50 protein-coding genes and 1 riboswitch (2 of these 51 cut by a window edge) are annotated in these 57,671 nt (G+C 68.3%); of the genes, 28 read left to right on the forward strand and 22 right to left on the reverse strand.

Annotated elements, in window-relative coordinates:
• The 13 genes from murC to ACFWF1_RS27870 form a co-directional block, all read right to left on the reverse strand.
• Positions 1-1,259 carry the 5' portion of a UDP-N-acetylmuramate--L-alanine ligase gene (murC, locus tag ACFWF1_RS27810; protein ID WP_379287221.1) on the reverse strand. It extends 181 nt beyond the left edge of the window, so only the first 1,259 of its 1,440 coding nucleotides appear in the window; its start codon is at positions 1,257-1,259; its stop codon lies off the left edge, out of view.
• A gap of 126 nt (positions 1,260-1,385) precedes the next feature.
• A complete protein-coding gene (gene murG / locus ACFWF1_RS27815; RefSeq protein WP_379287123.1) occupies positions 1,386-2,483 on the reverse strand; it encodes an undecaprenyldiphospho-muramoylpentapeptide beta-N-acetylglucosaminyltransferase in 1,098 nt (365 codons plus the stop codon).
• Entirely contained in the window at positions 2,480-3,925 is a 1,446-nt protein-coding gene (gene ftsW, locus ACFWF1_RS27820) for a putative lipid II flippase FtsW (protein WP_379287121.1), read from the reverse strand. Before ftsW ends, murG begins: the two co-directional genes overlap by 4 nt.
• The gene (gene murD / locus ACFWF1_RS27825; RefSeq protein ID WP_379287119.1) at positions 3,922-5,358 is read right to left on the reverse strand and encodes a UDP-N-acetylmuramoyl-L-alanine--D-glutamate ligase; all 1,437 of its coding nucleotides are present in this window, start codon (positions 5,356-5,358) and stop codon (positions 3,922-3,924) included. Before murD ends, ftsW begins: the two co-directional genes overlap by 4 nt.
• A gap of 49 nt (positions 5,359-5,407) precedes the next feature.
• Entirely contained in the window at positions 5,408-6,484 is a 1,077-nt protein-coding gene (gene mraY, locus ACFWF1_RS27830) for a phospho-N-acetylmuramoyl-pentapeptide-transferase (RefSeq protein WP_150406558.1), read from the reverse strand.
• Positions 6,481-7,995, reverse strand: a complete 1,515-nt coding sequence (gene murF / locus ACFWF1_RS27835) for a UDP-N-acetylmuramoyl-tripeptide--D-alanyl-D-alanine ligase (RefSeq protein WP_379287117.1) — start codon at positions 7,993-7,995, stop codon at positions 6,481-6,483. Before murF ends, mraY begins: the two co-directional genes overlap by 4 nt.
• Complete coding sequence (locus tag ACFWF1_RS27840; protein ID WP_379287116.1) at positions 7,992-9,578, reverse strand: UDP-N-acetylmuramoyl-L-alanyl-D-glutamate--2,6-diaminopimelate ligase; 1,587 nt, start codon at positions 9,576-9,578, stop codon at positions 7,992-7,994. The genes murF and ACFWF1_RS27840 overlap by 4 nt, the downstream gene beginning before the upstream one ends.
• 104 nt (positions 9,579-9,682) lie before the next feature.
• The gene (locus ACFWF1_RS27845; RefSeq protein ID WP_379287114.1) at positions 9,683-11,575 is read right to left on the reverse strand and encodes a peptidoglycan D,D-transpeptidase FtsI family protein; all 1,893 of its coding nucleotides are present in this window, start codon (positions 11,573-11,575) and stop codon (positions 9,683-9,685) included.
• Positions 11,572-12,378 (reverse strand): hypothetical protein, encoded by an 807-nt coding sequence (locus ACFWF1_RS27850; RefSeq protein WP_379287113.1) that lies wholly within the window; start codon positions 12,376-12,378, stop codon positions 11,572-11,574. The genes ACFWF1_RS27845 and ACFWF1_RS27850 overlap by 4 nt, the downstream gene beginning before the upstream one ends.
• A gap of 85 nt (positions 12,379-12,463) precedes the next feature.
• On the reverse strand, positions 12,464-13,438 hold the full coding sequence (gene rsmH, locus ACFWF1_RS27855; RefSeq protein ID WP_379287111.1) for a 16S rRNA (cytosine(1402)-N(4))-methyltransferase RsmH: 975 nt from the start codon (positions 13,436-13,438) through the stop codon (positions 12,464-12,466).
• A 267-nt stretch (positions 13,439-13,705) separates the two neighbouring features.
• Positions 13,706-14,137 (reverse strand): division/cell wall cluster transcriptional repressor MraZ, encoded by a 432-nt coding sequence (mraZ, locus tag ACFWF1_RS27860; protein ID WP_040733463.1) that lies wholly within the window; start codon positions 14,135-14,137, stop codon positions 13,706-13,708.
• Between the two features lie 415 nt (positions 14,138-14,552).
• On the reverse strand, positions 14,553-14,981 hold the full coding sequence (locus tag ACFWF1_RS27865; protein ID WP_379287109.1) for a DUF3040 domain-containing protein: 429 nt from the start codon (positions 14,979-14,981) through the stop codon (positions 14,553-14,555).
• Positions 14,982-15,129: 148 nt separating this feature from the next.
• Positions 15,130-15,570, reverse strand: a complete 441-nt coding sequence (locus tag ACFWF1_RS27870; RefSeq protein ID WP_379287108.1) for an SAV_6107 family HEPN domain-containing protein — start codon at positions 15,568-15,570, stop codon at positions 15,130-15,132.
• Positions 15,571-15,711: 141 nt separating this feature from the next.
• Here ACFWF1_RS27870 and ACFWF1_RS27875 point away from each other — a divergent pair, with 141 nt between their 5' ends.
• The 5 genes from ACFWF1_RS27875 to ACFWF1_RS27895 all read left to right on the forward strand — a co-directional run bounded on the left by ACFWF1_RS27875 (position 15,712) and on the right by ACFWF1_RS27895 (position 20,902).
• Positions 15,712-16,323, forward strand: a complete 612-nt coding sequence (locus ACFWF1_RS27875) for a GNAT family N-acetyltransferase (RefSeq protein ID WP_379287107.1) — start codon at positions 15,712-15,714, stop codon at positions 16,321-16,323.
• A 63-nt stretch (positions 16,324-16,386) separates the two neighbouring features.
• Positions 16,387-17,952, forward strand: a complete 1,566-nt coding sequence (locus ACFWF1_RS27880) for a phytoene desaturase family protein (protein WP_379287105.1) — start codon at positions 16,387-16,389, stop codon at positions 17,950-17,952.
• A 139-nt stretch (positions 17,953-18,091) separates the two neighbouring features.
• Positions 18,092-18,892, forward strand: a complete 801-nt coding sequence (locus ACFWF1_RS27885) for a carotenoid biosynthesis protein (protein WP_379287104.1) — start codon at positions 18,092-18,094, stop codon at positions 18,890-18,892.
• A gap of 96 nt (positions 18,893-18,988) precedes the next feature.
• Complete coding sequence (locus tag ACFWF1_RS27890) at positions 18,989-19,735, forward strand: LppM family (lipo)protein (RefSeq protein ID WP_379287219.1); 747 nt, start codon at positions 18,989-18,991, stop codon at positions 19,733-19,735.
• A gap of 33 nt (positions 19,736-19,768) precedes the next feature.
• The gene (locus ACFWF1_RS27895; RefSeq protein WP_379287102.1) at positions 19,769-20,902 is read left to right on the forward strand and encodes a glycosyltransferase; all 1,134 of its coding nucleotides are present in this window, start codon (positions 19,769-19,771) and stop codon (positions 20,900-20,902) included.
• Between the two features lie 7 nt (positions 20,903-20,909).
• On the opposite strand, the gene ACFWF1_RS27900 is transcribed toward ACFWF1_RS27895, so the two are convergent.
• Positions 20,910-21,617: a hypothetical protein gene (locus ACFWF1_RS27900; protein WP_379287100.1), complete on the reverse strand. Its 708-nt coding sequence runs from the start codon at positions 21,615-21,617 to the stop codon at positions 20,910-20,912.
• A gap of 422 nt (positions 21,618-22,039) precedes the next feature.
• A riboswitch (SAM riboswitch) is annotated at positions 22,040-22,134 on the forward strand.
• A 257-nt stretch (positions 22,135-22,391) separates the two neighbouring features.
• Between ACFWF1_RS27900 and ACFWF1_RS27905 the strand changes: the two genes are divergently transcribed.
• The 14 genes from ACFWF1_RS27905 to ACFWF1_RS27970 are packed head-to-tail and all read left to right on the forward strand — an operon-like array spanning position 22,392 to position 36,678.
• Entirely contained in the window at positions 22,392-23,435 is a 1,044-nt protein-coding gene (locus ACFWF1_RS27905) for an amino acid ABC transporter permease (protein WP_379287098.1), read from the forward strand.
• A complete protein-coding gene (locus tag ACFWF1_RS27910) occupies positions 23,432-24,199 on the forward strand; it encodes an amino acid ABC transporter ATP-binding protein (protein WP_379287096.1) in 768 nt (255 codons plus the stop codon). Before ACFWF1_RS27905 ends, ACFWF1_RS27910 begins: the two co-directional genes overlap by 4 nt.
• Positions 24,199-25,173: an ABC transporter substrate-binding protein gene (locus ACFWF1_RS27915; RefSeq protein WP_379287094.1), complete on the forward strand. Its 975-nt coding sequence runs from the start codon at positions 24,199-24,201 to the stop codon at positions 25,171-25,173. Before ACFWF1_RS27910 ends, ACFWF1_RS27915 begins: the two co-directional genes overlap by 1 nt.
• Positions 25,174-25,177: 4 nt before the next feature.
• A complete protein-coding gene (locus tag ACFWF1_RS27920) occupies positions 25,178-25,705 on the forward strand; it encodes a GNAT family N-acetyltransferase (RefSeq protein WP_379287092.1) in 528 nt (175 codons plus the stop codon).
• Complete coding sequence (locus tag ACFWF1_RS27925; RefSeq protein ID WP_379287091.1) at positions 25,702-26,814, forward strand: LLM class flavin-dependent oxidoreductase; 1,113 nt, start codon at positions 25,702-25,704, stop codon at positions 26,812-26,814. Before ACFWF1_RS27920 ends, ACFWF1_RS27925 begins: the two co-directional genes overlap by 4 nt.
• Positions 26,811-28,430, forward strand: a complete 1,620-nt coding sequence (locus ACFWF1_RS27930) for an ABC transporter substrate-binding protein (protein ID WP_379287090.1) — start codon at positions 26,811-26,813, stop codon at positions 28,428-28,430. Before ACFWF1_RS27925 ends, ACFWF1_RS27930 begins: the two co-directional genes overlap by 4 nt.
• 2 nt (positions 28,431-28,432) lie before the next feature.
• Positions 28,433-29,443, forward strand: a complete 1,011-nt coding sequence (locus ACFWF1_RS27935; protein ID WP_379287088.1) for an ABC transporter permease — start codon at positions 28,433-28,435, stop codon at positions 29,441-29,443.
• Entirely contained in the window at positions 29,436-30,299 is an 864-nt protein-coding gene (locus ACFWF1_RS27940) for an ABC transporter permease (protein WP_379287086.1), read from the forward strand. The genes ACFWF1_RS27935 and ACFWF1_RS27940 overlap by 8 nt, the downstream gene beginning before the upstream one ends.
• 3 nt (positions 30,300-30,302) lie before the next feature.
• Positions 30,303-31,982, forward strand: coding sequence for a dipeptide ABC transporter ATP-binding protein (locus ACFWF1_RS27945; RefSeq protein ID WP_379287084.1), 1,680 nt, complete (start codon positions 30,303-30,305; stop codon positions 31,980-31,982).
• Entirely contained in the window at positions 31,982-32,227 is a 246-nt protein-coding gene (locus tag ACFWF1_RS27950; protein WP_379287083.1) for a hypothetical protein, read from the forward strand. The genes ACFWF1_RS27945 and ACFWF1_RS27950 overlap by 1 nt, the downstream gene beginning before the upstream one ends.
• Complete coding sequence (locus tag ACFWF1_RS27955; RefSeq protein ID WP_379287081.1) at positions 32,227-33,360, forward strand: LLM class flavin-dependent oxidoreductase; 1,134 nt, start codon at positions 32,227-32,229, stop codon at positions 33,358-33,360. Before ACFWF1_RS27950 ends, ACFWF1_RS27955 begins: the two co-directional genes overlap by 1 nt.
• Positions 33,357-34,727, forward strand: coding sequence for an NtaA/DmoA family FMN-dependent monooxygenase (locus ACFWF1_RS27960; RefSeq protein WP_379287079.1), 1,371 nt, complete (start codon positions 33,357-33,359; stop codon positions 34,725-34,727). The genes ACFWF1_RS27955 and ACFWF1_RS27960 overlap by 4 nt, the downstream gene beginning before the upstream one ends.
• Positions 34,724-35,530, forward strand: a complete 807-nt coding sequence (locus ACFWF1_RS27965; RefSeq protein WP_379287077.1) for a DUF1684 domain-containing protein — start codon at positions 34,724-34,726, stop codon at positions 35,528-35,530. Before ACFWF1_RS27960 ends, ACFWF1_RS27965 begins: the two co-directional genes overlap by 4 nt.
• Positions 35,527-36,678 carry an LLM class flavin-dependent oxidoreductase gene (locus ACFWF1_RS27970; protein WP_379287075.1) on the forward strand — a complete coding sequence of 384 codons (1,152 nt, stop codon included), beginning with the start codon at positions 35,527-35,529 and terminating at the stop codon, positions 36,676-36,678. Before ACFWF1_RS27965 ends, ACFWF1_RS27970 begins: the two co-directional genes overlap by 4 nt.
• A 367-nt stretch (positions 36,679-37,045) precedes the next feature.
• Here ACFWF1_RS27970 and ACFWF1_RS27975 read toward each other — a convergent pair whose 3' ends face one another.
• Positions 37,046-37,585: a hypothetical protein gene (locus tag ACFWF1_RS27975; protein ID WP_379287073.1), complete on the reverse strand. Its 540-nt coding sequence runs from the start codon at positions 37,583-37,585 to the stop codon at positions 37,046-37,048.
• A 350-nt stretch (positions 37,586-37,935) separates the two neighbouring features.
• Between ACFWF1_RS27975 and ACFWF1_RS27980 the strand changes: the two genes are divergently transcribed.
• Entirely contained in the window at positions 37,936-39,963 is a 2,028-nt protein-coding gene (locus tag ACFWF1_RS27980) for a CocE/NonD family hydrolase (RefSeq protein WP_379287071.1), read from the forward strand.
• 83 nt (positions 39,964-40,046) lie between these two features.
• On the opposite strand, the gene ACFWF1_RS27985 is transcribed toward ACFWF1_RS27980, so the two are convergent.
• Entirely contained in the window at positions 40,047-41,048 is a 1,002-nt protein-coding gene (locus tag ACFWF1_RS27985; RefSeq protein WP_379287069.1) for a methylenetetrahydrofolate reductase, read from the reverse strand.
• Between the two features lie 108 nt (positions 41,049-41,156).
• Here ACFWF1_RS27985 and ACFWF1_RS27990 point away from each other — a divergent pair, with 108 nt between their 5' ends.
• The 4 genes from ACFWF1_RS27990 to ACFWF1_RS28005 all read left to right on the forward strand — a co-directional run bounded on the left by ACFWF1_RS27990 (position 41,157) and on the right by ACFWF1_RS28005 (position 46,849).
• Positions 41,157-42,308 (forward strand): polyprenyl synthetase family protein, encoded by a 1,152-nt coding sequence (locus tag ACFWF1_RS27990; protein WP_379287067.1) that lies wholly within the window; start codon positions 41,157-41,159, stop codon positions 42,306-42,308.
• Between the two features lie 157 nt (positions 42,309-42,465).
• The gene (gene crtI, locus ACFWF1_RS27995) at positions 42,466-44,022 is read left to right on the forward strand and encodes a phytoene desaturase family protein (RefSeq protein ID WP_379287065.1); all 1,557 of its coding nucleotides are present in this window, start codon (positions 42,466-42,468) and stop codon (positions 44,020-44,022) included.
• An 83-nt stretch (positions 44,023-44,105) separates the two neighbouring features.
• Positions 44,106-45,812, forward strand: coding sequence for an alpha-(1->6)-mannopyranosyltransferase A (locus ACFWF1_RS28000; protein WP_379287063.1), 1,707 nt, complete (start codon positions 44,106-44,108; stop codon positions 45,810-45,812).
• Positions 45,809-46,849, forward strand: a complete 1,041-nt coding sequence (locus ACFWF1_RS28005; protein ID WP_379287061.1) for a phytoene/squalene synthase family protein — start codon at positions 45,809-45,811, stop codon at positions 46,847-46,849. Before ACFWF1_RS28000 ends, ACFWF1_RS28005 begins: the two co-directional genes overlap by 4 nt.
• A 633-nt stretch (positions 46,850-47,482) precedes the next feature.
• Here the strand turns inward: ACFWF1_RS28005 and ACFWF1_RS28010 are convergent.
• Positions 47,483-47,848, reverse strand: coding sequence for an Rv2175c family DNA-binding protein (locus ACFWF1_RS28010; RefSeq protein WP_379287059.1), 366 nt, complete (start codon positions 47,846-47,848; stop codon positions 47,483-47,485).
• Between the two features lie 161 nt (positions 47,849-48,009).
• On the opposite strand from ACFWF1_RS28010, the gene pknB reads away from it, so the two are divergent.
• A complete protein-coding gene (gene pknB / locus ACFWF1_RS28015; protein WP_379287217.1) occupies positions 48,010-49,953 on the forward strand; it encodes a Stk1 family PASTA domain-containing Ser/Thr kinase in 1,944 nt (647 codons plus the stop codon).
• Positions 49,954-50,017: 64 nt separating this feature from the next.
• Here pknB and ACFWF1_RS28020 read toward each other — a convergent pair whose 3' ends face one another.
• Entirely contained in the window at positions 50,018-51,403 is a 1,386-nt protein-coding gene (locus tag ACFWF1_RS28020; protein WP_379287057.1) for a class II 3-deoxy-7-phosphoheptulonate synthase, read from the reverse strand.
• Positions 51,404-51,578: 175 nt separating this feature from the next.
• Here ACFWF1_RS28020 and ACFWF1_RS28025 point away from each other — a divergent pair, with 175 nt between their 5' ends.
• Positions 51,579-52,100: a polyadenylate-specific 3'-exoribonuclease AS gene (locus ACFWF1_RS28025; RefSeq protein WP_379287215.1), complete on the forward strand. Its 522-nt coding sequence runs from the start codon at positions 51,579-51,581 to the stop codon at positions 52,098-52,100.
• Positions 52,101-52,242: 142 nt separating this feature from the next.
• Here the strand turns inward: ACFWF1_RS28025 and ACFWF1_RS28030 are convergent, their stop codons facing one another.
• The 4 genes from ACFWF1_RS28030 to ACFWF1_RS28045 are packed head-to-tail and all read right to left on the reverse strand — an operon-like array spanning position 52,243 to position 56,650.
• A complete protein-coding gene (locus ACFWF1_RS28030) occupies positions 52,243-53,862 on the reverse strand; it encodes a cytochrome bc complex cytochrome b subunit (RefSeq protein WP_379287056.1) in 1,620 nt (539 codons plus the stop codon).
• Entirely contained in the window at positions 53,859-55,094 is a 1,236-nt protein-coding gene (locus tag ACFWF1_RS28035) for a ubiquinol-cytochrome c reductase iron-sulfur subunit (protein ID WP_379287054.1), read from the reverse strand. The genes ACFWF1_RS28030 and ACFWF1_RS28035 overlap by 4 nt, the downstream gene beginning before the upstream one ends.
• 20 nt (positions 55,095-55,114) lie before the next feature.
• Positions 55,115-55,978: a c-type cytochrome gene (locus tag ACFWF1_RS28040; RefSeq protein ID WP_191094313.1), complete on the reverse strand. Its 864-nt coding sequence runs from the start codon at positions 55,976-55,978 to the stop codon at positions 55,115-55,117.
• Positions 55,979-56,038: 60 nt separating this feature from the next.
• Positions 56,039-56,650, reverse strand: coding sequence for a heme-copper oxidase subunit III (locus tag ACFWF1_RS28045; RefSeq protein ID WP_379287052.1), 612 nt, complete (start codon positions 56,648-56,650; stop codon positions 56,039-56,041).
• Between the two features lie 239 nt (positions 56,651-56,889).
• Between ACFWF1_RS28045 and ACFWF1_RS28050 the strand changes: the two genes are divergently transcribed.
• Together ACFWF1_RS28050 and trpD are read left to right on the forward strand one after the other, a co-directional pair.
• Complete coding sequence (locus ACFWF1_RS28050) at positions 56,890-57,342, forward strand: hypothetical protein (protein WP_379287050.1); 453 nt, start codon at positions 56,890-56,892, stop codon at positions 57,340-57,342.
• Positions 57,343-57,457: 115 nt separating this feature from the next.
• A protein-coding gene (trpD, locus tag ACFWF1_RS28055; RefSeq protein ID WP_379287048.1) for an anthranilate phosphoribosyltransferase crosses the window boundary here: on the forward strand, positions 57,458-57,671 show its start. The gene runs 848 nt beyond the window's last position; 214 of the gene's 1,062 nt are visible here — the first part of the coding sequence; it begins with the start codon at positions 57,458-57,460; the stop codon falls past the right edge of the window.

A 57,671-nucleotide genomic window follows, 5' to 3' on the forward strand; every position in this document is an offset into this window, starting at 1 on the left:
AGCGCGCCGTTCACCCCGGGCAGCGGCTTCTCCCGCGCGCCGTACACATCGAGCACGACAACCTCGTCCGCGAGACTCAGCGCGGCACCGAAGTCCTGCGCGAAAGTCGCGGTGCGGCTGTACAGATGCGGTTGGAAGACCACGATCACCCGGCCCTGCCGCGAGCGCGCGCCGTCGCGCGCCTCCTGTTGCACCAGCTCGGCGGCGGCGCCGAGCACGGCCCGCACCTCGGTCGGATGGTGCGCGTAATCGTCGAAGACACGCACCCCGTTCTCCCGGCCCGCGAACTGGAACCGGCGATGCACGCCACCGAAACCCTCCAGACCCTGGATGATTTCGTCCACGTCGGCCCCCGTCGCGCGGGCGGCCAGCAGCGCGGCCAGCGCGTTCAACGCCATGTGCCTGCCCGGTACCGACAACCGCAGCGTGCGCGGCGTCGCTTCGTCGTCGAGCTGGAACTGGGCGATGCCGCCGACATCCCGCGGCTCCCAGCTGTGCAGCCGCACGCCGACCGGCACCGGCGCGTCGGCGAGTTCACCGGAGCCGTAACCCAGGACCCGAATGTTCTTGGCGGCCAACTTGTCGCCGACCCGTTCGGCCAGTGCGAACGAACCCGGGTCGTCCAAACAGACCACCAGCAGCCCACCTTCGGCGAGCCGGTCGGCGAAGTCGTCGAAGACCTGGACGTAGGCCTCGTCGGTGCCGAAGTAGTCCAGATGATCGGACTCGATGTTGGTGACCACCGCGACATCCGGGTCGTACTGCAGCAGCGACCCGTCGCTCTCGTCGGCCTCGGCGACGAAGATGTCCCCGGTGCCGTGGTGCGCGTTGGTGCCCGCCTCGTTCAACTCGCCGCCGACCGCGAAGGACGGGTCGAAGCCGCAGTGCTGCAACGACACAATGAGCATCGAGGTGGTCGAGGTCTTACCGTGCGTGCCCGAAACCAGCAGGGTGCGATGTCCCTGCATCAGCGACGCGAGCACGGCGGGCCGCAGCAGCACCGGGATGTCGCGCCGATTCGCTTCCATCAGTTCGGGATTGGTCTTCGGGATGGCCGCGTAGGTGGTGACCACCACGGTCGGCCCGCCCGGCAGCAGATCGAGGGCGCTGGCGTCGTGACCGATGCGCACCTGCGCGCCGCGCGCCCGCAACGCGAGCACGCCGCGACTCTCCTTGGCATCCGAACCGGACACGGCACCACCACGGGACAGCAGGATCCGCGCGATGCCGGACATACCCGCACCACCGATACCCACCATGTGCACCCGCGCCAGCGACGGCGGCAAAGCCGAGAGATCCTCGTCAGCCACGGCTCCACCTCGCTGACGCTCGGTTCCGCCGTGCCTGAGGCAGGCTGTGTCTTTGGTTCGCTCGCTGACGCTCGCTCACCGTGCAACCTCCAACACGATCCGCGCCACCGCGTCAGCGGCGTCGCGATGCCCGGCACTGGCCGCGGCACGACCCATCTCGATCAGCCGCGCGGAGTCCATGAGCAGCGGAATCACCTCATCGATCACGTATTTCGGCGTCAGCTCCGAATCCGGGACAATTCTGCCCCCGCCCTGCCGGACGACGGGCCTGGCATTGAGTTCCTGCTCGCCGTTGCCGTGCGCGAGCGGCACATAGAAGGCGGGTAGCCCGACCGCCGACACCTCGGCGACGGTCATCGCACCCGACCGGCAGACCACCGCGTCGGCGGCGGCGTAGGCGAGGTCCATCCGGGAAAGATACGGCACCGCGACATACGGTGCGGTCGCGCCACTCTCGGCGACATCAAGGGTGTTCTTCGGTCCATGCGCGTGCAGTACCGAGATACCCGCAGCCGCGAGTTGCGTCGCGGCACCTGACACCGCGTCGTTCAAGCTGACCGCACCCTGCGATCCGCCGAACACCAGCAGCACCGGCCCCTCGGCGGGCAGCCCGAAGTGCGCCCGCGCCTCGGCCCGCAGCGCGGCCCGATCGAGCGTGGTGATCGCGGCGCGAACCGGAATGCCGACGACCTGCGCTCCCGCCAGCCCCGAATCCGGTACCGCGGCAAGCACTCGCGCGGCCCGGCGCGCGCCGACCTTGTTCGCGATCCCGGCCTTGGCGTTCGCCTCGTGCACCACCACCGGCACCGCGCGCCTGCGCCGCAGCAGACCGGGCCCGGCGGCCAGGTACGCGGGCAGCGCCACATATCCGCCGAAGCCGACGATCACATCGGCCTCGACCGCGTCGATCACCGCCCTGGTCCGCGCCACCGAGGCGCGCACCCGGCCGGGCAGCCGCAGCAGATCCGCAGTCGGCTTACGCGGCAACGGCACCGGCGGGATGAGTTCGAGCGGATAGCCGCGCTCCGGAACCAGCTTGGTCTCCAGGCCGCGCTCGGTGCCCAGTGCGGTCACCCGGATCGAATCGTCGAGCCGCCGCAGCGCGTCCGCCACCGCGAGGGCGGGTTCGATATGGCCCGCCGTGCCGCCGCCTGCGACGATTACCGAGATCACCTAGATTTTCCTCGTTCTCTTGTGTGGTTGACCGGGTAGCTGGGTTCCCACGCTCTGGTGGCCCGCAGCGAGCTGGTGCCGCGACTCTCCGGCGAGCGGCGTCGTCCCGGCTCCGGCTGCGGCCGCCGCGCGGGCAGGACTTGTTTGCCCGGCCGCGGCGCCTTTCGCTGGGCGGACTTCGCCCGCGCGGCACTGGCCCGCGCCGGCGAGTACACCTCCGGCTTGGGCAGCCGCAGCAACTTACTGAACCTACCGTCTTGCCCGGCATGCAGCGCGGAGACGGCCTCCGGTTCGTGCCTGGCCGCGTTGGCGATGATGCCGAACATGAACAGGGTGATGGCCAGCGACGAACCGCCCGCCGACACCAGCGGCAGCTGCAGGCCGGTGACCGGCAGCAGGCCGACCACGTAGCCGATGTTGATCAGCGCCTGGCCGGTGATCCACGTCGTCGCGGTGGCGGTGAGCAGCCGCAGGAACGGATCGACCGAGCGGCTGGCGATGCGGATTCCGGTGTAGACGAACAGCGCGAACAGTCCCAGCACCAGGGCGCAGCCGAGGAAGCCGAGCTCCTCGCCGATGATGGCGAAGATGAAGTCGTTGTGCGAGTTGGGCAGGTAGCTCCACTTGGCCCGGCTCTGCCCGAGGCCGCGGCCCCAGATGCCGCCGTCGGCGAGCGAGTAGAGCGCTTGGCGCGCTTGATAACCCATGCCCTGCGGGTCGTCGCCGGGGTTGAAGAACGCGCGCATGCGATCGGATCGATAACCCGCCGACAAGGCGAGCACCGTCGCCGCGACCAGGCCGGATACCGCAACCGTCACGAACAGCCGCAGCGGCAAACCGCCGAACCACAGCAGCGCCGCGATCACCATGCCCAACGCGATGGTCGTGGACAGGTTCGGCTCCACCACGACGAGCAGACACACCAGCAGACCCGCCGGCACCAGCGGCATCAGAATGTCTTTCAGCCCCGCGTGTTCCGAGCGGCGCGACGCCAGCAGATGCGCGCCCCACACGACCAGCGTGACCTTCACGATCTCCGACGGCTGCACGTTGAAGACGCCGAGGTCGATCCACCGCCGCGCACCCTGCACCTTGGAGCCGATACCCGGAACCAGCACGAGCACCAGCCCGAGCACCGACAGCACGAACAGCGGAAACGACCACTGCCGCAACCGGCGCAACGGAATCCGCAGCGCGAGATAGAACAAGACGGTGCCGATCGCCGCGAACATCGCCTGCTGGATGAACAGCGAATACGCCGATCCCCCATCGGCATACGCCTCGACACTCGATGCGGACAGCACCATCACCAGGCCGAGCACGGTGAGCAACGTGGCGATGGTGACGACGAGATGAAACGACGCGAGCGGCCGCGCCAGCCAGGCCACGAACCTGGCACCGGCTCGGGGTTGCTGTTCCTTACGCCGCGTCGTTTCCGTCATAGCGTCCGCCCGACGTCACCGTCTTCCAGTGCGTGCACCGCCGCCGCGAAACTGCGGCCCCGATGCGTGTAATCGGCGAACATGTCCAACGAAGCCGCTGCGGGAGCGAGCAGTACGGCGTCGCCGCGTCGGGCGAACCCGGCCGCGGCCTGTACGGCACGCGCCATCACGGCGTCGGCCTTATCTCTCGACGCGTCACCCATCCCTGCATCGTCTCCCGCGATCAGCTCGATGACCGGGACCTCAGGCGCGTGTCGCGCCAACGCGGCTGCGAACACCGGCGCGTCCGCCCCGATCAGCACCACCGCGACCAGCCGATCGGCGACCTCTTCGACCAGGTCCTCGATGTGCGCGCCCTTGAGCTGACCACCGGCCACCCAGACCACCTGCTGATGCGCCAGGATCGCGGTGCGCGCGGCATGCGGGTTGGTCGCCTTGGAGTCGTCGATGAAATCGACGCCGCCGACCTCGCGCACGAACGCGGACCGGTGCGGGCCGACCTTGTGCTCGATCAGCCCCTCCCGGATGAACTGCGGCGCAACGTCGATGGCCCTGGTGAGCGCGGACGCGGCGAGCGCGTCGGCGACACCGGCGGGCCCGGGCGGGCTGATGTCGCCGACCTCGGCCAGGATCGCGGCCTTGGTGAACGCGCGATCGAGCAGCTTGCCGTCGACCACGCCGAGCTCACCGTCGGCGGGCACGCCGATCCGGAAGCCAACGGTGCGACGGGCTTTCGAGCGGCGGGCCAGCGAGGCGGCCACCGGATCGTCGAGCCCGACCACGCCGACCCGGCCGACCAGCGCCCGCGCCTTGGCGGCGGCGTACGCGTCCAGGCCGCCGTGCCAATCCAGGTGATCCTCGGCCACATTGAGCACCACGCCCGCCTCCGGACGCACCGACGGCGCCCAGTGCAGCTGGAACGAGGACAGCTCGACGGCGAGCACCTGCGGTCCCGGGTTGCGCCGCAACGCATCCAGGATCGGCAGGCCGATATTGCCGCACGCGACGCTCGGGATGCCCGCGGCCCGCAGGATGGCGTGCGTCATCTGGGTGGTGGTGGTCTTGCCGTTGGTTCCGGTGATCACCAGCCACTTGCGCACCGGGCCGTAGATCCTGGCTTGATCGACCCACCAGGCGAATTCGACGTCGCCCCACACCGGCGTGCCCTCGGCGACCGCCGCGGCGAGCACCGGTGAGTCCGGTCGCCACCCCGGACTGGTGATCACCAGCGCGAACCGGCTCCAGTCGGTGGTTTCCAGTTCCACGCAGGTGGCGATGTCCAGGCCGAGCCCGGCCGCCTCGGCCAGCGCCGCGGCGCCACCGTCGGTGACCACCGGGCGCGCGCCGATATCGCGCAGCGGCTCGATCAGCGAGCGCCCCGATATGCCCCAGCCCGCGACGAGAACGTCACGGCCACGCAGGAATTCGAGCATGGGCCCTGGTGATCGCAGGGCCCGAGGAGAATGTTCGACCATCGTTAGTTCACCCGACCGCAGAGAGATATTCGCTGTAGAACAAACCCAGCCCGACGGCGGAAGCCATCGCGGCCAATAGCCAGAACCTGATGATCACCGTAGTCTCGGCCCACTTGCTTAGTTCGAAGTGATGATGGAACGGCGCCATCTTGAACAGCCGGTTGCGCGTGGTGCGGTACACCGCCACCTGCAGCACGACCGACAGGGTTTCGGCAACGAACAGGGCGCCGATGACGATCATCAGCAGCTCGGTCCGGGTGGTGATGGACAGTCCGGCCAGCATGCCGCCGAGCGCGAGCGAACCGGTATCACCCATGAAAATCTTGGCGGGCGCGGCATTCCACCACAGGAAGCCGACGCACGCCGCGGCGCCCGCGGCGCAGACCAGCGCCAGGTCGAGCGGGTCACGCACGTTGTAACAGCCGACCTCGGCCTTGATCTCGCAGGCGTGGTAGTACTGCCAGAACGTGATGACCACGTAGCCGCCGAGCACCAGGCTCATCGATCCCGCGGCGAGCCCGTCCAGCCCGTCGGTGAGGTTCACCGCGTTGGACCAGGCGACGACCACCAGGCAGACGAAGACCAGGAACACGACGACACCCATCGTCACCGTGCTGATGTCGCGTACATAGGACAGATGCCTGCTGGCCGGGGTCAGCCCGCTCGCGCCGCGGAACTGCAGTGCGAGCACGCCGAACACGACGGCGGCGGTGAGCTGGCCGAGGTACTTGCCCGCGGCGGTCAGGCCGAGGTTGCGCTGCTTGCGGATCTTGATGAAGTCGTCCACGAAGCCGACGCCGCCGAGCGCGGTGGCCAGGCCGAGGACCAGCAGGCCCGAGGCCGACGGCCCGTCCGCGCGATAGCCGATGCCGATCAGATGCGAGCCGAGGTAGCCGGCCCACATGCCGATGATGATGGCGACGCCGCCCATGGTGGGGGTGCCGCGCTTGGCCTGGTGACTGGCCGGGCCGTCGACCCGGATCTCCTGGCCGAAGCCCTGCTTGGCGAACATCTTGATCAGCAGCGGGGTCAGCAGAATCGACACGGCGAGCGCTATCGCCGCCGCGAATAGAATCTGTCTCAATCCATTGCCTCCGTGCTTCCCGTGAGTCCGCTGGATGGCTCCGATTTGATCAAGTGTTCGGCGACCTCCCAGAGGCCCACCGACTTCGACGCCTTGACCAGCACCACATCACCCGCCTCGACTTCGTCGTCGAGCAACGCGATGGCCGCGCCGATGTCGGGCACGAGGATCGACTCCTCGCCCCATGAGCCTTCCATCACGGCTCCCTGATGCATCGCGCGGGACGGCCTTCCGTCGCCGACCACGATGAGCCGGTGCACGTCCAACCGCACTGCGAGCCTGCCGATCCGGTCGTGTTCGATCACGGATTCTTCGCCGAGCTCACCCATTTCGCCGAGCACCGCCCAGCTGCGGCGCGGGGTTTCGCCCGCGCGCGACATGGTGACCAGGGCTTTGAGCGCGGCGCGGACGGAATCCGGGTTGGCGTTGTACGAGTCGTTGATCACGGTCACGCCGCCCGCGGTGGTTTGCACGTCCATGCGGCGGGCGGACGCGGCGTGGGCTTCGGACAGGGATTGCGCGATGGTGTCGAGGTCGGCCCCGCATTCGAGGGCGACCGCAACGGCGGACAGGGCGTTGCCGACCTGATGTTCGCCGTGCACGGCCAGTTGGATCAGGATGCTGCCCACGGGGGTGTGCAGGGTGAATCCGGCGCGTGCTTCGTCGTCGAGCCGGATATCGGTGGCGCGGATGTCGGCGCCGTCGGAGTGGCCGACCGTCACCACGCGGGCGGTGGTTCGCGAACTCATCGCGGCGACCTGGTTGTCGTCGGCGTTGAGCACGGCCAGCCCGGACGGGGGAAGCGCTTGCACCAGTTCGCCTTTGGTCTTGGCGATGGCCTCGCGGCTGCCGAACTCGCCGAGGTGCGCGGTGCCGACGTTGAGCACCACGCCGATGGTCGGCGGCGCCACCTCGGCGAGCGCCGCGATATGGCCGGGGCCGCGCGCGGACATCTCGAGCACCAGGAAACGGGTATCGGCGTTGGCGCGCAACGCGGTCCATGGGTGGCCGAGTTCGTTGTTGAACGAGCCCGGCGGGGCGACCACCGATCCCAGCGGCGCGAGCACGGCCGCGAGCAGATCCTTGGTCGAGGTCTTGCCGGACGAGCCGGTCACCCCGATCACGGTGAGAGTGCCTGCCGCGGTGAGACGTTGCACACTGGCGCGGGCCAGGTCGGCGAGCGCGGCGAGCACCGCGGCCCCCGAACCGTCCGAATCACCGGCCAGCGCAACGGAAGTCGACGGCACCGAGCCGGGGCTGGGGGTGACGACGATGGCGGGCACGCCCACCGGCCGCGCCGCCAGCACCGCGACCGCACCGGCGGCGACCGCCGTGGCCGCCCAGTCGTGGCCGTCGGACCGCTCGCCGGGCAGCGCCAGGAACAGATCACCGGAACCGATTCGGCGCGAATCGAATTCGACCGAACCGGTCACCCGCACCTCCGGGTCGGGAACGTCGTGCAGCGTGCCGCCGACGACGTCCGCGATCTCCCGCAGTGTCATCTCGATCATGAAACCGTCAAGTCCTCCGCGTCCGCGTTATGCGGACTTCGCTTGTCCAGTGCCGCCGCGAGCACGTCGCGGTCGTCGAAGGGGTGCTTCACACCCCGGATCTCCTGCCCTGCCTCGTGCCCCTTGCCCGCAACCAGTACCACGTCGCCGGGCTGAGCCCAATTCACCGCCGCCGCAATGGCTTCGGCGCGGTCGCCGAGCTCGCGCACCTCACCGCGGGTAGCCTCCGCCAGCGCACCGGTCCGCATCGCCGCCCGGATCTGCGCCGGGTCCTCGCTGCGCGGGTTGTCGTCGGTGATGATCACCAGGTCGGCGCCTTTGGCCGCTACCGCGCCCATCAGCGGACGTTTACCCGCGTCCCGGTCGCCACCGGCCCCGACCACCACGGCGAGGCGCCCCGGCGATTCCGGCGCGTCCGCCGCGAGATGTCCACGCAGCGTGGCGATCACCGATTCCAGCGCGGCGGGCTTGTGCGCGTAGTCGACGATCGCGAGGAAGTCCTGCCCGCGCTCCACCCGCTGCATCCGGCCCGGCACGTCGACGGTGGCCAGGGCGGGCGCGGCGACCGCGGCCTCGACACCGGCGGCGGCGCACACGGCGACCGCGAGCAGCCCGTTGGCCACGTTGTAGCGCCCCGGAAGACGCAGTCGCACAGCGATATTGCCGCTCGGTCCGGTCGCGGTGAATTCCTGCTCGCCGCCGTGCGCCGCGATCGGGCCGTCCAGCGACCAGGCACCGGTTCCGGTGGTGGACACCGTGATCGGGCCGTCGAGCCCGTCCGCGAGGCGCCGGCCCCACTCGTCATCGATACAGATCACCGCGGTCCGCGCGGCGACCGGCGACGTCGGCTCGAACAGCCTGCGCTTGGCGGCGAAGTAGTCCTCGAAGTCGGCGTGGAAATCCAGGTGGTCCTGCGACAGGTTGGTGAACGCACCGACCGCGAAACGGACACCGTCCACCCGGCCCAGCGCCAGCGCGTGGCTGGACACCTCCATCACCACCGCGTCCACGCCCTGCTCGACCATCAGCGCGAACATCGCGTGCAGCTGCGGCGCCTCGGGCGTGGTCAGCGCGCTCGGCACCCGACGACCCCCGATCCTGGTCTCGATGGTGCCGATCAGCGCCGTCGACAGCCCGGCCGCGGCCAGACCGGCCTCCACCAGATAAGAGGTCGTCGTCTTGCCGGAGGTACCGGTGATGCCGACGATGCGCAGCCGCTCACAGGGGTTGCCGTAGATCATCGCCGACAACTCGCCGAGCACCGCCCGCGGATTCTCACGCACCAGCACCGGAACAGTCAGCTCCCCGGCCAGCTCGGCACCCGCCGCGTCGGTGAACACCGCGACCGCACCGCGTTCGACCGCATCCGCGGCGAACCGGGCACCGTGCGCGTGCGCGCCGGGTAACGCGGCGAACAGGTCACCGGGCCGCACGGCCTGCGACCGCTGCTCGATGCCGGTGACGTGGATCTGCGCGAGCGCGGGTCCGGTCGCCTCGGCACTGGTCGCCGCCAGCACGGCGGTCAGCGCGGTTTCCGGCGGTTGGGCGGGCCGGAGCGCGTGCTGGCTGGACTGCGCAGGCACATTGCTCCTCTCTGATGCGGGCGGGACTGGGACGACGAGTCAGGTTACCGACGGCCGGTCACGGCCCAGCAACGCACCTACGGTAAGTCCCACACCGCACGGATTCAGTCCGCCTGGAGCACGAAACGTTTGGACGGCTCCGGCGACGGCGGGATGCGGTCGCGCTGCAACGCCCAGGAGGCGATGTTGTGGAACAGCGGTGCGGCCGACTGGCCGCCGCTGCCGTCCGAGCTGCGGATGGGATTGTCGAGCATCAGGCCGATGACGTAGCGCGGGTTGTCGGCCGGGGCGATGCCCGCGAAGGTGATGTAGAACGACGAGGTCGAATAGCACCCGCAGTTGGGATCGACCTTCTGCGCGGTGCCGGTCTTGCCTGCGATCTGGTAGCCGTCGATCGCGGCGGGCCAGCCGGTGCCGTTCTGGTTCGAGCTCATCGGATCGCGCTGGACCACCGACTGGAACATGGTGCGCAGCGTCGCCGCGGTCTGCGAACTCACCACGCGCACGCCGTCGGGCTGGGTCTCGTCGGTGCGGGTGCCGTCGGGCGCGATCTCCGCCTTGATGATCCGCGGCGGGATGCGCACGCCGTCGTTGGCGATGGCCTGGTACATGCCGGTCATCTGCAGCGTGGTCATCGAAAGACCCTGTCCGATCGGCAGGTTGGCGAAGGTGCCGCCCGACCACTGATCGCGGGCGGGCACCACACCGGCGCTTTCGCCCGGCAGTCCGACGCCGGTGCGCTGGCCGAGGCCGAAGCGATTCACCATGTCGGCGAACCGATCCTCGCCGACCCGCTGGGCCAGCATCAGGGTGCCGACGTTGGAGGACTTACCGAAGATGCCGGTGGTGGTGTACGGCGCCACATCATGGACCCACGCGTCGTGCACGGTCACGCCCGCCATCCGGATCTCGCCCGGAACCTGGTGCACCTCATCGGGATTGGTCAAGCCGTACTCGATCGCGGCGGCCGCGGTGATGATCTTGTTCACCGAACCGGGCTCGAACACGTTGGACACCGACGGATTGTCCAGGTCGGCGCCGGACCAATTCTGCGGCCCCAGTTGCGGATTGAAGGTGTTGTCGTTGGCCATCGACAGCACCTGACCGGTCTTGGCGTCGAGCACGACCGCGGAAGCCGAGTTGGCACCGGACATTTCCTTGGCCTGCTGCACCTGCTGTTGCACGTAGTACTGCAGGTCCGAATCCAGGGTCAACTCCACGCCGTGGCCGTTGACGGCGTCCTGCTTGTCGCGCGAGCTGCCGGGAATGACCGCGCCGTCGGAGCCGCGGTCGAAGGTGTGCGAACCGTCGGTGCCCGCGAGCACCGAGTCGAGCGACGACTCGAGGCCGACCTGGCCGTGACCGTCCCAGCCGGTGGCGCCGAGCACGTTGGCCGCCAATGAACCGCCCGGATGCTCCCTCGGGTACTGGGAATCCGCGCCGACCTCGGGATACTGCGCGCGGATATCCGCGGCGATCCTCGGATCGACGCCGCGCGCGAGGTACACGAACGTTTCGTCGCTGCGCAGCTTGGCGAGCAGGTCCGACTCCGTGGGGCCCGCCTTGCCGAGCTTGTCGTGCACGGTCTTGGCGATGGCCTTCAGCCGCTCGTCCGGGTCGGGCGCCTTGTCGTTCTTGGCTTTCGCGTCGGCCAGCTGCTTACGCACCACGATCGGCTGGAAATTCAGCTGCTTCGCGGCGATGGTGTACGCGAGCGACTTGCCGTTGCGGTCGGTGAGCGGGCCGCGCACCGCGTAGTCGACCTCGGTGTTGCTGCGCTGAGTGGCCGCCTGCGCGGAAAGGCTTGGCGCGTTGATGGTTTGGATCCACAGCAATTGCAGCGCGACGACGCCGAGCGCGATCAGCATGATGATCCGGCCCGCGCCGAGTCGCCTGCGGTGCGGCCGGTCCTTCTTGGGTGGTGCGGAGCGTGGTCTGGCAGCCTTGCCTGGACCAGGCCCGCGTCGCTGGCGCGGGGCGGGCCTGGTCTGCGTCACCGCTGTCCTCCGTCTGGAAGTGCCTGTGGCTGTGCCGTTTCCGCCTGCCCCTGCGCGAGATCGGTGGGCGGGTGCGCGACGTCGGCCTGCTGCGGCGCGGCGGGCGCCGCCGGAACCGGGCTGGCCGGAACCGGGCTCGCCGGAGCAGCGTTCACCTGAACGTTCGCCTGCGCACCGTTGCCCGGCGCGGACGGCAGGGCGGGTGGCGGCGGTGTGGTGGTCACCGGCATCACCCGTTCACCGCGGGCCTGGATGTTGCCCGCCTGCGGGTTTCCCGGCCCGCTGCCGGGAGCGGCGGGCGAGACGTTCAGCGGCGGCACCGGGGGGCCCTCTGCCGGAGTCGGTTTACCGATCACCGTCACGGCGCCGTCCGGAGCGACCACGATGCGGGCCGGGTCCTTGGCCGGGATCATGCCCAGTTCCCTGGCACGGGCGGCCAGGTCGGGCGCGGAATCCGCGGACTCCACTTCACGCTGCAGGGCGGCGCGCTCGTCGGCCAGCCGCTTGTTGGTCGCCCTGATGTCGCCGAGTTGGTAGCTGTCCTCCGCGGCGCGGGTGGTGAGCAGCAGGGTGAGCGCGAGACCGCAGCCGAGCAACGCGATGATCGCCGCGACGAACGGAATGCGCCCGGCCATCGCCGATCGCTGCCGACGCGGCAGATCGGGTGTGTCCGAACGGGTTTCGGCACGGGTCCGACGCCGGGCGTAAGCCCGTTGCGCGGCACCCGATTTCACCCGCTCGGATTCGTGGACCCGGCGGGCGATCCGCCCGGGTGCCTCGACGGTCCGCGTCCGTATGCTCATCTTGCCGTCCCCTCGTGAGTCTGTGCGGGACATCCGGCCTCCCTTGTCCAGGCCCCGCACCCGGTCCGCCGGACGAGCTCATGTCTCATCCGACCTCCTGAATTCGCTCCGCGGCCCGCATCCTTACCGGTGCGGCCCTTGGGTTTTCCGCTATCTCCTCCTCGGTCGCCTTCTCCGCGCCACGGGTCAACATCCGGAATTCCGGTCCCATGCCGGGCAATTCGACCGGTAGGTCGACGGGGGTCCTGGAGGCCGCGCGCGGCGCGAACTCCTGCTTGACCACCTTGTCTTCGAGTGACTGATACGACATGACGACGATCCGGCCGCCGATCCGCAGCGAATCGAGCGCCGCGGGCAGTGCGGCGCGCAGCGAATCGAGCTCGCGGTTGACCTCCACCCGCAGCGCCTGGAACGTCCGCTTGGCCGGATGCCCACCGGTGCGCCGGGTCGCCGCGGGTATCGCCGCGTAGAGCAGTTCCACCAGTTCGGCACTGGTAGTGAACGGTTTCTGGGCGCGGCGGCGCAGCACCTCGGAGGCGATTCGGCCCGCAAAGCGTTCCTCGCCATAGGTTTTCAGCACGCGGGCCAGGTCGCCGTGACTGTAGGTGTTGAGCACGTCGGCGGCGGTGGGGCCGGTGCTGGGATCCATCCGCATGTCCAGCGGCGCGTCGATGGAGTAGGCGAAGCCGCGCTCGGCCTCGTCGAGTTGCATCGACGACACGCCGAGGTCCATCAGGATGCCGGAGACCGAACCGCGGGCGGCGAGCCCGGCCTGCTCGAGCGCGTCGGCGATCCCGTCGTATCGGGTGTGCACCAGGGTGACTCGGTCCGCGAACGGCGCGAGCCGCTCGGTGGCCAGCTTCAGCGCGGCGGTGTCGCGATCGAGACCGACGAGCCGGAGGCCGGGATAGGTGCGCAGGAAATGTTCGGCGTGTCCGCCGAGACCGAGGGTCGCGTCGAGATAGACCGCACCGGGTTCGGTGAGGGCGGGCCCGAGCAGGGCGTCGGCCCGGCCGAGCAGAACAGGAACATGGCGGGGGCCGTCCTGCTCATGGTTCACCTCGACCTCCCGGGATCTGCCTCGCTTCGTCGCGCACTGCGCATGGGTCGCCTTGTTCCTCCGTGCCGGTGCGGGAGTTCCCGCACCCCGTCGGCCCACCGAGCGCTTCGCGATGGTGTCTCATTGGGCCGCAAGTGTTTTGCATAAGAAACCGTTGCCGGAGACGAATGCCCCGTGGTCTCTGACCGAACCTCGGCACCTGGCGTCGGGGAAGTACGTCAGGGTCCGCGTCCGGGCAGAGGCCGCGCGGCACTCGTTCGCTCGGGGCTAGAAGATTCCGCCCAGCGACTCGTCTCTCGCTTGCGAGAAATCCTCCTCGTGCTCGGCGAGGTAGGAGTCCCACGCCTGCTTGTCCCATATTTCGAGGAAGTCGACCGAGCCGGTCACCACGCAATCCCGTTGCAGGTTTGCGTACCGCCGATGTTCGGCTGACAACACGATCCGGCCCTGTGCGTCCGGACGTTGTTCATCCGTTCCAGCCGCAAGCGCCCGGACGAACGCGCGCGCCTGCGGGTTACTTCGAGATGCCGCCGCGGCCCGACGAGCGAGCGCGGTGAACTCTTCTTTCGGATACACGGCAAGGCTGTGGTCCTGACCCTTCGTGACCATCAACCCTCCCGCCAGATCGTCTCGAAATTTCGCAGGCAACGTGAGTCGCCCCTTGTCGTCCAGCCGAGGTGTGTAGGTACCGAGAAACAACTCGATACCTCCCTAGTCGATCACCTCGATGGTCGGCCTTTCCGGTAGTGCGCGCTCCACATTACCCCACTTTCCCCCACTTTCAATCGAAACTGCCGGTGATCTGGCTCCCCGCTCAGGCGATTTCGCAGGTCATCCCAGCTATCACCATGGTGGAGAACTTTTTGCGTGTTCTGCCGACACGCACAGTCCGCATGGACAAAGGCCCGGAAACACCCAGCAAACGCCCAGGTGCCGCGTCGTTCCGCCGAGGATGGGGCGAAGTGGGGGATCTTGTGGGGAGAGGTGGGGCAACCGCCGCCGAGCCCGTGCGGAGATCATCGGCGGCACCGGGCTATCCACACGCAAGACGGCGACGCCGCACCGGTTCGGTGGGGCGTCGCCGTCTATCTGCGATTGTCAGGCTACGAGCGAGCTAATCCTGCTCGAACCGTCGCCGGAAGCGGTCCTCCATGCGTTCGGAGAATCCGCCGGACTTGCGTTGGCGCCCACGCTGTCCGGCCGCGCCACCGCCTGGACCACCGGGCGCGGCGTCGCCGCCCGCCCGATCACCCTTCGCAATGCCCTTGGAGGTGCCGACCAGCAGCAGTACGCCGGCCGCGAACATGACGATGAAGCCGACCAGACTGATGATCGGGAAGCCGCCGGGCTTCACTGGAGCGGCGATGCCGGCGACGAGTAGAAACAGACCGAGGACGAACAAGGCCGCGGCCTGGAGTCTGCGACGACTCGAGGTCGAGCGAAGGCGCCCGCCGCGGACGGACGACGCGAACTTCGGATCCTCAGCATAGAGCGCGCTCTCGATCTGTTCGAGCATGCGCTGCTCGTGCTCGGAGAGTGGCACGGTACCTCCCCCGGCACTAGGCGTGGCTGTCGCCTCCGGGTAGGCGACCTGATAGCCGACCTTGGCGGCTATCTGTCACCAATGATACGAGTTCGATCAGGGCCGTACCACCTAGTCGCCCATAACTATGTGGGCGTGCCGCCGGTCACTATCCGGTCATACCGTTTGTCCACCCCGGTGCGGGGCGCAACCGAGCCGATGCGGTAAGGAGATCTTCGACGTCGTGCAGGAATGCTCCTACCCGCGAAGAGAACTCGTCGGCCTCGTCTTCGTCGATGTCCCGATCGAGTCCGGCCTCCAGCGCGGCCCTGGTCTCCGAGCGTGCGCTGAAGTAATCGGCCCACATGATGAACTCGGGCGCGGCGGACTGCATCAGCACCCAAGCGTTACGCGAACGAGCCCGCGGCGCGTGGTCGGCGCCGGTGAGTGCGATCACCGCGCCCGCCCCGCGCAAAGCGGCCAAATAGGCGGTGCGGAACCGCTCGCGCGGGTCCCGCTCCCCCGCCGCCTCCATCAACAGACCATCGGCCCGTTGCAGCAGCTTGCCCGCTCGACCGGGCTGTCCCGGATGTTCCACCCGACCAGACATCTCGGAGTCCCTCCGCCATCGCATACCTGGAGCCAACACCGCCTAGTGTGACCGAACAAGTATTCGAACGTTTGAATTGAGATTGAATATAGAGACGCCCACCGACAAACTTCCGCGCCCGCTGTGGACCCGACGAGAGCCATGACCGCCGTCAAGCCCAATCACACTCCCGCACCTGTCGTCGTCGACCTCTCCGTCGCGGCACTGCGCTCCCGGCTGCACGATGCACTGGCGGTGTATGTCGCGGCGATGGACTATCCGCGCGGCACGGAACACCATCGCGCGCCGATGTGGACCGAGCACACCACCCGCCCCGGCTGGCAGGCCGTCGCCGCGGTGGTCCCCGACGATTCGGGGCACGTCGACCTACGCTCGTCGCCGATCGTGGCGATCGCCTACGGCTACCGCGGTGCCGCGCACCAGTGGTGGCACCAGCAGGTGCACAGCGGGATGCGGCGCTCCGGCTGGCCGGAACATTCGACGCGCGAACTGCTTTCGGACTATTTCGAGCTGACCGAGCTGCACGTGCACCCGTCGGCGCAGGGGCTCGGCATCGGCGGCACGCTGCTGGAACGGCTGCTGCGGGATCGGCCGGAGAAGGCGGTGCTGCTGTCCACGCCGGAGGTGGCCTTGGAGGACAACCGGGCCTGGCGGCTGTATCGGCGGCAGGAATTCACCGACGTGGTGCGGAATTTCGTGTTCGCCGGTGACAATCGGCCGTTCGCCATTCTCGGACGGCGGCTGCCGCTGTGAGGGCTGTGCCCTGGCGCACAACGCATCTGGAATCGGGCCGCGGGGTGCCGGGATGAGGGTCACGTGACGGTCGTTGTGGTCGGTTCGGGCCACAATGCGCTGGTCGCCGCCTGTTATCTCGCGCGGGCCGGGCATTCGGTGGAAGTGCTGGAACGCGACGAGGTGCTCGGCGGGGCGGTGTCGACCGTCGAACGGTTTCCCGGACATCTGGTCGATCGCGGGTCCTCCGCGCACATCATGGTGCGGCACACGGGGATCATCGAGGAGCTGGAGCTCGCCCGCTTCGGGCTGCGGTACATCGATTGCGACCCTTGGGGTTTCACGCCCGGCAGCGACGGGCGTGCGCCGCTGGTCTTCCATCGCGATCTGGATGCCACGTGCGCGTCGATCGCGGCCGCCTGTGGCGATCAGGATGCCGCGGCATACCGGCGGTTTGTCGAGGTGTGGGGGCCGCGTAGCGCGCGGGTGATGCGCGCGTTCGGCGGTGGGCCGACGCCGGGCCGGTTGCTGCGCTCGTTCTGGGGGCTGGACGCGAGGGACGGCGGGAGCGCGTTGTCGCGGGAGTTCCTGCAGTCCGGGGACGCGTTGCTGGACACGCACTTTCAGGACGAACGGCTCAAGGCGTCGCTGGCCTGGTTCGGCGCGCAGTCCGGTCCGCCGATGTCGGAGCCGGGCACCGCGCCGATGGTGGGGTTCGCCGCGCTCATGCACACGCTGCCGCCGGGCCGGGCGGTCGGCGGCAGTGGCGCGTTGTCCGCCGCGCTCGTCGAGCGGCTGCGCGCCGACGGCGGTGTGGTGACGGCGGGTGACGCGGTGACCGCGCTGCGGCGCGACGGAGACGGCTGGCGGGTGCACACCGCATCGGGGCGAAACCTGTACGCCGACACCGTCATCGCGGGCTCGCACGTGCTGACCACCCTGGATCTGTTGCGCGAGGGCGGATTCGACGCCGCCGTGCTCGACGACTGGGGGCGGCGCATTCGAGTCGGGCCCGGGATCGGCATGGTGGTGCGGGTGGCGACCCGGTCGTTGCCGAACTATCCGGGCAGCTCGGTCGACGAATCCGCCCGTGGCCTCCAGTTTCTCGTGTCCGACCGGCGACAGCTGCGGCTCGCCCACGGGGCCGCGTCGGCCGGGGATCTGCCGCCACGGCCGGTGGTGCTCGCGATGAGTTTCAGCGCGTTGGACCCGAGTATCGCGCCGCCCGGCGAGCATCAGCTGTCGCTGTGGGCGCAGTGGCATCCGTATCGATTGGCCGACGGCAGCGACTGGGCCGAGCACGCCGAGCGGGAGGGCGACCGCATCATCGCCGAAGTCGACTCCTACGCACCGGGTTTCGCCGATTCGGTGCTGCGCAAGCACGTACAGACACCGGCCGATCTGGAGCGGGAGATGGGCTTGCTCGGCGGCAATGTGATGCACGTGGAGATGTCCCTCGATCAGATGATGCTGTGGCGGCCACTGCCGGAACTGTCCGGCCAGCGCGTGCCCGGCGCGCCGGGGCTCTACCTGACCGGCGCGTCGACCCATCCCGGCGGCGGCGTCTCCGGCGCCAGCGGCCGCAGCGCCGCCACCCTCGCGCTGCGCGACCTCCGCCGCAACCGATTCCCGCTGCTGCGCAGGCGATGACGACCCAGCCGCACGCTTCCCGACTTCCCGCACCGAGAATTGCATGCGATTCCCGGTGCGGGGAATCAAGGGGCGTGCGGCTGTGAGGTGGGGTGGCGCACGTGAGACAGTGCGGCGATGTGCGCCGGTTGCGTTGGCGGTGACGCTGGTCCTGGTGCAGATCGCGTATCCGTTGACGCATGGCGTCGGGCGGGACCGGGTCACGGTGGCGGTTGTGCTGCTTTCGGCGGGTACGGCGTTGGCGCATGCGGTGGGGACGCGTGGGATGCGTTATGCGGCCGGGTTTTTGGTGATCGTGTCGGGGCTCGGGCTGGCTGCCGAGGTCGCCGGTACCGCGACGGGGGTGCCGTTCGGGTGTTACGAGTACGCGGTGGATCGGCTGGGGCCCGCGCTCAGTGGGGTGCCGCTGGTGGTCCCGCTGGCGTGGACCGGCGGGTTGTATCCCGTCTGGGTGGTGGCCGGGCTGCTCACCCGGCGGGCGGTGTCGCGGATCGGTCTGCTGGCAGTCGGTGCGGTCGGCTGGGACCTCTTTCTGGATCCGCAGATGGTCGCCGACGGGCAGTGGAGCTGGTGCGATACCGGCTCGGGGTTGCCTGGTTTGTCGGAGATCCCGCTCACCAATTATCTCGGTTGGTTCACGGTGGCACTGCTCATGGGTGTGCTGCTGACCGCCTTGGAACGTGCGGTCACCGTGTCAGTGGGGCTGGATAATCCGGTGATTCCGTCAGCAGGGCTGGACACCTTCGCACCGAATTCCGGCTCGGTCGCGGTGCCGGTGGCGATTTTTCTGTGGACCTGGCTCGGGTCCGCACTCGCACACGCCGTGTTTCTCGGTCTCCCGATCTCGGCCTGTTACGGCGGCATCGGGCTGGCTTTTCTGGGCCTCCCGCTGCTGCGTCACCTCTACTTTTCCCGTCGGCAACCCGCGCCGGCGGGCTAGCAGAGACACATCGCGGGCCTCCTTCCGCCCGTCGCGTGGGCATCTGGACGGATGGCCTGGCACGATGTCCCCGTGCAGCCGAGTCCCGTCACCACGATGCCCGATGCCCCGGTACTACCGTCGCCGCGGACGCCCCGCCCTGGAGCGCGTGTCGCCGCGGCGGTTCTGCTCGCGGCGTTGCTGGTACCCCTGCTCGCGGGCTGCCTCCGGGTGCAGGTGTCGATGGGTGTTTCGTCCAACGACCGCGTGTCCGGGCGGATCGTCGCCGCGGTGGTGCCCACCGATGGCAATGACAAGGGGCCGCAGCTGAAGGCGCCCGACTCGCTCGCCGCGAAGGTGCGCATCGAGTCGTACTCCCAGGACGGGTACGTGGGCAGCCAGGTGTTCTTCGAGGACATGTCGTTCGGCGAGGTCGGCCAGCTCGGTCAGCTGTCCGAGCAAACCCAGGGCATGTTCCAGCTGCAGTTCCAGCGCGCGGGCGACCTGGTGAGCCTGAGCGGGCGCGTCGACCTGAAATCCGTGCCGCCGCACGGCTCCGACGTGCAGTTCACCATCGCGTTCCCGGCCCGGGTGGCCAAGACCAACGGCAATCGCGAGGGCGACAACATCGTCTCCTGGAAGCTGCCCGCCGGCGACGTCTCCACATTGCGCGCCGAGGTCAGCTACGCCGACCCGAACACCCGCTCGTTCGCGGGCTGGGCGGGCATCGTCGGCGGCATCACCCTCGCCGTCGCCGCCATCGTCGCCGCGATGGCCTACATGGACCGCAATCCGCCCGCACCGGGCGCCCCCACCGGCCTGTCCTGGAGCCGCTGGTGGAAAACGGTCAAACAGGGCCGCTGAACCGTTGTGCCGCAGCCGAGTTCCGTGAGCCGGATGACGCAGACGGTGCGGTGCGGGGCCGGAATCTCGTTGCTGGGCGCTGGAATCGCGCTCTACAACCGGGTTACGGTGCGGCAGTTGGTGAATACCGCGGTCGAGGTGATCGAGCCGGTCACCGTGTGTGTTCCGGCTCGTGACGAGGCCGCGCGGCTGCCCGGGTTGATCGCGGATCTGCGGGCGCAGCGCGGAGTCTCGCGGATGAGGGTCGTGATTCTCGATGACGCGTCGGGCGACGACACCTTTGCGACGGCGATCGATGCGGCCGGTGGGGATCCGCGAATCACGGTGTTGCGCAACGACACCGAACCACCGCCCGGATGGACCGGCAAAGCTGCCGCGTGTGCGCGATTGGCCGAATCGGTGGATACGCCGGTGCTGGTGTTCGTCGACGCGGATGTGCGGCTGGCACCGGGGGCGGTCGCCGCGGCCGTCACCGAATTGCGCAGGCAGCGGGTCGCGTTGGTGGCACCGTGGCCGAGGCAGCGGGCCGACACGGTGGCCGAGGCGCTGGTGCAGCCGTTGCTGTGCTGGTCTTGGGCGGCCACACTGCCGATCGCGCTGGCCAATCGGAGCCTACGGCCGTCGACTTCCGTTGCCTGTGGCCAGTTCCTGGTGTTCGATACCGCCGCCTACCGAGCTGTCGGCGGACATGCCGCGGTTGCCGCAAGCGTGACCGAAGACCTCGATATCGCCCGAACACTGCGCCGGGCAGGACAACCCACCACCCTCGTCGCCGCGGGCCGCATGGCGAGCACCCGAATGTACGAGGGCGCTGCCGAACTCGACGCCGGATACACCCGCTGGCTGTGGTCCGCGTACGGCGGCACCATTGCGGGCGGAGCCGCCGTGGGAACGCTTGCCGCCCTGGCCTATTGGATCCCGCCCTGGGCGGCGGTAGGCGGTCGTGGGGCCGTCCGCCGCGCCGGTGCCGTCGGCTACGCGGCGGCCGTCACCGGCAGGCTGCTGGCCCGCTCCACCGAAACCAGCGGACCGCTCTCCCCCGCCGATGTCCTTGCGGCCCTGGCCCACCCGTTCTCGGTGCTCGCCTACCTACTGCTGTGGGCACGCTCCCAGCGCGCCCGCCGACGCGGCGCGCTGCGCTGGAAAAGTCGCGCGCTCAACACATAACGCCTTCCTACGGAACCTCGGTGATCCCCACCGTCGGCAGGAAGAAGCAGGACTTGCCGCCGTTCTCGACGGTCCCGAAGACCGCGGCGAGCACCGTGCCCTGCCCGGTGTCGACGGGCACGGCGCGCACGCCACCCATCGGGAGGGCGGCGAAGAAGAAGTCCTGGATGGCGCGTTCGGCGATGGGCCGCAGGGCGATCGGGACTTCGGCGGGGATCATCGCGCGCAGGATGGTGGACAGCGGGCCCATCGAGGCGAGGCCGCCGCGGCCGCTGGTCACGTTCAGCCAGGCCACCTGCATGCCGGTGGTGTCCGGTCCGTCCTGGTTCAGGCCGTAGGGGACGAAGGTGAACATGGTCTGTCCGGCCTTGACGGCGGACAGGTCGAGTCCGGGGATGGTGACCGAGGTCTTGGGCCATGGGCCCGGCACCGCGCCGGCCACGGCCGGGGCGAGACCGAGGGAGTTGCCGTTGAGGCAGTACGCGGCCGCGGTCGGGTAGAGAAACGGCTGCATGCCGAAGGCGCGCAGGCCGTCGATCGCGGTGTTGTAGACGCCGAACAGGTCGCCGGGCGCGACGGTTCCGGTCTGGGTGGGACCGGGCGGGACGGGGGCCGTTGCAGACGGCGTCGGCGTCGCGCCCGCGGTGGGGGCGGCGAGCGCCAGCGCGCAGGTCGCGGCAGCGGACAGCATGGTCAGACGGCGCGGTACGGCCATGGCGACCTCTTCTCATCGTCGACGCGAATCGAAGGCTGACGGTACTCCGGCAAACGCTGTGAACTGGCTATATTGCCTGCGGCAAGCTCTCGGCGTGTCTTCGATGGGCGGCGGCGCCCCCTCGTCCCCGGGTTTCGCAAGACGAGTTCGCGGGGTCCGCACATCGAGGCTTGCGCTAAGCCGTATGCTGCTTCCCGGCGGAGCCGCCCCGGTATGTGAGCGCCCGCACCACGAAAGCCGACACCCGACAGGCCGTCCGCAATCAGGCTGAGCCAGCGCATGTCCGGCTATCGGAAATACCCGGCGAATCGAGCCGAGGCAAGATCTACGCTCACCGTGATTGCTTCCCTTGTCTAAGGGTTCCCCTGCTGGGCATGATAATTCGGCTCGACCCTGACATCATCCGGTGTCCGGATCGGCGACAACCATCCAGAGCGACCGAGAGACCTGGCTCGTCGACGTCGCAGCAACCCCCCGGCTCACCGGGTGCGGGTGCTTCCGCCGGGACCGATGGAGGAACCGAAGTGATCATCTCCGCTGTCCGAGGCGCCCGTTGGGGCCGCCGACATATCGACCAATGCAAAGTGACGTCTGCGAGCTGTCGGGGCTGACCCGCAGCCAGTCTGTTGCACCCGTCGCTGGCCGGGTGATGTGACCGCGGCCCGAGGTGGCGCGGTCTCGTTCGTTCTTCCGAAGGACCCCGACCATGAGTGAGCGCAGCGAGCGAACACCAGCTGCAGTCATGACGGAGCCGAGCGCCGGCCAGGTGCAGTCATGACCGCGTCCACCGCACCCGACGCCGCCGCCCCCAGCACTACCGACGGCGATCCGGTCGCTACCGACACTCGCGCAACCGTCGCGCTCGATCTGGTGCCGGACGGATCCGCCACCAGCTCAGGCGATTCCGCGCCGACCGTCGCCAAGACCTGGCATCCGTGGCGCTGGGTGATCAGCGCCGTCGCGCTCATCCTGCTCGCCCAGTTCATCCACGGCTTGGTCACCAATCCCGGCTGGGATTGGCCGACTTTCGCGAAGTACATCACCGCGAAGTCCGTGCTGGCCTCGCTGAAGGTGACGCTGGAGCTCACCGCCTGGGGCACCGCGCTCGGCTTCCTGCTCGGCACCGCGCTGGCCATCGCGCGGCTGTCGAACAATCCGGTGCTCCGGGTGATCTCGTGGAGCTACATCTGGGCGTTCCGGTCGATTCCGCTCATCGTGCAGCTGCTGTTCTGGTTCAACATCGCCTACCTCTACAACACGCTGTCGATCGGAATCCCTTTCGGTCCTTCCTTTTTCACCTTCGAGGTGAACGGCGTGATCAGCGGATTCACCGCGGCGGTGATCGGGCTCGCGCTGCATCAGGCGGCGTACTCGGCCGAGATCATCCGCGCGGGCATCATCTCCGTCGACGCCGGTCAGCTGGAAGCCGCTGCCGCGCTGGGCATTCCGAAGGTGCGCCAGTTCCGCTCCATCGTGGTACCGCAGGCCATGCGCTCGATCCTGCCCAATGCGACCAACGAGGTGATCAGCCTGTTCAAGGGCACCTCGATCGTGTCGGTGATGGCGATCGCCGAGCTGTTCTACCAGGTCCAGGTGATCTACGGCCGCAACGGCCGGGTGGTGCCGCTGCTGCTGGTCGCCACCGCCTGGTACATCGTGCTCACCACCGTTCTCTCGGTGGCGCAGTACTACATCGAGCGTCACTACGCCAAGGGCACCCAGCGCACGCCACCGCCGTCACCGGCCCAGCGAGCCTGGCAGAAGCTGCGCGAGATCGCCGAATCCGGTTCCACCGCACCGCGAGGAGCGACCCGATGACCACCGCACTCGCCGTCGAAGTCCGCGGCGTCCGTAAAGCCTATGGCGCGCACGAAGTGCTGCGCGGCGTCGACCTGACCGTGCGCTCCGGCGAGGTGGTCACGGTGATCGGCCCGTCCGGTTCCGGCAAGTCCACGCTGCTCCGGGTGGTCAACCACCTGGAGTCGCTGGACGCGGGCACCGTGCACATCGACGGCGAGCTGATCGGATATCGGCTGCGCCGCAACACCTTGCACGCGCTGCCCGACCGCGAGGTGCGCAAACAGCGCTCGCGCATCGGGTTCGTCTTCCAGCAGTTCAACCTGTTCCCGCATCTGACCGTGCTCGACAACGTCACCATCGCACCGCTTTCCGCGCAACGCCGGGACCGCAAAGAGGTCGAGGCCGAGGCGCGGGTGCTGCTGGACCGAGTCGGCATCGGTGAACTGGCCGACGCGTACCCGCGCAGGCTCTCCGGAGGACAGCAGCAACGGGTCGCGATCGCGCGGGCACTCGCCTTGCGCCCCAGGGTGATCCTGTTCGACGAACCCACCTCCGCGCTGGACCCCGAACTCGTCGGCGAGGTCCTCGATGTGATCCGCGACCTCGCGCACGGCGGCACCGCGCTGGTGATCGTCACCCATGAGATCGGCTTCGCCCGCGAGATCGCCGACACCGTGGTGTTTCTCGATGCGGGCGCCATCGTCGAGCAGGGGCCGCCCGAGGCCGTCCTCGACAATCCGCACCACCCGCGCACCCGCGCGTTCCTTTCCCGAGTCCGTTGATGAACAGGTTCCCGATGAAGCTCTCCGCCCTGGCCACCGCCGCCGCGACCGCGGTCGTACTGCTGGCCACCGGCTGCACCGATCCCGAAGCGGAGTCCGCGGCCCAGCCCGCCGGTGCCATCACCTTCGACCTCTCCGCCGCCCAGACCGGCCGGGTGCGCACCACCAAGGTGGACAACATCGCCGCCGAAGTGCCGCAGGCCATTCGGGATCGCGGCACCCTGGTGGTGACCGGTGCGTCCGGCACCGCGCCGCCGCTGCGCTTCTACGCCGACGACGACAAGACCGTGGTCGGCTCCGAGGTCGATTTCGCCTCCCTGGTCGCCGACATCCTCGGCCTGAAACTCGAGCTGCAGGTGGCGGATTGGTCGCAGAACTTCGTGCGCATCGATTCCGGCGAGGTGGACGCGTTCATCTCCAACGTGACGGTCACCGAAGAGCGTAAGGAGAAATACGACTTCGCCACCTACCGCAACGACACCGTCGCACTGGAGGTGCCCAAGCAGAGCACCCTCGAGTACAAGGATCCTAAGAGCCTGGCGGGCAAGCGGATCGGCGTCGGCAGCGGCACCAACCAGGAGCAGCTGCTGGTGAAGTGGAACGAGCAGAACCGCGCGGCGGGCTTGGCGCCCATCGACATCGCCTACTTCCAGCAGACCAGCGACTACTACCTGGCGCTCGCCTCGCAGCGGCTGGACGGCTACATCGGTCCCAACCCGACCGCGATCTACCACTCCGCCACCGCGAACCAGACCAAGATCCTCGCCACCTTCTCCGGTGCGGGCGACGCGCTGCAAGGCGAGATCGCGGTGCTCACCAAGAAGAACAACGGGCTGATCACCGCGGTCCAGCACGCGCTGAACTACGCCATCCAACACGGCACCTATCAGCAGGTGATCGATCGCTGGGGCCTGAAGACCGAACAGGTCACCGAGTCGCGGATCAATCCGCCCGGCCTACCGAAGCAGCGGTGAGCCGGTGACCCAGCACCTTTCGCGGCCCGACCTACGGGTGCACCAGGTAGCACAGGACGATCCGCTGGCCGCGCCGCTGCTGGCCGAACTCGCCGTCGAATACAGCAGCCGCTACGGCCGCAGCCCGGGCGAGATGCACGCGTCGCTTCGTGACTATCCGGCAACGGAGTTCGCGCTGCCACACGGCGCCCTGCTGGTCGTCACCCGCGACAGCGAACCGGTGGCGGGCGGTGCGTTCCAGCGCTACGACGCGGAAACGGCTGAGCTCAAACGCATCTGGACCGCCCGCGAACACCGCAGGCAGGGGCTCGGGTTGTTCGTGGTCGAACAGCTCGAAGCCGAGATCGTGCGGCGCGGCTACCGGCGCATCTACCTGACCACCGGTCCACGCCAGCCCGAGGCCGTCGGCCTCTATCTGGCCGCCGGATACACCGCGCTCTACGACCCGGCCATACCCGCCGAGGAGATCGGCCCGCATCCGTTCGAGAAGTATCTGCCCGCGCTCACCGACGAACTAGGAGCAACCGCATGAAGTTCCTACTGTTCACCCTGGTCACCCGGGTGCCCGAGCCGACGACCGGTCGACTGCCCGGAACCAGGGAGCGGCTGCTGAATGTCGTCGAACAGGCCAGGCTGGCCGAGGATCTCGGTTACGACGGGTTCGCCGTCGGCGAGCGGCACGAGGATCCGTTCCTGTCCGCCGCACCCCCGGTGATCCTCAGCCACATCGCCGCGGTCACTTCCCGCATCACACTGTTCACCGCGGTCACCACGCTGAGCCTGCTCGACCCGGTGCGCGCCTTCGAGGACTACTCGACGCTGGACAATCTGTCCGGCGGCCGCCTGGAACTGATCATCGGCAAGGGCAACGGGACCGCGCAGGCCGAGCTGTTCCACGTCACCACCGACGACCAGTGGGACCGCAATCGCGAAGGCTACGACCTGTTTCGGGCGCTGTGGGCCAGCGACAGCGTCACCTGGTCGGGCCGGTTCCGGCCGGAACTGCAGAACGCCAAGGCCTTGCCGCGGCCGTGGCAGCCGAAGATCCGGATCTGGCACGGCAGCGCCACCAGCCGGGATTCGGTGGAACTGGCTGCGCGCCACGGTGATCCGTTGTTCTCGGCGAACGTCACCAACCCGATCGAGCCGTATGCCGAACTGGTCCGCCACTACCGGGAGCGCTGGGAGTTCTACGGGCGCAACCCGGCCGACGCGCTGGTCGGTGCGGGCACCGCCGGATTCCATGTCGCCCGCAGCTCCCAGCAGGCCCTCGCGACCTACCGCCCGATTTTCGAGGCGCGACTCGCGTTGGCGCGCAGGCTCGGCCTGCCGGTGGTGTTCGAGACGCTGGACGACTTCGTCACGCGCAGTTCGGCTTTGGTCGGCAGCCCGGAGCAGGTGATCGACAAGGTCGGCAGGCAGCACGAGCAGTTCGGCCACGAGGTGATCCACCTGTCCGCCGAGCGCGACGGCCGCCCCGAAATCGACTATCTGGACAGCCTCGCGCTGTTCCAAACCGAGGTGGCGCCGGAGCTGCGCCGCCGAATTCCCAGCCGTCCGTTGGCTATCGGCGCCGATACCGCCGAGCTCGATCCGCGTGACGAACCCGTCCGCACCGAAACATCTGGAGTTATTTCGTGATTCGCACCCGCTACCGAATCGTCGCGCTGGCAGGCGCGCTCGCCGCGGCCACCACCGTGGCCGCCTGCGGCACCGATTCGGCCGCACCCGGCGGCGACGCCGGACCGCCGAAGCCGGGCGGCACCCTGCGCTACGGCCTGTCGCAGGCGCCTACCTGCTCGGACCCCGCACAGTCGGCCACCAACCAAACCCTTTACGTGACACGGCAGATCGTCGATTCGCTGACCGATCAGGATCCGAAGACCGGCGAGCTGAAGCCGTGGCTGGCACAGAGCTGGGAGGTCACGCCGGATGCGAAGGTGTTCACCTTCCACCTGACCGACGGCGTCACCTTCAGCGACGGCACGCCGCTCACCGCGGATTCCGTGCGTAAGACCTTCGATTCGGTCATCAAGCTCGGCTCGGCCAAGGCGGCGCTGGCCTCGAGCTACCTCACCAACTATGTCGGCACCACCGCGGTGGACAAGCTGACCGCACGGGTCGAGTTCAGCAAGCCCAATGCGCAGTTCCTGCAGGCGTCCTCGACCGCCCAGCTCGGGATCCTGGCCGATGTCACCACCGCCAAGCCCGCCGAGCAGCGCTGCCTCGGCGACAACATCGCCAGCGGGCCGTTCACGTACGCGAACTACCGCCAGGACGCGTCGGTGACGCTGGCCAAACGCGCCGGGTATCAGTGGGGTTCGGCGGTGTTCGCGCATCGCGGCGAGGCGTATCTGGACAAGATCGAATTCACCGTGGTGCCCGAATCCGGTGTGCGCACCGGCAGTCTCGCGTCGGGTCAGCTCGACGCCATCAGCGATGCGCTGCCGCAGGACGCGCCGCAGCTCGAGGCCGCGGGCGGGCGGGTGCTGAGCACCGCGAATCCCGGTGTGCCGTTCGGTTTCCAGACCAACGTGACCCGGGGGCCGCTGCGCGATCCCGCGGTGCGCCAGGCCCTGCTGCCCGCGCTCGACCGTAGGCAGTTGGTGGACACCGTCCTCGGGCCGCAGTTCAAGCCCGCGACCAGCTCGCTGGCCAGCAGCACGCCCGGCTACCAGGATCTTTCGGCGCGGCTGGCCTACGACCCGGCCAAGGCCCGCGGCATTCTCGACCAGGCGGGCTGGGTGCCCGGCGGCGACGGCATCCGCGCGAAGAACGGTGAGCGGCTGTCCTTCTCGGTGCTCTTCAGCCAGGTATTCGCCGGTAATCAGGCGATCATCGAGCTGGTGCAGCAGCAGCTGCGGCAGATCGGCGTCGAGCTGAAGCTGAATCTGGTGTCGGCGGCCGAGGCGACGGCACGGCAGAACACGAAGGACTTCGACAGCAGCTACGGCAACACCACCCGCGCCGACGGGGACATTCTGCGCGCCTCGTTCGGCCTCGAAGGCCGCAATCTCAATGCGCGCGAACCCATCCCCGCACTCGATGACGCGCTGAACGGGCAGCTGAGCACGACCGACACCGGTGTCCGCAACGACCTCATCCACACCGCGCAGCAGCAGGTGCTCGACGCCGGGCTGCTGATTCCGACGGTGGAACTGTCCCAGGCCATCGGCGCTGCCGGCACCACCCAGGACCTGAAGTTCGAGGCGTCGGCGCGACTACAGTTCTTCGACACCTGGCTGAGCGGGCGGTAACCGTGGCGCGCTATCTGGCTCTGCGTGTCCTGCAAGCACTCTGGGTGCTGTGGGCGGCATTCACCATCTCCTTCGTGGTGCTCTACCTGTTGCCCGCCGACCCGGTCTCCATCGCGGCCGACGCCGGCGGCACGGGCACCCCGGTGGACAAAGCCGCCATTGCCGAACTGCAGGCCCGCTACGGGCTGGATCGTCCGCTGTGGGAACAATATTGGACCGCACTCGGCCATGCGGTGCGTGGCGATCTCGGCCACTCGATCGCCACCGGGCAGCCGGTGACCGATGCCATCGGCGACGCGCTGCCCGCGACGCTCGGATTGGCCGGGCTCGCCTTGCTTTTCGCGACCGTCGGCGGTGTGGCACTGGCCTTCGCCTCGACGTACACGCGGCGGCCATGGCTGCGCACCGCGCTCACCACGCTGCCCTCGCTCGCGGTGTCCGTGCCGACGTTCTGGACCGGATTGCTACTGCTGCAACTGTTCTCGTTCCGGCTGCGGTTGGCTCCGGCCTTCGGCGGTCACGGCTTCGCCGGTACGGTGCTGCCCGCGCTGGCCCTCGCGCTGCCCATCGGCGCGGTGATCGCGCAGGTGCTCACCGCCGGGCTGGCGTCGACCTGGCGGCAGCCGTACGTCGATGTGGCGCTGTCGAAGGGCGGTTCGCGCTGGTGGGTGCAGCGTAAGCACGTGCTGCGCCCGGCCAGCGTGCCCACCTTCACCATCGCGGGGGTGCTGGTCGGCAACATGCTCGCCGGATCGGTGGTGGTGGAGACGGTCTTCGCCCGACAAGGTGTCGGCCGTCTCACCCAGACCGCCGTACTGGCTCAGGACATTCCGGTGGTGCAGGGCATCGTCCTGCTCACCTCGGCCGTCTTCGTCACCGTGAATCTCGCGGTGGACCTGCTGTATCCGCTGCTCGACCCGCGCATCGTCACCCGATCGCGCCGGGCGGCCGCGCACGAGGAGACCGAAGACCGGATCGGCGGCACTGCCGAAGGGGTGGCAATTCATGGTTGACGTCATCGATGAGCGGCGCGGCACGGTGCCCCGCCTACGCACACCGGCGCTTCGGTGGAAGTGGTTGCGCGACAACGCGGTACTGGTCCTGTCCGGCGTGGTGGTGCTGCTCGCCGTCGGATGGGCCCTATTCCCTTCGGTGTTCGCCAGTGGCGATCCACTGGTCGGGGTGCCCGCGCAGAAGTTCCAAAGCCCCAGCGCGCAGCACTGGTTCGGCACCGACAATCTCGGCCGCGACCTGTACACGCGCATGGTGCATGGTGCCGGGCTCTCGCTGACCGCCACGCTCGCCGCGGTAGGCATCGCACTGATCACCGGGTCGGTCCTCGGCCTGCTGTCGGGCGCGGCCGGTGGCATCGTCGACGCCGCCGTCATGCGCGTCGTCGATGTGCTGCTTTCGATTCCGGCGCTGTTGTTGTCGCTGGCCCTGGTGACCGCGCTCGGCTTCGGCACCCGGAATGTGGCGATCGCGGTGGGTGTTTCACTGGTCGCCAACTTCGCGCGCGTGATGCGATCGGAGGTCTTGCGGGTACGGCACGCGGTATTCGTCGAAGCGGCGCGGGCTTCGGGAGTCCGCTGGTACACGGTGCTGCTGCGGCACGTGCTGCCCAACTCCTACCAGCCGGTGCTCGCGCTGGCCGCCGTCGAATTCGGCATGGCCGTGCTCTCCATCTCGGCCCTGAGCTTCCTCGGCTATGGCGCGAAACCGCCCACCCCCGAGTGGGGTTCGCTCATCTCCGAGGGCCGCAACTATCTCGCCACCGCCTGGTGGATGACCACCCTCCCCGGACTGGTCATCATCGCGGTCGTCGTGGCCGCCCAGCGCCTCGGGCGCGCCGTAGGAAGGAACGAATAGCCGATGACCACCACCGCTTCTTCGCCGCGCGCGGCACCCGCCGACGAGCGGGCCGAAACCGCAGCGCCGGAGTCGGGTCCGCTGTTGCGGATCGACAACCTGCGCGTGCGCTACCGGTCCGATTCCGGCGACGTCAACGCATTGGCCGGCGTCTCGCTCAGTGTGGCCCGCGGGGAAGTGGTGGCGCTGGTCGGTGAATCCGGCTCCGGCAAGTCCACTCTCGCGCAGGCGGTGATCGGCCTGCTCGGAGCGAATGCCGACATCACCGGCGGGACGATCGCGTTCGACGGGCACGTTATCGACACCCGGTCCGACCGGGCGTTGCAGCGGCTGCGCGGTGCGCGGATCGGGTTCGTGCCGCAAGATCCCGGGTTGTCGCTCAATCCTGTTCGGCGCGTCGGCGATCAGGTGGCCGAGTCGCTGCTGGTGCACCGGCTGGCCGACAAGCGGTCGGCGCGCGAGCGCGCGATCGAGCTGCTGGCCGAGGCGGGGATCGACCGGCCGGAATTGCGAGAAGTGCAGTACCCCCATGAGCTTTCGGGCGGGCAACGGCAGCGGGTGCTCATCGCGTCCGCACTGGCCTGCCGGCCGGAGCTGGTGATCGCGGACGAGCCGACCAGCGCGCTGGATGCCACGGTGGCGCGGCGGGTGCTCGATCAGCTGGCGGCCCAGATCGCGGCCAAGGGCACCGCGGTGCTGTTGATCACCCATGATCTCGCGGTGGCGGCCGAGCGCGCCGATCGGATCGTCGTGCTGAACGGCGGTGAGATCGTGGAGAGCGGACCGACGGCGACAGTGCTTGCCGAACCACGGCATCCGTACACCAAACGGCTGCTCGCCGCGTCGCCGAGCCTGGCGCCCGCGGGCGCCTATCGGACGCCCAAGCCGCGCGAGGGCGCGCCGCTGCTGGCGCTGCGTGAGGTGCACAAGCGGTTCCGCGCGCAGGCCGGTGGGTCGGTGACGGCGGTCGCCGGGGTCGGGTTCGAACTCGGCCGCGGCGAAACCCTCTCGCTGGTCGGCGAATCCGGCTCGGGCAAGTCGACCACGGCGCGAATCGCGTTGCGGCTCACCGAGCCCGACAGCGGCGGCGTCACCTTCGACGGGCACGAATTGACCCGGGTGCGCGGCACTCGACTGCGGGCACTGCGCAAGCGGTTCCAGGTGGTGTACCAAAACCCGTACTCGTCACTGGATCCCCGGTGGCGGGTCGGCACGATCATCGAAGAACCGTTGCGCGCGTACGGGGTCGGCGACCGTGCGGCCAGGCAGGCGCGCGTCGCTGAACTACTCGACCAGGTGGCGCTGCCCGCGCATTTCGCGCAGCGCCGCCCCGCCGAACTGTCCGGCGGACAGCGGCAACGCGTCGCCATCGCCCGCGCGCTCGCCCTGCACCCGGACCTCCTGGTGCTGGACGAGCCGGTCTCCGCCCTCGACGCCTCGGTGCAGGCGCAGATCCTGGAGTTGCTCGACCGGCTGCAGGCCGAACTGGCGCTGAGCTACCTGTTCATCTCGCACGACCTCGCGGTGGTCCGCCGCATCAGCGATCACGTCGCCGTCATGCGGCACGGCCGCATCGTCGAATCCGGGCCGACCGCCGCGATTTTCGACAACCCGCAGCACGAGTACACCCGTGAGCTGCTTTCCGCCATCCCCACCCCCGCCGTCGCGAAAGGACCATCCTGATGTCGGCATCGACCTACCGGCACAGCCGGATACTCGTCCGCACCGACCGGCCCGCGCACTGCCGGAGCAGGCCGGAACGGGGTTCGCTGCCCACCAGGGCAAAGCGTTGGTGCCGTACGCATCTGCACGTGCCCGAGCACACCGCGGCCACCGACCTGTGGCAGCACGCGTTCTTCTTCGCGCCCGACGCCGCCGGCGTGCACCCGGCGGCGCGGCAGTGCCTCGACTGGAAGGAAACCTACTGATGGCCGAATCCGAGTTCTTCCTCGGCCTGGAACTCGCCGGAACCGGGATCCACCCGGCGTCCTGGCGACGCGACGACTCGCGGGCCGAGGATCTGTTCACCGGCGAGTACTGGGTGGCCGCGGTCACCGCGGCCGAAAAGGCCGGTGTCGACGCGGTATTCGTGCCCGACTCGTTCGGGTTGCAGCCCGGTGGGCCCGGCGTGGCGCGCGGCAGGCTCGACGCGGTGGCGATCGCCGCCAGGGTGGCGGCGGCGACTCGGCACATCGGCCTGCTGCCACAGGGCGCGGTGACCCATACCGAGCCGTTCCATCTGGCCAAGGCCATCCAGAGTCTCGATTTCGCCACGTTCGGGCGCGCCGGTTGGGAGGTCACCGTATCCGAAGGGGTGGAGCAGGCACGGGCATTCGGGCGCAAGGACGAACAGGACGCGGTGTCGCTGTGGCATGAGGCCGACGAGGCGATCGAGGTGGTCACCCGGCTGTGGGACAGCTGGGAGGACGACGCGGAGATCCGCGACGTGCCCACCGGGCGCTTCATCGATCGAGACAAGCTGCACTACATCGACTTTGCCGGGGACAACTTCTCGGTGAAGGGGCCGTCGATCACGCCGCGCTCGCCGCAGGGGCAGTCGATCGTGGTGGTGCGGGCCGATGTCGACGCGAGCACGGGTGTCGCGGTGCGTCGAGGCGACCTGATTCGGGTCGCCGCAGCCAATCTCGACGCGGCACGGGTCTTGCGCACGGCGCTGCGGACGGCCATCCGAGCGGCGGACCGCGATCCGGACGCCGTGCGAATTCTGCTGGATGTCGACGTCCATCTGGCCGAGGCATCGGACGCCGCGCAGGCCGAGGTGGCCCAGTTGGATCGATGGTCCGAGGCTGCTGCCCCGACCGGCCTGCGCCACATCGGAACTCCGGCGACACTGCGCGAGTTGCTCGGAGCCATCCGTGCTTCCGGCGCGGCCGACGGTGTCGTGCTCCGCCCGCTCGCGGTACCGGCGACCGTTGGCCACCTCGCCGCGTTGGCACGTAAGCCGCTGTCCGCCAGCACGTTGCGCGATCGGCTCGGCTTGCCGAGGCCACGCAGCCGCTACGCCGACACCACCACGATCCAGGAAGGCACGCCGTCGTGACCGGCAAACCACGCAAGCAGATCCATCTCGCCGCCCACTTCCCCGGCGTCAACAACACCACCGTCTGGGCCGACCCGGCGTCCAAGAGCCAGGTCGAATTCGAGTCGTTCGTGCACCTGGCGAAGACCGCCGAACGCGGCCTGTTCGACTTCTTCTTCCTCGCCGAGGGGCTGCGGCTGCGCGAACACCTCGGGCGCATCCACGATCTCGACGTGGTCGGCAGGCCGGACACCTTCACGGTGCTCAACGCGCTGGCCGGGGTCACCGACAAGCTCGGCCTGGCGGGCACCATCAACAGCACTTACAACGAGCCGTTCGAGCTCGCCAAGCAGTTCGCGTCGCTGGACCACCTGTCCGGCGGCCGCGCCGCCTGGAACGTCGTCACCTCCTCCGACGCGTTCACCGGCGAAAACTTCCGCCGCGGTGGCTATCTCGAGCATGCCCAGCGCTACCAGCGCGCCGCCGAGGTGGTCGAGGTGACCCGCAAGCTGTGGGACAGCTGGGCCGCCGACACCCTGGTGGTCGATCGGGCCGCCGGCGTGTTCGCCCGTGAGATCCCCGAAACCCGCCATCGCGGTGGGCAATTCGATATCGCCGGACGCTTCGTGCTGCCGCCGAGCCCGCAGGGGCACCCGGTGTTGTTGCAGGCGGGCGATTCCGATGACGGCCGCGAGTTCGGGGCGGCCGCCGCCGACGCGATCTTCACCGGCCACGGCACGCTCGAAGCGGGACAACACTTCTACGCCGACGTCAAGGGCCGGTTGGCGAAATACGGCCGGACACCGGACGAGCTGAAGATCCTTCCCGCCGCCACCTTCGTGCTCGGCGACAGCGCACAGGACGCCGAGGATCGTGCCCGCCATATCCGGCGCCAGCAGGTCGGCCCGCAGACCGCCATCGCGTTCCTCGAACAGGTTTGGGGCCGTGACCTTTCCGGCTACGACCCGGACGGTCCGCTGCCCGACGTGCAACCGACCGACAATGTCACCATCACCCGCGGCCGGGTACGCCACGCCAAAGACCCGCGCGAGGTCGCCGACGCATGGCGGGCCAAGGCCGAGGCCGAAAAGCTCAGCATCCGTGAGCTGATCATCGAGGTCACCGCGCGTCAGCAGTTCGTCGGCACGCCCGCCGCGGTGGCCGAGCAGATCGACACCTACGTCCAGTCCGACGCCAGTGACGGTTTCATCCTGGTCCCGCATCTCACCCCGGCCGGGCTGGACGAATTCGTCGACCGGGTCGTCCCGGAACTGCAGGAGCGCGGCAGTTTCCGCACCGAATACACCGGCACAACCCTGCGCGAGCATCTCGGGCTGCGCCATCCGCACCAGCACACCACCGCCCACGAAGGAGCACGAGCGTCATGACGACAAGCATCAGCACCGTTTTCGAAACCGAGTGGGCGCATTGGCATCACGCCAGGGAGGACCAGCTGCGCGACCCGCTCGGCTTCCTCAGCCTGACCGGATTGCATTGGCTCACCGATCAACCCGAGCGGCTGCCGGACGTACCGGGCACCTGGTGGGTCACCGACGACAAGGTGTTCATCACCGCGCAGCCCGCCGACCGGCTGGAGTTCGACGGGGTCGGCATCGCGGGTGTGCAGATCGTCACGCCGGCCGAGGGTGCGCCGGGACTCAGTGTGCTGCACGAACATCGGGTGCTCGAGGTGATCCGGCGCACCGGGCTGTACGCGGTGCGCGTGCACGATCCGGCGGCGCCGACGCTGTCGAGTTTCGACGGCATTACCACTTACGCGCCGGATCCGCGCTGGGTGGTGCAGGGCCGGTTCACGCCGTTCGACGAGCAGACCACGGTGACCACCGGTGCCGTCGTCGACGGGCTCGAACATCACCACACCGCCTCTGGCACCATCGAATTCACCGTCGGCGAGGCCACCGAGCGGGTGATCGCGTTCGGCGATCCCAGCGACCTTCGCCTGCTGTTCACCGATGCGACCAGCGGCATCACCACCTATCCGGCGGCACGCGCGCTCGCGGTCGGTGCACCGGATGCGGACGGCACGGTGCGCCTCGATTTCAATCGCGCGGCCAACTTGCCCTGCGCCTTCACCGATTTCGCGACCTGCCCGCTCGCGCCCGCCGAGAACCGGCTGCGCGTGGCGATCGAGGCGGGCGAGCAGCATCCACGGCTAGGGAGGAATTCATGACCGTGCCACTGTCCATCCTCGACCTGTCCCCGGTCAGCGCCGGGTCGACCGCGCAGCAGGCGCTGCGCAACACCATCGATCTCGCGCAGCACGCGGAACAGTGGGGCTACCACCGCTATTGGCTGGCCGAGCACCACTTCGTCTCGGTGGCGAGTTCCTCGTCGATCACCCTGATCGGCCTGGTCGCGGCGGCCACCTCGCGAATTCGGGTGGGGTCGGCGGCCGTTCAGGTCGGCCACCACACCTCGGCGTCGATCGTGGAGGCGTTCGGCACCATCGATGCGCTGTATCCCGGGCGGCTCGACCTCGGACTCGGGCGGTCCGGTCACCGGCGCAGCCAGTACGGCTCGGAGCCGTCGCACTCGAAGGGCAGCCACCCCAAGATCGACACCGCCACCGGGCGGACCGAGATCAGGGACGGCGTGGTCGTTCCACCACCGTTCGATCCCGGCCGAGTCGCGGATCGGTCGAAGTTCCTCGCCTCGGCCGCCGCACTCCAGCAGGAGGGCGCGCAGCCACTGGACTTCGCCGAACAGGTCGACGAGGTGCGCGCGCTGCTCGGCGGCCACTTCGTGAGCAAGGACGGCGTTGCGCTGCATGCTGTTCCGGGTGAGGGCGCACAGGTCGAGCTGTGGCTGTTCGGCAGCTCGGGCGGGGAAAGCGCGGTGCTGGCCGGGCAGCTCGGACTGCCGTTCGCGGCGGCCTATCACGTGTCGCCCGGCACCGCCCTGGACGCCGTCGAGTCCTACCGGGCCGCCTTCCGCCCCTCCGCGCAGCTGGCCGAACCATACGTGGTGATCTCGGCCGACGTGGTCGTCGCCGGTGACGACGCCACCGCGCAACACCACGCGTCCACGTACGGCCACTGGGTACACAGCATTCGCAGCGGCGCAGGCGCGGCCGACTACCTCGACCCCGACACCGCCGCCCCGCTCACCCCGGAGCAGCACCGCCTGGTAGCCGACCGCCTGGCATCCCAATTCGTCGGTGCGCCAGGCACCGTCGTGGAACGCCTCGAGGCCCTCCAACGCGTCACCGGCGCCGACGAACTCCTCGTCACCAGCATCACCCACCACCACGCCGACCGCCTGGAATCCCACCGCCTCCTCGCCGACGCCTGGGGCCTACGCGCCGCCCGCGCCGCCTAAAACCCCGCGCACCCCTTCGCCTGGCGCGCACGAGCACCTTCGCGCGCGCCAGGCGTGCGCGGCGGTCGGCGCCGCTGTCAGCACCAGCTGCACTCTCTCTCGGGATCTGCACTCGGAATAGGGCCCTAGTGCCAGTGCAGGTCCCGAGAGAGAGTGCAGCTAGTGCCTCGTCCCGATAGGAGCGGGGGCAGGCCGAAGAAGGTCGATCGAGCGACGTGTGAACGCATCGCCCCGTGACCTGAGCTGACCGTTCTCGACATGGAGCCTGTCGAAACTGCGAGAAGCGTTGGCCCGGGGAGAAACTCTACGTCATCGCCGACAACTTCTCCCCGCACAAGCGCGCCGAGGTCCGGGACCGGACGCTAAATCAATCCACGATCCATCCAGCGTTTCGATAGGCGGTGATAGCCGCTGTCTCGTTTTCGTCACATTTATTGACGATACTCAGCGATGGATTGGGGAGATTGTTGTCGAGATGCTTCGCCGCTGTCTCTGCGTCGTCTGCGGCGTCCCGCGCCATACCGTGAGCTCCCACGCATATTCCTCTTTGGCATGCCCCGAGCGCAGTGGCGGTTTCCCTGGCGATCACAGCCGCAGCATGAGCGGTAGTGAAATAACCTTGGGCTGCTTTATCGGCATCATTGGACTTTGCGTATTTCGTGGCGTAATTCAATCCGGCATCGGCATCACCGAGTACGCCTGACAGGTCGCCCGGCCCACTCGTTGTCCAGTTGGCTTTTTGTGCCATCACATAGTCGAATGCCTCGTGCGCGCGAAAAGCGGCACTGGCGGCACGCTGGGCATGGCAACGAGCAGCATTCGTGGACTGATTCTGCTCATCGCCGCTCGAGCAGAATTGCGGCGGCGCAGCGGCGTGCGCGGGAACACCTACCGAAAGCGCCGCCATTACTCCCAATGCGCCGCTGAACCCGATCAGAAGGATGCGCTGGCGCCCGGGTATCCGACGAGTCGCAGCGGATCGGTCATGAGTAAGGCGCATTGCGCTCCGTCCGTCAGTCGTAGCCAGCCGATCTGGTCTACCGTATGACCAGGTATTCGATCCAAATGCGAGAATGGATGGGTATCGGTTGTCTGCTCGTCTTCGTGAGCTTCTGCAACCGGCGTCCCTCCTCCGGGCTCACCGCTCGCACAGGTTGTGGGGGTGGGATTGGGCATATCGACATACTTCTGCCGATCGGGCGGAAACATACAAGCGTGCATGTATATTTCTGGCCGATCAGGATAGGGAGGATATCGATGAGGATTGCTCCAGGCCGACGGTGGACCAGGGGTTTTGTCGGAGTGCTTGCGCTGCTTGCGGTTTCGCAGGTGTTGGTGGCCCCTGGGGTGCCGGCCGCACCTGAGGGGGCGGACGCGTGGACGGCGCTGCACGATGGTCCGCAGCAGTATCCGGCTATGCATATCGACTGGGACGTGCCGATCACCATGAGTGATGGCACCGTGCTGAAGGCCAATGTGTACCGGCCTGCGGATGCGAATGGGCCCGTCAGTACGCCGCTGCCGACGATCGTGAATCTGACGCCCTACACCAAGCTGCTGTCGATGATCGCGCAGACGGCGCTGTCGGTGCCGGTGCTGTCCGACGCCGTGGTCGGGTTCCTGCGTGACTTCCAGTTGCCCGGAACGCCTTTGGAGGCGCTGACCGAGGCGACCAGGGTGGCGGGCGGCGGGTTCGGGCGCGCTTTCGCGGTGGATCCCAACCTGATTCGCAGCGGCTACACCCAGGTGGTGGTCGATGTGCGCGGAACCGGTTTCTCCCAAGGGATCTGGGAGCCGTGGGGCCCGAAGGACCAGCAGGACACCCCCGAGGTCATCGCCTGGGCGGCGGCGCAACCGTGGTCGGACGGCAAAATCGGGATGACCGGCGCCTCTTACTCCGGGATCAATCAGGTGCAGGCGGCCGAAAAGCAGCCGCCCGCACTGAAAGCCATTGTGCCGGTGGTGCCGGGCAATGATCTGGTGCGCGACATGATCGCCCCGGGCGGCGCGGCCATCGGCATCCTGCTGCCCTACCTGCTCGCGGTGAACGTGGCCAAATTCCTGCCGGATCTCGTGTCGCTGGTGCAGGGCAGGTTCGATATGCAGTGGCTGGCCGACCGGCTGGCCAGCCCGATGTCGTTCCTGGACGTGGGAATTCAGACCATGGGCACCGATTCCTTCGACACCATTCAGCCACAGCTACAGAGCGTCCTCGACCCGGACAGTCCGATCCGCCAGGCCTGGCTCGGACATCCCGAGCGCATCACCGTGCCCACCCTGGTGATCGGTGGCTGGCACGACAACTTCGCCAACGGCGAACCCCGCATCTACCAAGACATTCCGCTGCCGCCCGGCCAGAAGCAGCTGATCATGGGCAACAGCTACCACGTGAACGCGGGCTTCGACATGCGCGGCAGGTCCGGCGAACCGCCGCGCATCGATGTGCTCACGCGTGCCTGGTTCGACAAGTGGCTCAAGGGCATCGACAACGGCATCGACGGTTACGGCCCGGTGACGATGTGGCAGCAGGGCGCGGGCTGGACCAGCAACGAGCAGTTCCCGCGAGCCGAGGCGAGTCATCGGCGGCTGTATCTGTCGGCGGCACCGAGCGGCAGTACCAACACCAGCGTGCATGACGGAACCCTCACGGCCGAAACGACTTCGGAGACGACCCGGCTCACCGTCGCGCCCGGTCTGGCCAGCCTCTGCTCGTCCGACTCGGTCCAGGGCACCGCAGGCATCCTCGTCTTCTCCGGCTGCGGCAAGGACGCCAGGGTGCAAGAACTCAGCGGGCTGACCTTCACCAGCCCGCCGGTGGCCGAGCCGACGACCATCTCCGGGCCGATCGCGGTGCACCTGAACACCGTGCACGACGCCACCGACGGCTACTGGACCGCGACGCTGAATGACGTTGCCCCCGACGGCCGTTCGGTGACATTGACCACCGGCCAGCTGATGTCCTCGATGCGCGCCGTCGACGACGACAAGAGCCGCCGCTCCCCCGACGGCGCCTACACCGACCCGTTCCCGCTGATGTCTCTCGCCGCCAGGCAGCCCACGGTCCCCGGCCGGCCCACCCAGCTCGACCTCGGCCTCGCCCCCACCGACGCGATACTGCAACCGGGACACCGGCTCCGGATCGACATCTTCGCGGGCAACTACCCGAAGGGCCTGCCCATCCGCCCGATGCTGGACGCGACCGAGCTCAAACCCCAACACCTGCAACTGGATCCGGCAGCACCGAGCTACGTCAACGTCCCGCTCGCCGGAACCCCCGGCTGGTAACCCACGCCTCTCCACTTCCCGCACCGGAATCTCATGCGATTTCGGTGCGGGAAATCAGGAGGCGGTACTGATCGGGGCGACTGTCAGGCGCTGATCGGGGCGGCGGTGACGCCGTAGCCGAGGTTGGTGAGCACCTCGGTGGTCGCCTTGGCGAAGTTCAGCGTGATGAAGTGCAGGCAGGGCGCGCCCTCATCGATGAGCCGCTGCGCCATCTCGGTGGCGATCTCGATGCCCACCTCGCGCACCGCAGCCTGATTCGCATCGGGTGTGTCGCCCGCGGCCTTGTTCAGCCGCTCGAGCACCGACGACGGCAGCGCGCGGCCGCACAACTCCTCGGCCCTGGCCACCGTGCGCAGCGACGTGATCGGCATCAGCTCGGGGATGATCGGCTTGGCGCCCTCGATCGGGTCGAACTTCACGATCCGGTCCCGCAACCGCAGGTAGTGGTCGACGTCGAAGAACATCTGGGTGATCGAATACTCCGCGCCCGCACGCAGTTTCGCGGCCAGGTACGCGGTGTCGGAGTCCAGATCCGGGGAACGGTGGTGGCCCTGCGGGAACGACGCGACGCCGACATGGAAGTCGCCGAGGTCGCGCACGATGCGCACCAGTTCCTCGGCGTAGGCGACACCCTCGGGATGCTGCTGCCATTCGCCGAGCGGATCGCCGGGCGGGTCACCGCGCAGCACCAGGATGTTGCGGATGCCGGAATCGGCGTAAGAGCCGACCAGCGAACGCAATTCGGACAGGCTGTGTTCCACGGCGGTCAGGTGCGCCACCGGCAGCAAGGTGGTCTGTTGCGCGAGTTCGCCGGTGACCCGCACGGTGCGGTCACGGGTGGACCCGCCCGCGCCGTAGGTCATCGAGACGAACGCGGGATGCATCCGCTCGAACTGGCGCACGGCCCGCCACAGCCTGGCCTCGTTGGCGGCGTCGCGCGGCGGATTGAACTCCACCGAGAACGGCACCGCGGCGGTGGAATGGGCCCGCAGACTCTGGACAACCGAGGGTGTGGCAGAGACGTCCGGGTGCGTCCGGGGCGGACGGCCTGGGGTCGAGCGTCCCCGCGCATTGTCGAAAGTCACCGGTTCAGTGTAGTGGTGACCGGCGGCAGGCCCCACCGGTCGTACCGACGAGTACGCGTATTCTTCGGACCGAACCAGTAGCGCTTCGCGCCTACCCACCGCACGACTTTGGAGGCTCCCCTGTCCGCCGGACCTGGTATCCAGACGCCTCACCGCACCTCGGCGGCCGAGCTCATCGCAGCGCAGCCAGGGACGCCTGCCTTCGTCACCGCCGTGGAAGGTGCGCTGACCAGGTTCTTCGCCACTCGGCGCGGCATGGTCGAGGAACTCGGGCCGGTGTTCGTGGAGGCCGCGGACGCGCTGGAACTGTTCGTGCTGCGCGGCGGCAAGCGCACCAGGCCCGCGTTCGCCTGGACCGGCTGGCTCGGCGCGGGCGGCGATGCCGACGGCCCGGCCGCCGGCGCGGTGCTGACCGCGTGCGCGGCGCTGGAACTCGTGCAGGCCTGCGCGCTGATCCACGACGACATCATCGACTCCTCGCGCACCCGCCGTCGCTTCCCGACGGTGCACGTCGACTTCGAGCAGCGCCACCGCGACCGCGGCTGGGCGGGCGACTCCGCGCACTTCGGCGCCAGCGTCGCGATCCTGGTCGGCGATCTGGCGCTGGCCTGGGCCGATGACATGGTGCACGCCTCCGGACTCGACCCGGCGGCGATCGCCCGGTTCGCGCCGGTGTGGGCGAGCATGCGCACCGAGGTGCTCGGCGGCCAGCTCCTCGACATCCACGGTGAGGCGGGTGCCGACGAGTCGGTCGAGGCCGCGCTGCGAATCAACCGGTACAAGACCGCCGCCTACACCGTCGAACGCCCGCTGCACCTCGGCGCGGCCATCGCCGACGCCGACCAGGGCCTGGTCGACGCCTACCGTCTCTTCGGCACCGACATCGGCATCGCCTTCCAGCTGCGCGACGACCTACTAGGAGTGTTCGGCGATCCCGCCGTCACCGGCAAACCGTCCGGCGACGACCTGCGCGAGGGCAAGCGCACCGTGCTGCTCGCCGAGGCGCTGGCCAGGGCCGACGAGGCCGACCCGGCCGCGGCGAAGCTGCTGCGCACCAGCATCGGCACCGATCTGGGCGCGGAAGACGTGGCGAAGCTGCGCGACGTCATCACCGAACTCGGCGCGGTGGACGAGGTGGAACGCCGGATCGGCGAGCTCACCGACGCCGGGCTGGCCGCTATCGAAACCAGCACGGCGACACCGGCCGCGAAAGAGCGGTTGCGGGCCATGGCATTGGCGGCGACCAAGCGCGCTGCGTGAAAGTGGTTGGGGCGGATCGGGTCACGCTGATCGACCCCGATCCGGCGCGTGCTGCGAAGAGGGGAATCTCATGAAAGACGTTGCCGCATCGACCGATCGGGTGCCTCTCGATCAGGGTAAGCCAATTGTCACCTCAGATCAGGCCACTGCCCGTCCGATGAAAACCGTTGCCGGACCGACTGATCGCGTGGTCGTGGTCGGCGCCGGGCTGGCCGGACTGTCCGCCGCGCTGTACCTCACCGGCGCTGGACGCAAGGTCACCCTGATCGAGCGAGCCGATCATCCGGGCGGGCGGGTCGGGTGCTATCAGGGACCTGACTACGAGATCGATTCCGGCGCAACCGTGTTGACGCTGCCCGAGCTGATCACCGACGCGCTGGCCGCGGTCGGCCGGACACCAGAGACCTGCAAGCCCGCGCTGCGCATCCAGCAGCTGGCCCCCAGTTATCACGCCACCTTCGCCGACGGCGCGACGCTGCGCGTCTTCGCCGACCCCGACGCCATGGCCGACGAGGTCGCGCGGGTCTGTGGCCCGGCGGAGGCGCGGCGCTATCGGCGGCTGCGGGATTGGCTGGCGCGGATCTACGCGGCCGAGTTCACCGAATTCATGGACACCAACTTCGATTCGCCGCTCGACATGGTCCGGGTGCCCGAAAAGCGGCGTGCGCTAGCGGCTTTGGTGCGCCTGGGCGGGTTCGGCAGGCTCGGTCCCCGGGTCGGCCGGATCCTGCGGGATCCGCGGCTGGCCCGGTTGTTCACCTTCCAGTCGCTGTACGCGGGCCTGCCGCCCGCCGAGGCGCTGGCGGTGTACGGCGCGATCCCGCACATGGACACCTCGCTCGGCGTCTACTTCCCCGAAGGCGGCATGCGGGCCATCGCGACGGCCATGGCCGAGGCGTTCACGGCGGCGGGCGGGACGCTCGAACTGGGCACCGAGGTGACCGGGGTGGACTACGCGAGGCGGCGGGCCGAACGCGTGCGCACCGCGGACGGTCGCACGTTCGACTGCGACGCCCTGGTGCTGACCGTCGATCTCGGCTCCATCGACCGCTTCGGCGTACGGCGTCGCCGCGGGTTGCGGGCCGCGCCCTCCGCGGTCGTCGCACACGGCACGGTGCCCGCCGCGGTGGCCGGCACCTGGCCCATCCAGGCGCACCACACCATCGACTTCGGGGCGGCGTGGGACAAGACGTTCGCGGAGATCGCGGGTCGACGTGGCCGGTTGATGAGCGACCCGTCGTTATTGCTCACTCGACCCGCCCTCACCGACCCCGGCCTCTACATCACCCGCCCGGACGGACAGCACGAACCATTCTCCTTACTGGCACCCTGCCCGAATTTGGACGCCGCTCCCCTGGACTGGCCCCGAATCGGCCCCGCCTACCTGCGCGAACTGCTCCAAGTGCTGGAAGAACGCGGTTACTCGGGCATTGCCGCGCATTTCACCGTCGACCATCTCGACACCCCGCAAACCTGGCGCGATCAAGGCCTGCTGGGCGGCACACCGTTCTCCACGGCGCACCTCTTCCGGCAAACCGGACCATTTCGTTCGCGCAATTTTCCGCGCACCAGCGACAATGTAGTTATCGCCGGTTGCGGCACCACCCCGGGCGTAGGGGTGCCGACCACGCTGCTGTCTGGAAAACTGGCGGCAACCCGCATTACCGGCGAGCGCCGCCCGCTCGAGATGAAACCGCGCGTACCAGCGAGATAGTGTTCCCGGCGACGCCGTAAACTAGGCGCCGACCTATTCACTCGCGGTTGCGACCGCTGACCATTCGGGGGGACCGACACCAGATGGCTTCCCCCGAAACGCGCGCCGCAGAGGCCACATTGACTGAAATCACCGGCCACGCACCGAACATCGCGGCGAAACGCGAATCGGCCGCCGTCGAGCCCCCGAGTGCACGGTCCTGGATGCGTACCGCCGCCCTCTTCCTGCGCAGCCCGGAAGGGCATGCCGCGATGCTCGGCTTCTACGGCGCGATCATGATCACCTTCGGCGGCTTCGGCGCGGGCAGCACCCGCAAGCGCGACCCGATACTCGAAGCGCTACACCTGTCCTGGCTACGGTTCGGCCACGGGTACGCGCTGTCGACGATCGTCATCTGGATCGGCGTGCTGCTCATGATCGTCGCGTGGGTGCGACTCGGCCGCACCACCATCGGGCGCGACGATCGCCTGGATGCTGGTGTGACGCTCAACGAGCTACGCGCGATCGTCGGGATCTGGATCACCCCGCTGCTGTTCGCCGTGCCCATGTTCAGCCAGGACGTCTATTCGTATCTCGCGCAGGGCGCGCTGCTGCGCGACGGCTTCGATCCCTACGTCAGCGGACCCATCGTGAACCCCGGCGTGCTGCTCGACAACGTGAGCCCGGTGTGGAAGACCACCACCGCGCCATACGGCCCGATCTTCCTGCTGCTCGGCCGCGGCATCACCAGCATCACCGGCGACAATGTCGTCGCGGGCACCATCGCGATGCGGATCGTCATGCTGCCCGGCCTCGCGCTGATGATGTGGGCGGTGCCCTATCTGACCAAGCACCTCGGTGGCAAGCCGACGGTCGCGCTGTGGCTCGCGGTGCTTAACCCGCTGGTGCTGATCCACCTCTGGGGTGGCGTGCACAACGAGATGCTGATGGTCGGCCTGATGTGCGCGGGCATCGCGCTGGTGCTGGAACGCCATCACGTGGCGGGCATCGTGGTGGTCGCGATCGGCGTGGCGATCAAAGCGACGGCGGGCATCGCGCTGCCGTTCCTGGTGTGGATCTGGATGCTGCACGAACGCGAGAAGCGCGCCGCGCAGCGGGCCGGGCGCGACGACCCCGCGAACCTACCGGAGAGCGAACGGCCGCACGATGCCGCCGAGCCGACCGAGGACATGCCGCATCCGGCGTTGATGTTCGCCAAGATCGCCGGGCTCGGGCTCGCCGTGTTCGCGGCGGTCTTCGTGGCCGCCTCGGCCATCGCCGGCGTCGGCATCGGCTGGCTGACCGCGCTGTCCGGCTCGAAGAAGATCATCAACTGGCTTTCGCTGCCGACCATCATGATGCACGCGGTCGGCTGGGTGACCTCGTTGGACCCGGGCAAGGTACTCACCGTGACCAGGGCGATGTGCGCGGTGGCGCTGGTCGCCGTGCTGGTGTGGGCCTGGTGGCGGTTCCGGCACAGTGAGCGCGAAGCGGTGTTCGGCATCCTGATCGCGTTCGTGGGGATCGTGATCCTGTCCCCCGCGGCGCTGCCCTGGTACTACTCGTGGCCTTTGGCGCTCGCCGCCGGGTTCGCGCTGTCGACCACGACATTGATGGTGCTTGTCGGCCTGTGTACCTGGCTGATGCTGGTGTTCCAACCGGACGGCTCGATCGGGTTGTACAGCTTCTGGCACGTGGCACTGGCAACCTTTGCCGCCGTGGTGGCGGCGATGTCGCTGCGCAAGGTGGATCCGCTGCGATTGCGGGCCACACCCCCGAATATCGACCCGGCCACCCACGCCCGGCCATGAACGGCGGCGCGCCGCACATCGCGGGGCAGCTGGAACTCACCGTCGCGTACCGCGAATGCAAACGAATCGCCGCGGCCCATGGACGCACGTATTTCCTTGCGACGCGGTTACTTTCGGCCGACCAGCGACCAGCGGTGCACGCACTGTACGCGTTCGCCAGACTGGTCGACGATATCGTCGACCACGCGGAAACCGATGTCGCACAGCGCTATCAGGCGCGAAAGCACGAGCGGCGCGAGCACAGCCCCGGCGATGAACTCGATCTGATCGAAAAGCAGCTGCGGATCGCACTTGAGTCACAGGAGACAACCGACACCACCTGGCCGCAAGCTCAGCGACAGCTGACGCCGGATGCCGCGAGCCAGTACCAGCGAGGCCTGGTCCTGCTTGCGGTCGCCGACACTATCCGCCGCTATGATATTGCGGCCCAACACTTCTGGACGTTCCTGGACTCCATGCGGATGGACGTCCCTGGCACCCCACGCTTCCGTGATCGTTACGCCACCATGGCCGACCTGTACGAATACATGAGCGGCTCGGCCGCAGCCATCGGCCTGCAAGTCCTGCCGGTGCTCGGCACCGTGGTGCCGATCGACGAGGCCGAACCCGCCGCCGCCGCGCTCGGCGAGGCGTTCCAGCTGACGAACTTCCTGCGCGATGTCGCCGAGGACCTCGACCGCGACCGGGTGTACCTGCCTGCCGACGAGCTGGCAGCATTCGGAGTCGACTACGACTTGCTCGTGCACTGTCACCGCACACGCCGCACCGATCCCCGCGTCCGCCGTGCTCTCGCACACCTGATAGCGCTCAACCGCGACATCTACCGCCACGCCGAACCCGGCATAGACCTACTCGAACCACGAGTCCGTCCAGCCATCCGCACGGCGGCCGTCCTCTACGCCAGCATCCTCGACCGCATAGAAGCCTCCGACTACGCCATCTTCAACCACCGCGCAGTAGTCCCCGCCCACCAACGCCTCGGCGTAGCAGCCATGCACTTCACTACCGCTGCCCTACGCTCCCGTCCGCACCGCTGACCCGCCCGGCCCGCCCCAGCCGACTCATCGAGTCGAGTCATATGGTCGCTTAGAGATCTCCAACAGCAACCATTCGACTCGACTCGATCACGCCCAACGACCTTTTGACTCGACTCGATCTCCCCGGCCTCTCTAAACCGGACCACAGCCAGTCCTCACGCTGGAACACAAGCGTTGCCCATCACAAGCCGCGGAAGAGAAGGCCGGGTACCCCACCTGACGCGCCCAGCACTACTCCGGTCATCCAATGAACCAGTCGACAACCCCAGGACAGCACACCACCGGAGATCTCTCCGCACACAACCTCGGACCAGTCATCGGTTGTGGCGCGTCGCAAGCGCTTTGGACAAGAACCGGCGGCGGTTTCGGTGCCCGATCAGTCCTGCGAACGGTCCGCCCCGAGATCTGCACTTTCTCTCGGGATCGGCACTCGGAATAGGGCCCTAAAGCCGGTGCAGGTCCCGAGAGAAAGTGCAGATCTTTGGCCGCGACTGGTTCGTGGGGTGGCGGGCGTTCTTCGCGCACCTGGTTGTTCTTCGCGTGCCTCGCGGTTTGCGAAGGGCGAAGCAGGTGGCGTTGACCTATCTGCCGCTTGCTGTTGAGGTTGTCAGCGGCAGTAAGGCGTCGCTCGGCTCAGAACGGGTCGGCGGCGGCTCGGCGGATGACCTCGCGGGCGAGGGGGCCGTGCAGGGCGTCGACGGGGGTGCCGGGGAGGCTGTCGTCCTCGGTGAAGACCCATTCCAGGATCTCCTCGTCGGTGTATTTAGCGTCCTTCATCACGGTGATCAGGCCGGGCAGGAACCTGACTACGCCTTCGTGGTCGAAGAACCGTTCGGGGACGCTGACGACGCCGTCGCGGCGGACGGCGAGTAGCTGGTGGTCACGCAGCATCTGATGGACGCGGGTCACCACGAGCCCGAGCCGGTCTGCCACCTCGGGCAGCGGCAGCACTGCCACGGACTCCGGAAGGACATCATCACTGCAGGGAAAGGCACTCACGCTGATAACGGTAGACGGTCACCCGCAGCAAGTCGTGAGACACCCGGGTGCGTTTGGTCGATACCATCGTGAGGGCCGCACGGGGCGGTCGATCACTTGTGGGATCAACCGCGAGGGGTGAGAGCTTTGTGAAAGCCGGAGGACATCAATTGATCGGCCAGATGCTGGAAGGGCGCTATCGCATCGATGCGCCGATCGCCCGCGGCGGCATGTCGATGGTCTTCCGGGGCGTCGACACCCGTCTTGATCGGCCGGTGGCCATCAAGGTGATGGACCCGAAGTTCGCCGGTGATCCGCAGTTCCTGTCCCGGTTCGAGTTCGAGGCTCGCGCGGTGGCCAAGTTGAAGCACTCCTCGCTGGTCGCGGTGTACGACCAGGGCGTCGACGGTGAGTATCCGTTCCTGATCATGGAGTTGGTCGAGGGCGGCACGCTGCGCGAGTTGCTGCGCGAACGCGGTCCGATGCCGCCGCACGCGGTACGCGCGGTGGCCGAGCCGGTGCTCGCGGCGATCGGCGTCGCACATTCGGCGGGACTGGTGCACCGGGACGTGAAGCCGGAGAACGTGCTGATCTCCGACAACGGCGAGGTGAAGATCGCCGACTTCGGCCTGGTTCGCGCAGTGGCGGCGGCCAACACCACGTCGGCCAGCGTGATTCTCGGCACTGCCGCGTACCTGTCCCCCGAACAGGTGACCACCGGCACAGCCGACGCGCGCAGCGACGTGTATTCGTTCGGCGTGCTGATCTTCGAGCTGTTGACCGGAAAAGTTCCGTTCACCGGCGACACCTCGCTATCGGTGGCGTATCAGCGGATCGAGAACGATGTGCCGAGCCCGAGCCGGTTCATTTCGGGTGTGCCGCCGGAGTTCGACGAGCTGGTCGCCAAGGCGACCGCGCGCGAGCCCGCGCACCGGTACGCCGACGCCAACGAGATGGCGGCGGCGCTGCGCCAGATCGGCGCGAAGCTGAACCTGCCGCCGTACCGGGTGCCCGCGCCGCAGGAGTCGGCCGAGCATTTGAGCGCGAGCTATCGGATCGCCACACCCGCCGCCGCGCCCGCGGCGATGCACGCGCCGGAGCCGTACACGCCGCAGACGGTGCAGCACACCAAGGTGGTCACCGCGCCGCGTCCTCGGGTGGATTACGGCCCGCCCGATGACTACCCGCCGCAACCGGTGCGGCAGCAGCATGCGGCGTCGCCGTATCAGGCGTACGCGCCCGACCGCACCAAATCGCGCCGGATGACGTGGGTGTGGATCGCCATTGTGGTGATTCTCACGCTGGTCGTCGGTGTCGGCGGCTGGTGGCTCGGTGTCGGCAGATATTCGCCGGTCCCGGCGATCGCCGGGATGGACTCCGACCGGGCGGTCGCCGCGCTGCGGGACGCCGGGTTCGAGACCGAGATTCGGCAGAAGGCGTCGGACATCATTCCCGCCGGCGGGGTGGTCGGCAGCGATCCGTCGGCAGGCTCGCGGGTCACCAAGGGTTCGACGGTCGCGGTCCTGGTGTCCAGCGGTAAGCCGAAGGTGCCCGATGTGCAGCCGGGTGATCCGATCAGCAAGGTCAATCAGCTGATTCGCGACGCCGGGCTGCAACCGGTGGATTCCGGTGAAATCGGCAACTCCGCGCCGAAAGGATCACTGGCCAAGACCGATCCGGGTCCCGGCACCGTCCTCCCGATGGGCGGACAGGTAAAGGTGTACCGCAGCAAGGGTTCTCAGCCGGTGAAGGTGCCCGACGTGCGCGGGAAATCCACCGCCGACGCCACCAAGATCCTCACCGACGCGGGAATCATGGTGCGCGAGAACAGGTCTCAGTTCGACCGCAGCATCGACGCGGACAAGGCGATCGGCACCGATCCGGCCGCCGGCACCACCATCCAATCCGGTGACGGTGTCGCCCTGCTCGTCTCCAACGCCTTGAAGATGCCCGACGTCCGCGGCTGGACCGTCGCCAACGCCAGGGCCAAACTGCAATCCCTCGGCGTCCAGGTCGAGGTGAAACAGCTTGTCGCAAGCGACAGTTCACTCATCGTCTCGCAAACCCCGGCCGTCGGCGCCAACATCGAGTCGGGCAACACCGTATCTTTGGTCGCCCTGCCCTAGGCAGTAACCTCACCCGGCCGGTCCGGGTTGTACGGCGTCGCCGCACAACCCGCGGAACCCTTGTTCAGCGGAGCATTTCGGCGACGAGGAAGGCGAGTTCCAGGGACTGCTGGGTGTTCAGTCGGGGGTCGCAGGCGGTTTCGTAGCGGCCGGAGAGGTCGAGGTCGGAGATGTCCTGGGCGCCGCCGAGGCATTCGGTGACGTCTTCGCCGGTGAGTTCGATGTGCAGGCCGCCGGGGTGGGTGCCGAGGGCGTGGTGCACCTCGAAGAAGCCCTGGACCTCGTCGACGATGCGGTCGAAGTGGCGGGTCTTGAAGCCGGTGGAGGCCTCGTGGGTGTTGCCGTGCATGGGGTCGCACTGCCAGATGACCTGGTGGCCGGTGGCCTGGACCTTCTCGATGATGGGCGGCAGCACGTCGCGAACCTTGCCGTTGCCCATCCGGGAGACGATGGTCAGCCGGCCTGGCTCGTTGTTCGGATCGAGCCGCTCGACGTATTCCACGGCCATATCGGGCGTGGTCGTCGGGCCGATCTTCAGGCCGATCGGGTTGGCGATCAGTTCGGCGAGCGCGATGTGCGCGCCGTCGAGCTGCCTGGTCCGCTCGCCGATCCACAGGAAGTGTGCGGACAGGTCGTACAGCACCGGCTCGCCCGCGGCGTTCTCGCTGAGGCGCAGCATGGCGCGCTCATAGTCGAGGACGAGGGCCTCGTGGCTGGCATAGATGCGGGCCGAACTCAGGCTCGGGTCGTTCACCCGGCAGGCGGTCATGAACGCGAGACCGCGGTCGATCTCCTCGGCCAGCGCCTCGTAACGGGCACCGGCGGGCGACTTGGCGACGAAGTCACGGTTCCAGTCGTGCACCTTGTGCAGGTCGGCCATGCCCGCGCCGGTCAACGCGCGCACCAGATTCATCGCCGCGCTGGCGTTGGCGTACGCGCGCACCAGCCGGGACGGGTCGTGCTCCCGCAGCCCGGCGTCGGCGACCAGCGCGTTGACCATGTCACCGCGGTAGGACTTGAGGCCGAGCGAATCCGTATCGGAGGAACGCGGTTTCGCGTACTGACCGGCGATCCGGGCCACCTTGACCACCGGCAGGCTCGCGCCATAGGTGAGCACGACGGCCATCTGCAGCAGCGTGCGGATGTTGCCGCGGATGTGCGGCTCGGTGTTGTCGGCGAACGTCTCGGCACAGTCCCCGCCCTGCATGAGGAACGCCTCGCCGCGGGCCACCTCGGCGAGCTGCCCGCGCAGGTCCTCCACCTCGGCGGGCACGCAGATCGGCGGCACGCTCTCCAGCACGGTGCGCATCTGCGCGGCCTGCTCTCGATCCCACGACGGCTGCTGTAAGGCCGGGCGGGACAGCGCCTCGTCCAACCGCCTGCGCAACTCGGTAGGCAGCGGCGGCAGTTCCGGCAGGCGATCGATCGGCACGTCCACGGTCCAGTTCACCCGTTCAGAATACGGACCACTCGGACGCGGGCGGTACCCACCACACGGGTGGCACCGGCCACCCCTGGTCATCGCGGTTCCGGATCCGAGCCCGGCTGCGAATCCGGGCCCCCGGCCACCTAGGGTGATTGTTCGGAGGTAGCTCCGGCGCCACCTCGGGCGCCGTGCCGAATTGCTGAGGAGTAGACCGATCTCGCTTCGATACTTTTATGACTGCGAATTCATCGAGGACGGGGTCGTCATCGACCTGGTCTCCATCGGTGTCGTATGCGAGGACGGGCGCGAATACTACGCGGTGTCCACCGAATTCGATCCCGAGCGAGCGGGCCCGTGGGTGCGCAGGCACGTGCTGCCGCAGCTGCCCTCGCCCGCCTCACCGCTGTGGCGCAGCAGGAAGCAGATCCGCGACGACCTGTACAAGTTCCTGGTGCCGCGCTCGTCGGTGGTGCCGGAGCTGTGGGCCTGGGTCGGCGCGTACGACCACGTGGCGCTGTGCCAGCTGTGGGGTTCGATGGTCGACCTGCCCACCGCGTTCCCCCGCTACACCAACGAACTCCGCCAACACTGGGACGCGCACGGCCGCCCCGAGCTGCCGCCGGTTCCCCCGGACGCGCACGACGCGCTCGCCGACGCCCGCCACAACCTGGCGAAATTCGAGGCCATCGAGGCCTCCCGCCGCAGCACGCCGCGGTTGTAGCACCTGAAAGCGAAGGCCCCAAGTCCAATTCGACTCGGCGCCTTCGTTTTCACCACGGCGGCAACTGATTCCGTCAGCATTCAGGCAGCAAAACGCAAAGGCCCCGAGTCGAAAGCGACTCGGGGCCTTTGCGTTTCAACTATCAGTGGCCGTTCTTGCCACCGTGCTCTTTTTCTTGACGCGCCTGCAACACCTTGAGCTGCTTGTGCTCCTCGGCGTGCTCGTTCTCGAAGTGCTGCTCGCTCTCCTGCCACGGGTCGGCCCGCAGGAAGCTGCCGGTGCCGGGCTTGCCGGCCAGGCCGAGCTTGCTCATCTTCTTCGGGACGGTCGCGCCCTGGTACTCCAGCGGGATCGGGTGGCCGTGGTCGTCGACCGGGCCGAGCGGCTGGTGCACCTCGATGTACTCACCGTGCGGCAGGCGCTTGATCACGCCGGTCTCGATGCCGTGCTCGAGCACCGCCCGGTCGCTGCGCTGCAGGCCGATGCAGAACCGGTAGGCGATGAAGTACGCCAGCGGCGGCACGACCAGGATGCCGATGCGGCCCATCCAGGTGGTCGCGTTCAACGAGATGTCGAACTTCAGCGCGACGATGTCGTTGACGCAGGACAGGGTCAGCACGACGTAGAAGCCGATCGACATGGCGCCGATCGCGGTACGCACCGGCACGTCGCGCGGACGCTGCAGCAGGTTGTGGCCGGCGGTGTCGCCGGTCAGCCGCTTCTCGATCCACGGGTACATGATCAGCACCGTGAACACCAGGCCCATGATCAACGCCACCCAGAACACGGCCGGAACCGTGTAGCGACCCAGGTAGAGCTCCCACGGCGGCATCAGACGCGCAAGACCGTCGGTCCACATCATGTAGAAGTCGGGCTGCGAACCCGCGGAAACCTGAGACGGGTTGTACGGACCCAGGTTCCAGATCGGGTTGATCTGGAACAGGCCGCCCATGATGCCGACGATGCCGAGGGTGAAGGCGAAGAACGCGCCCTGGTCCGCGGCGAACACCGGGATGATGCGGGCGCCGACCACGTTGTTCTCGGTGCGGCCCGGCCCGGGGAACTGGGTGTGCTTCTGATACCAGACCAGCGCGACGTGCGCGGCGATCAAGGCCAGGATGATGCCGGGCAGCAGCAGCACGTGCGCGATGTAGAGGCGCGGGATGATGATCGTGCCGGGGAAGTCCCCGCCGAAGATCAGCCAGTGCATCCAGGTGCCCGCGATCGGGATACTCATCGTGATACCGCCGAACGCGGCCCGCAGGCCGGTACCGGACAGCAGGTCGTCGGGCAGCGAGTAACCGAAGAAGCCCTCGAACATCGCCAGGATGAGCAGCAGCGAGCCGATCACCCAGTTCGCCTCACGCGGCTTACGGAACGCGCCGGTGAAGAAGATGCGGAACAGGTGCACGATGATCGACGCCGCGAACAGCAGCGCCGCCCAGTGATGCACCTGGCGGACGAACAGACCGCCACGCACCTCGAAGGTGATGTTCAGCGACGTCTCGTACGCCCGCGACATGGTGACACCACGCAGCGGCTGGTACGAGCCGTTGTAGACGACCTCGGTCATCGACGGATCGAAGAACAGCGTCAGGTAGACACCCGACAGCAGCAGGATGATGAACGCGTACAACGCGATCTCACCGAGCAGGAACGACCAATGGGTCGGGAAGACCTTGTTGATCGACCGCTTCATGAACGCTGCGGCTTGATACCGCTCGTCCATCTCGTTGGCTTGGGCTGCGACAGAAGGACTCATGAACGACGCTCCCAGTAGGCCGGGCCGAGCGGCTCGATGAAGTCGCCGTTGGCGACCAGGTAGCCCTCGGAGTTGACGGTGATCGGCAGCTGCGGCAGTGCGCGAGCGGCGGGACCGAAGACCGGCTTACCCCATTCGGTCGCCAGGAACTGCGACTGATGGCAGGGGCAGAGGATCTTGTTGGTCTGCGACTCGAACAGCGACGTCGGGCAACCGAGGTGGGTGCAGATCTTCGAGTAGGCGAAGTAGTCGCCGTAGTTGAAGCTCTCCTGGCCCTTACGCTTGATCGCCTTCTGCGCGTCTTCGGTGCGCAGGCGAATCATCATGACCGCGTTGCGGATACCGCGCAGCGACTGGAGCGTGGCGTGCTCGTCGCCGCGCCACTTCTCCTTCCACGGGAACACCGTCTCCATGCCGCCCGCGTCCATGTCCTCGGGGCGGACGAGCACGACGTCCTCCGGGCGACCGGTGTCGCGGCGGATGTAGATGGTCTCGCCCTCGAAGTCCGGGGTCCAGCCCGAGACCCACAGCGGCGACTTCTCCCGCTTGGCCCACGGGTTCTTCACCATGCCGCCGACGAACACCAGCAGCGCGCCGATGCCGAGCACGCCGACGCCGGCACCGGCGGTGCGGGTGATCAGCTTGCGGCGGGCCAGCGTGGAGGTCTCCAGCGCGTCGGTGAGTTCGGCGACCAGGGTGCGGCGCTCGACCTCGGGCGACGGGCCGTCGTGGCGGTCCTGGATGGACAGCTCGGCGGGGATGAACATCTTGCGGATCAGCACCACCGCGACCCCGATGACCAGCACCGAGACGCCGAAGGTGACACCGACCAGCGGGGTGAACAGCGAGTAGGCGGTGTGGCCTTCCTCGTCGGACGGCTTGAACTTCCACGGCCAGAACAGGTACACGCCGACCAGCGCCGCCGCGGCGATGCCGGAGACGGCGAACCAGAACGCGACCGCGCGCTCGGCGCGCTTCTCGGCGCGGGTGCCCGGCACCGGGAACCGCTCGCGCCGGTAGGCGACGTCGACGCCGTCCCGCTCGGTACCGAGCTTGACCAGCTCGTCGCGCGACATCGCGTCGAGCTCTGCCTCGGTGTAGTCCCTCTGCACCGCGTGGCTGTCGGACTCCGCTACCGCGTGGCCGTCGGAACTCGCCACCACCTCGTGGGAACCGTGGCCCGTGGATTCCTTCGACGGCACGCCGTCGTGGCCCTCATCCGGCCGACCCATGTCGTTTGGCTCCTTCTCGCTCATGACCGTGACCCGATCCAAATCGCGGCACCGACGACCGTCGTAATACCGATCACCCACATGACCAGGCCCTCGGTCGCGGGACCGAAGCCGCCGAGGTCCCAGCCGCCGGGGGCCTTCTCCTCTTTCGCGTTCATGACGTAGGCGACGATGTCGCGCTTCTCTTCCGGCGACAGCTGCCGGTCGGAGAACTTCGGCATGTTCTGCGGGCCGGTCATCATCGCGTCGTAGATCTGCTGCTCGGAGGCGGGCTCCAGCGGGGGCGCGAACTTACCGGAGGACAGCGCGCCGCCGCGGCCGGTGAAGTTGTGGCAGGACGCGCAGTTCATCCGGAACAGTTCCGAACCGCGGGCGATGTCGTCGCCGCGCAGCGACTCCTGCGCGATCTCGCCGTTCGCGTCGCGCACCACGGTGGGGCCGCCACCGTTGGCCGCCACGTACGCCATCAGCGCGTCGGTCTGGTGCTCGTCGAACTTCGGTGGCTTGCGCTGCGCCTGGGCCTCGTTGCGGGCCATCGGCATGCGGCCGGAGGACACCTGGAAGTAGACGGCGGCCTCACCGACACCGATGAGGCTGGGGCCGCGGTCCTGGACACCCTGCAGGTTCGCACCGTGGCAGGTGATGCAGGACGTGTCGTAGAGCTGGTTGCCCTCGCGGATCAGCGCCGAGGAATCCTCGTTCGCGGTCGCCCGCTGCGGGTCCGGCGTCAAAGCCGCTGCCAGGAAGCCTGCTCCGACGAGGCCCACCAACAGCGCGAGCCCGCCCGCGATGCGACGGCGAACGCGGCGCTGCCTGCGTGTCTTGCTGGCCTCGCCGTTCCCGTTGCTGGCGGGCTCTGGCGCTGACGGGGGAGATGAACTCATCTGTGTCCCTTTGGAGTAGACGGAACCGACGTGTGCAAAAGACTGGGGGTTATGCCCGGCTCAGCGGACGAAGTAGATCGTGGCGAACAACCCGATCCACACGATGTCGACGAAGTGCCAGTAGTACGAGACGACGATCGCGGCAGTGGCCTGCGCCGGGGTGAACTTACTGACCTTGGTGCGGATCAGCAGGAACACGAACGCGATCAGACCGCCGATGACGTGCAAACCGTGGAAACCGGTGGTGATGTAGAACACCGAGCCGTAGGCGCTGCTCGAGATCGAGGTGCCTTCCTTGACCAGTGCGTGGTACTCCGTGCCCTGACCCGCGACGAACAGCGCGCCCATGATCAGGGTGATGACGTACCAGCGGCGCAGGCCGAACACGTCGCCACGCTCCGCGGCGAACACGCCCATCTGGCAGGTGAACGACGACGCGACCAGCACGGCGGTGACCGGCACGGCGAGCTTGAGGTTCAGCTCGGTCGGTTCCGGTGGCCAGACGCCGTGCGCCTGTGCGCGCGCGACGAAATACATCGCGAAGAGGCCGGCGAAGAACATCAACTCGCTGGACAGCCAGATGATGGTACCGACGCTGACCATGTTGGGCCGATTCAGCGAGTGCACACGCTGGGTAATGGCCGATCCGGGGGTCCCTACTGCGGTCGTCACGGGGGTAAGTATGACTCGTCGTAGTACGACACAAGTACCCGGGTGCGAAACTTGTGTCTCCGTGTCGGAAAACCCACGGACAGACGGCCTCTCGACCAGGGCTCGGCGTGTTGAGGTCGGCCCGCTCGCGACGTGGCGGCGTCGGTCGGGACGTGTTCACGTGCCGGGTCCGCGTGCCCTCGGGTAGCTGGACCACAGCATGACAGGTGTGCGTAAGTAAAAGCTGAGATGGAGGCGATGTGGCAGCGCGGTGGTTGGGTCGATTGTTCGGGCGTGGCGGGCCGGTGCCATTGGATCCGAGCAGGGCCGATCTGGTGGTGGTCGCGGCGAGTTTCGAGGACGCCGAGGCCTGTTCGGCGGCGCTGGCACGAGCCAGTGAGTGGGTGCCGGAGGCGGAAGCGGTGCTGCGGCATCATCTGCGGATTCCGCCGGGGCAGGTCGAGGCGGTGTGCGCGATCGCGGCGCAGGACGGGTATGCGCCCGCGCCGCAGGTTGGTGGGCCGGGGACCGATGCGCTGGAAACGGTGATCCTGCAGCGGGTGCAGGTGCTCGACGCGTTGCACTGTTCGCAGGAGCGTTCGCGGATGGCGGGGCTGGCGCAACGGCACGAGGGCACTGCGGACGGCTGGGATGCGCTGCAACCTCGTCCCGCGACCGAAGAATCCGGGCCTGGTATCAGGCCGCAGCCGTAAGTTCTCGTGAACTGGGTCGTGCCCGATTTAAGGAGGGGCTCCGCCCCGACAGTGGGCAGTAGGCTACTGCGCGACAAACTGGTGTGAAACCAGTGTGACGGGAGAAAGTAAGTTCATGAACGTGCGCAGCTGGCCCCAGGTGCTCGGAACCCTCGCCGACGGTGGCGACCTGGCCGCGGACGACACGGCATGGGCGATGGACGAGATCATGTCGGACAACGCCACCTCCGCCCAGATCGCGGCGTTCGGCGTCGCCATCAAGATCAAGGGGCCGACCGCCGCCGAGCTGACCGGCCTGGCCACCGGCATGCTGGAGCACGCCAGGTTGG

Source organism: Nocardia sp. NPDC060255, assembly GCF_042727395.1.
Classification (GTDB): domain Bacteria; phylum Actinomycetota; class Actinomycetes; order Mycobacteriales; family Mycobacteriaceae; genus Nocardia.

Bases quoted from the DNA above. Each gene is read 5' to 3' on its own strand.
- ftsW (WP_379287121.1), bottom strand. From the start codon at position 3,925: ATGACGGAAACGACGCGGCGTAAGGAACAGCAACCCCGAGCCGGTGCC.
- murD (WP_379287119.1), bottom strand. From the start codon at position 5,358: ATGCTCGAATTCCTGCGTGGCCGTGACGTTCTCGTCGCGGGCTGGGGC.
- murF (WP_379287117.1), bottom strand. From the start codon at position 7,995: ATGATCGAGATGACACTGCGGGAGATCGCGGACGTCGTCGGCGGCACG.
- ACFWF1_RS27850 (WP_379287113.1), bottom strand. From the start codon at position 12,378: ATGAGCATACGGACGCGGACCGTCGAGGCACCCGGGCGGATCGCCCGC.
- ACFWF1_RS27870 (WP_379287108.1), bottom strand. From the start codon at position 15,570: ATGTCTGGTCGGGTGGAACATCCGGGACAGCCCGGTCGAGCGGGCAAG.
- ACFWF1_RS27875 (WP_379287107.1), top strand. From the start codon at position 15,712: ATGACCGCCGTCAAGCCCAATCACACTCCCGCACCTGTCGTCGTCGAC.
- ACFWF1_RS27890 (WP_379287219.1), top strand. From the start codon at position 18,989: ATGCCCGATGCCCCGGTACTACCGTCGCCGCGGACGCCCCGCCCTGGA.
- ACFWF1_RS27895 (WP_379287102.1), top strand. From the start codon at position 19,769: ATGACGCAGACGGTGCGGTGCGGGGCCGGAATCTCGTTGCTGGGCGCT.
- ACFWF1_RS27900 (WP_379287100.1), bottom strand. From the start codon at position 21,617: ATGGCCGTACCGCGCCGTCTGACCATGCTGTCCGCTGCCGCGACCTGC.
- ACFWF1_RS27905 (WP_379287098.1), top strand. From the start codon at position 22,392: ATGACCGCGTCCACCGCACCCGACGCCGCCGCCCCCAGCACTACCGAC.
- ACFWF1_RS27910 (WP_379287096.1), top strand. From the start codon at position 23,432: ATGACCACCGCACTCGCCGTCGAAGTCCGCGGCGTCCGTAAAGCCTAT.
- ACFWF1_RS27915 (WP_379287094.1), top strand. From the start codon at position 24,199: ATGAACAGGTTCCCGATGAAGCTCTCCGCCCTGGCCACCGCCGCCGCG.
- ACFWF1_RS27925 (WP_379287091.1), top strand. From the start codon at position 25,702: ATGAAGTTCCTACTGTTCACCCTGGTCACCCGGGTGCCCGAGCCGACG.
- ACFWF1_RS27940 (WP_379287086.1), top strand. From the start codon at position 29,436: ATGGTTGACGTCATCGATGAGCGGCGCGGCACGGTGCCCCGCCTACGC.
- ACFWF1_RS27945 (WP_379287084.1), top strand. From the start codon at position 30,303: ATGACCACCACCGCTTCTTCGCCGCGCGCGGCACCCGCCGACGAGCGG.
- ACFWF1_RS27950 (WP_379287083.1), top strand. From the start codon at position 31,982: ATGTCGGCATCGACCTACCGGCACAGCCGGATACTCGTCCGCACCGAC.
- ACFWF1_RS27955 (WP_379287081.1), top strand. From the start codon at position 32,227: ATGGCCGAATCCGAGTTCTTCCTCGGCCTGGAACTCGCCGGAACCGGG.
- ACFWF1_RS27965 (WP_379287077.1), top strand. From the start codon at position 34,724: ATGACGACAAGCATCAGCACCGTTTTCGAAACCGAGTGGGCGCATTGG.
- ACFWF1_RS27970 (WP_379287075.1), top strand. From the start codon at position 35,527: ATGACCGTGCCACTGTCCATCCTCGACCTGTCCCCGGTCAGCGCCGGG.
- ACFWF1_RS27975 (WP_379287073.1), bottom strand. From the start codon at position 37,585: ATGGCGGCGCTTTCGGTAGGTGTTCCCGCGCACGCCGCTGCGCCGCCG.
- ACFWF1_RS27980 (WP_379287071.1), top strand. From the start codon at position 37,936: ATGAGGATTGCTCCAGGCCGACGGTGGACCAGGGGTTTTGTCGGAGTG.
- crtI (WP_379287065.1), top strand. From the start codon at position 42,466: ATGAAAACCGTTGCCGGACCGACTGATCGCGTGGTCGTGGTCGGCGCC.
- ACFWF1_RS28000 (WP_379287063.1), top strand. From the start codon at position 44,106: ATGGCTTCCCCCGAAACGCGCGCCGCAGAGGCCACATTGACTGAAATC.
- ACFWF1_RS28005 (WP_379287061.1), top strand. From the start codon at position 45,809: ATGAACGGCGGCGCGCCGCACATCGCGGGGCAGCTGGAACTCACCGTC.
- pknB (WP_379287217.1), top strand. From the start codon at position 48,010: ATGCTGGAAGGGCGCTATCGCATCGATGCGCCGATCGCCCGCGGCGGC.
- ACFWF1_RS28030 (WP_379287056.1), bottom strand. From the start codon at position 53,862: ATGAGTCCTTCTGTCGCAGCCCAAGCCAACGAGATGGACGAGCGGTAT.
- ACFWF1_RS28035 (WP_379287054.1), bottom strand. From the start codon at position 55,094: ATGGGTCGGCCGGATGAGGGCCACGACGGCGTGCCGTCGAAGGAATCC.
- ACFWF1_RS28040 (WP_191094313.1), bottom strand. From the start codon at position 55,978: ATGAGTTCATCTCCCCCGTCAGCGCCAGAGCCCGCCAGCAACGGGAAC.